The organism is Blautia sp. AM47-4, assembly GCF_003479865.1.
In the GTDB taxonomy this organism is placed as follows: Bacteria; Bacillota; Clostridia; order Lachnospirales; family Lachnospiraceae; genus Fusicatenibacter; species Fusicatenibacter saccharivorans.
Map to the genome: position 1 here is coordinate 57,672 of NZ_QUHY01000003.1, position 57,671 is coordinate 115,342.

Here is a 57,671-nt window from a genome sequence, read left to right on the forward strand (position 1 = left end):
AATCGGAACGAGGAGCTCGCGTAAGGTGTAGGTTCCGCCTTTGATCTTCGTCTTTTTCCAGGTCTCGATCGGGTCGAAGATGATCATATCTTTGCTCTCGTCGAAGGTCTCGTCTGCAAGGCAGATCAGGTCGGCACGGATCTTTCCGGTTTCTTTATCATAAATACGATAAATCGTCTTATTGCCCGGGTTTGTTACTTTCTCGGAGTTCTCGGACAGCTTGATCTTCGGTATGAATTCTGCATCATCTTTATCTTTTGCTGCTGCCAGCTTGTAAACGCCGCCGAATGCCGGCCAGTCACCGGAGGTAATCAGATTTGTGCCGACACCCCAGGAATTAATCTTCGCGCCCTGGGTTTTGAGGCTGTCGATCAGGTACTCGTCGAGATCGCTGGATGCGGAAATGATGGCATCGCCGAAACCTTCTGCCTCGAGCATCTGATATGCTTTTTTCGACAGGTAAGCCAGGTCACCACTGTCGATACGGATGCCGTAGCCTTTCATCGGCAGGCCCGCTTCTCTCATCTCTTTGAAAACGCGGATGGCGTTCGGAACGCCGGATTCGAGAACATCGTACGTATCTACAAGAAGAATGCATGCTTCCGGATACAGTTTCGCATACGTTTTAAATGCGGTGTATTCATCAGGGAAACTCATGATCCAGCTGTGTGCGTGGGTTCCCTTGACCGGAACATCAAACATCTGTCCTGTCAGGACATTGGAGGTTCCGATGCAGCCGCCGATCATGGCAGCACGCGCGCCGTAAATGCCGGCATCCGGTCCCTGCGCACGGCGGAGTCCAAACTCCATGATGCCGTCGCCCTTTGCCGCGTAAACAACGCGGGATGCTTTCGTCGCGATCAGGCTCTGATGGTTGATCATGTTCAGAATCGCGGTCTCTACAAGCTGTGCCTCCATGATCGGAGCGACAACTTTTAAGAGCGGCTCTCTTGGGAATACGACGGTTCCTTCCGGGATCGCATAGATATCTCCGGTGAAATGGAAGCCTCTTAAATACTCCAGGAAATCATCGTTGAAAATATGGAGGGAACGGAGATAGTCGATGTCATCCGGTGAAAAGTGAAGATCGCGGACATACTCGATTACCTGCTCAAGTCCTGCACATACGGCGTATGCGCCGCCACATGGATTCTTTCTGTAAAATGCATCAAATACCACGATCTGATCGGACGGGTTCTCGTAGTAGCCCTGCATCATGGTAAGTTCATATAAATCGGTTAACAGTGTAAGGTTCTGCGCTCTCATGGCAAATTCCCCTTTCCTCATTGTGTTTATTACGTTCGTATCTTATTCTTTCCGATTGTACCACAATCATTGAAATTCCACAACTACGTATGGCTGTCCTTTTTCATCGTTCAGCGAGATAAAACAGCCGTTTTCCGTCTCAGCGCGCAACGGATGCAGGACATCGCGAGGTGCGCCTGCTGTTTGTATTCGGCGCGCATCCGGCGCACGGTGAAGTTCTTCGGAAGGCATTCACCGGCAAGGGAAATGAACTGTGCGTTGTTGACGTGGTGGTTCGTATCGAGGTTGTGCGGCCGCACCGGGAACGGTTCGCCGATGAAATCTGCTTCCGGCATTTTCACTTTGCGCTCGCCGAAATCCTCGTCGATCGGATCGTCAATGCCATAGGCGTCTGTCGTCTCTTTCGGTGCACGGACGGGATGACCCGTTTCCATATTGACGTAAGACCAGATGGAGTTGGCACAGGCGAGCATTTCGCCGTCTTCTGTTTCCATCGTGAAGTTACGCATGCCAAGAAATCCTTTGAAGCCGCTCGCCCATGTAGTGATTTTTACCGCTTCACCGAGGGATGGATAGCGGCGCACATGAATCTGCCACGCGGACAGCACCCAGGCGCAGCCTCGTTTTTTGAGCTCCGCAACGCCCTCGCCGATCGCTTCCGACTGGAAGGTACTGCAGTCCTGAAAGTAATTGATCAGCCCCGGCAGAGTGAGATTTCCGTCCTCACCGATTTCGCTGTAGCGGATTCTGCTCGTAAAGGAATACTTCATCGTTTCGTTCCTCCTGCTGTATTTGTTTTTGAGCATCGAAAAAGGCCTCAGGTACGAGACCTGAGACCTTTCAATGAGCTGGGCTACCTGGATTCGAACCAGGAACTGACGGAGTCAGAGTCCGTTGCCTTACCGTTTGGCGATAGCCATTGCCTTGCGACAAAATGTATAATACACTATCGCAAGAGAAAAGTCAACACCTTTTTTGAAATTTTTTTATTTTTTTCAAAAAACTGACTTTTGGAACATTTTGGAAGGGATTTGACGGCTCAACCCGGCCGTTGTCACTCTCCCGCCACGTATTTTTTGTCGATGTTGACGACACATTCATACTTCTCATCCATTTCCTTCATCAGCGCCCCGATCTGCCCGATCACGCGATCACAGTCTTTCTTCTTATAAGAATACGGGATTTCAAGATCAAAAATCAGCTTCTTTTTCTCCGCCCCGTTGATCATACGGAAATCGTGGAAGGAAAGCTCCGGATCGAGAATGGAAATTACGTTTCTTACCTTCTCCTTTGTCGCAAGAACCGTCGCATCGTGGATCTCCACCGGATCCATGTGGATGACCAGCAGAATCCCCAATTTTTCACCGACCTCATGTTCAATGCGATCGATAATATCATGCGATACCTCGATATCGACATCTCGCGGCACCTCCGCATGGATCGATGCCATACTTCTGCCAGGCCCGTAGTTGTGGACAATCAGATCATGGGTTCCTACAATTCCTTCATAGGAAGCAACCTCTTTCATGATCCGTGCATACAGATCCGGATCCGCGCCCTGCCCGATCAGCGGTTCCAATGTATCTTTTACAATGGAAATACCGGACCACATAACGAGTACCGCCACAACAAGTCCTGCGATTGCGTCGATATTAACCGAAAGGAAATGGCAGATCAATGTAGAAGCGATCGTTGCGCTCGTCGTGATCACGTCACCCATGGAATCCGCCGACGTTGCCAGCATCACCTTCGACTGAATGCGGTTTCCCAGTTTTCGGTTGAAAAGCGCCATCCACAGCTTTACACCAACCGAGAGCACCAGAATCAAAAACGGAACCATCTGAAATGTGATCTCTTCCGGATTGCGGATTTTCTCCAGGGAGCTCTTTAAAAACGTAAAGCCGACTTCAATAACCAGAAACGAAACGATCAGCGCTGCAATATACTCGATCCGCCCATGCCCGAACGGATGCTCTTTGTCGGCTGGTTTGTTTGCCATCTTCACACCGACGAAGCTGATCACAGACGATGCCGCGTCCGAGAGGTTGTTGAACGCATCCGCCATAATCGCCAGAGAGTTCATTCCAGCACCGATCAGCAGCTTTGCCGTAAACAGCAGAATGTTGCAGCAGATTCCCACGATGCTTGACAAAATGCCATAGCTCGTGCGCACATCCGCGTTGTCGGTTTTCTCATAATCTTTTACAAAACGTCTTACCAGAAAATCTGTCATGGTTCCCCCTTCTTTTAAAAAAAGGCCTCCTGCATTGCCGCGGAGCCCTTACGTTTTCCCTGTCTTTTTCTATAGTAGGCAGTGTCGGAAAAAAAGTCAAGCCTAACATATTTTCGGGATTTCTACTAATAATTACAGGGGACTCTTCCGGCAGCATTTGACAATTGAATGAGAGTTTTTCTTTTCCCTCTGCCTTTTGAGTCCCCTATAATTTGATTTTTATTTTACTTTGTAAATTTTAGCCATATCCTGCACATACAGCGGATAGAACTGGTAGCCCGCAAAATCGCTCCGAAGTGCAACCTCGCATGCCATATCCTCGATATACAGGTTTGCCGCATCGTCACAGAGCAGTGTTTCCATTTTTTTGTAAAGCTCAACCTGCTCCTCTTCATCCGTACTGGTCTTAACCTGCTGATACAGTTTATCATACTCTTCGTTGCTGTAGTTGATAAAGTTCTTGGATGATGTTGAGGTAAACCGTTCCAGCAACGCGCGTCCGGTCAGATATGCCGCGTCAACGCCGACAACCGTGGACTGGAACTTCCGGTCTGCATATACATCCGACAGCCAGCTGTCCCACTCGACCTGCTGAATTTTGGCAGTAACACCGATCGCTTTAAGCTGCTCTACCAGAACCTGGGCTGTATCGATATGCTGCTGATAATTGTTCGGCACTGTAATCGTAAGCTCAAATCCATCTGGGTATCCGGCTTCTTTTAACAGTTCTTTTGCCTTCTCAATATCCTGATTATATCGCTCTGACAGTTCCGGCACATAATATTTTCCAAATGCCGGGAACATGCTGCTTCCGATGATCGTTCCTTTTCCGTCTGCAATCATATCCAGCACTTCCTGACGATTTGCCGCATAGCAGAGCGCCTGGCGCACCTTCACATTGTTGAGCGGTTCCACGGCATTGTTCAGATACAGCGCCTGTACCAGGTTCATACCGCCGTCATAAATCGTAAAATCGGAATCTTCGGCAAGCTGCGCTGTCTGTGTGGAACTGAGACGTGCATACATGTCCAGTGTACCGGATTTCAGGTTTGTTACGACTGCATTGCTGTCCTTGACAATTCGAAATGTTACCTTGTCCAGATACGCCTGATTTTCCGTATCCCAGTAATCGCTGAATTTTTCAAGGACAATATTTTCCTGCGGGGACCGTGATACATAGTGGAACGGGCCTGTTCCGACCGGATCTGCTTCCAGATCTTCCACATGCTCAGGTACAATCGCCACCGTCAGATAGGCAAGAAACTCAGTGTCTGCCTCTTTTAAATAGATGTCGATCGTGCTCTCGTCCGGAATTTCAACCTTGTCTACATTGGAAAATGCCTCTACCAGAGGCGTTCCGTCTCCGTTGATACCCGCACAGCGTTCGATTGAATATTTTACATCCTCTGCAGTGACGGTCGTTCCATCGTGGAACTTGACACCATTCCGGAGCTTGAAGGTATAAACCTTTCCATCCTCCGAGATCGAATGGCTCTCTGCCACCGCATCGTTCAGATTTCCTTCTTCATCGGGCTTTACAAGGCCCTCATAAATATTGAATAGGATTTCTTTCGTTCCTGCCGCAACAGATTTGTGTGGGTCAAGACTATCCTCAATGTCCTGAGGAATTCCTACCGTGATGGAACCTCCCATAACAGGTTCCCCTGTCGGGGTTGATTCCGTTGATACCTGAGAACTTGTGGTATCGGAAGAATCTGCTTTCCCATCCTTGCCATCCTGCATCCGCCAAGTACAACAGTAAGAGCTGCAACTAAAAGCAGCGCAAGTACGCTTCTTCTTTTCTTCATGATTTCTCCTTTTGATACGAGTTCTCTCATTTTGTAATTGTCACGCCTATTGTATCCGACCTGTTCCCAAATAGCAAGTACATTATTGTATACAATTTATTTTCCGAATCCGAAAATCACGTATATCCGCCCGCGTATTCCGGATTCTTTCCCTCGGGATGTACCGGAAAAGATAAAAATTTTGCCGCCCGGGAATTTTAACATTCCCGGGCGGCAAACGCTTTTGCTTTTTTTCTTTTATCCTTCAATGGAGATTGTCTTTTTCTGCTCCACAGCCGGTTTTGCTTCCTTCTTCGGTACGAAGAGTTTCAGCAGACCGTGTTTAAATTCAGCCTTGATATCCTCTTCGGTAATATCTTCACCTACATAGAAGCTTCTGCTGCATGCACCTGCGTAACGCTCTTTGCGGATGTAACGGCCGTTCTCTTTTTCTTTCTCGTCTTTGTCAAGACCTTTCTCTGCACTGATGGTCAGATAACCATTTTCCAGTGTGGCCTGAACTTCATCTTTCGTGAAGCCCGGAAGGTCAACCACTACCTCGTAGCCATTATCCAGCTCGCGAATATCTGTTTTCATCACATGGCTGGCTTTGCGGCCATACAGTTTCTTTTCTGTATTCTTCATCTCTTTGTCATAATCATAGAACGGAAAATCGTTGAAAAAGTCATCAAATAAATTTTCTCCAAAAATACTAGGCATTAACATAAGTCATCGCTCCTTCTTATTCTTCTCATGGAACCTGATCCATGCTTTTTCTCCGGTTTTTCTTTTCACCGGATCTTTTTGTTTACCTGTTTCTTTGGAACGGAAAGGCTTCCGGATACCGGAGGTTTTCTTCTTTTCCTCTCTTTGTATCCCTCTTCCTTTGTTCTAGCTGTAATATAACACTTATTATTAGCACTGTCAAGAGGCGAGTGCTAATTATTTTGTGAAGATTGTGTGAACGCTACGAGCCATGCACATTTACGTGAAAAGCCCTCGTTCAAGCTTGCTTGGTAAAGAGGGCTTTTTCATGGAAATGTATAGGGCGACAGCCCGACAGCGAGGGAATTTATTCCCGAGCTGTGCACAGACACCTATATGAGTGAAACTTAGCGAAACTTAAATTACGCCCAAGATGGAATATACTTATTTGTTTGTACTTGATTTTTTAATCTGATCATCTATATCTTCTCCATCACCAAATACCGTAACCTTTATTGATCTTCCCCTTTCCGTTTGATATTTCCGGATATACTCTGTTAATTGTTTTACGTAAATTTCTTCATCTTCCACAATTGCAATCTGTATCATCCTATACCCACCTAAATCTCCTTATTCTGTTAAATAGAAAGTAGAAATTCTGTTAAGTTTTCAATAGCATCTGGTTTTTCTGATAGTTCTTTCCCCATCAGTCCCTCTCCCATAATACCAGGATCCGCACTAAGAGATACAGCGACTCGACTTGAATTCCATACAGCTTCATACATCATTTCCTGATTCTCTTTTGTTACTTTATTGAGAACGTAATAAAATGGTTTTTGAATACTTTCCGATAATTCCCCGATTTTTTTGGAAAGCTGTAGGGATTCATAGGATGGATCTATGATTATCAATATCAAATCTACACCGTTATCAATTCCACGTCCAAAGTGTTCAATACCAGCCTCCATATCCATTAGCGCAAATTGGTCTTCTGTAAGCCTGAGATTTTGGATAAATTGAGTCATAACAGTTCCCATAGCACAAGAGCACCCTTCATTTGCCTGATGAATTTTTCCACTGGTCATCAGTTTTACACCGTCCTTCAGACTATAATAATCTTCCGGTATATCATCTATAGTCCAGGTTTCCTCAAAAAACTGATGAGTAAATTTTGATAACATCATATCATTTAAAACATTTTGCTTACCACCGAAATAGTCTGTAAAATCTCTGGGAAGCTTCATACCCAGCTGTCGGTGTAGACCATAATTAGATTCATCGGAATCAATTACCAAAATTTCTTTTCCTCGTCTGGCTAAAGCCTTAGCCAAAAGACTGGTTACTGTACTTTTTCCACATCCACCTTTTCCGCAAACTGCTATTTTCATCTCTATCTTTACTCCTTTTCTTTTTTCTAAATAATAAGCATTACATATGACCATACTTCAAACTGTCTTACTCCACTTCCTCCAGTTCTGTTCCTTCTGGAAGAATATATCCGCAGTTATCACATACTCCGTCCTCTGCAAGTATCCCGTCTTTCACAAAGGCTTCAATGCCTCCCGGTTCATGACAGCGTGGACAATCTAATTCCTGTATCCTTTTCTGATTTCTTACATCCTGGCAATTGGAAAATTCAATTTTACCCATAGTGATTCCTCCATTTTCATTCCATATCAATTTGTCTTCGTAAAAAAGTTCCTACTATACGGGAAAAATTGCTGATATTACGAATATAGGCAAAGTCTTTTCCATAGATTCTCTTTTCCACGGAGAGCTCTTCTTCATTCCCTGCAAAAATACCAATTACGAAAATTCCCTGATTTCTGGCCCGACGTACCTCATATGCAGTATCTTTCACAGCTTTTTCTCCGTCATAGATCTTGGGCTGGCGGGTTCCTGGTCGTTGTATGCTCATATCACAGGGTTTTCCATCACTTAATACGATTAAAATCTTATTTTTTTCCGGTCGCTCCATGAGAGAGGAACCGACTGTTTTCAGTGCAAGCCCATCTCTGTTATTGGCATATGCACGAAATTGAAAGATTCTTTCATTTGTTTCCCTTGGATCTTCATAATCCCGAAATCTCTGAAGTACTGTATATCCCCAGAAAGCACAGTATCCTGTCACCCGATGAGGAATTCCTGCCTGGCTTAATGCTTCACTGATAATATATCCCTGCGCCGCTACCTGAGCCTGTCTGTCAGCCTGGGAACCACTGGAATCAATCAGGACGTCTATTACAAACTCAGAATCGTCAGATCTCTTTTTTCTATTAAATAACTTGTCATCGTCTGTTCTTCCAATTTTCCATAATCTCTCAGGAACAAGCTGTCCTGCATCAGATCTGCTGACAAAATCATCCTTTCGGATTATAAAGGCCCGTTTCAGTGACTCTGCCAACACAGAAATATTTCTTTTAATGATCCAGTGATTATTTCCATAATAGGCTTTATTTTTTTCAAACTGAAGCTGAGAAAAACGGTATTGATTATTTTTAATCACAGGGCTCTGTAATATTCCATCTGTAAGATACAGGTTACAGTTTTTATGGATTCCTGTACAAAATTTCCGGTTGACTCTGGCCTGCTCCGATTCACTTAGATACGATTTTCCGTAATTCAGTTCCACATATTCCCGTATCCGTCGCACTGCCTGTGGATTTATATTCTCCGAGCTTTCCGGAACTTCTTCATTTTCCGGAGAGAAATAAAATCTTTTTTTCTTTTTGTTTCTGATATCCAGACTCATCATCTTTTTTTTGAGATTAGAAAGATATTTTTGAATGATGTCTTCCATCTGTTCATCTGTCATGCATTCCTGCCACGCGTCATTGGTCAATGCCATATCCGGTAAATTCAGAATCTTCTCCAGATTTCCATTCTTTTTTTCAAAAGAGGGATCCAGAACATGATTATAAATCTCATCTATCACGTTTATGACATCTTCCGTATTTTCTGCATCCTTCAGAGAAAGAATCTTGTACAATGCAATCTCTGCCTGTGGATCCATTCCCTTATCGTCTGTGTTCTCCAGAACATGCCTTATATACAGAAGCCTAATCCTGTGAATCAGGTCTGTTCCAGCTTTGTCTGATACCTGTTCTTCCTCGGCCTTTTCCAATTCTCTGAACGCCTGTTCTCTGATTTCCTTTGTTCCCAAACGTTCTCGAATGATAAAACGCTCCACAGCAGCATCCATGCATAATCCAGCAAGAGGCAAAAGTATATCTTCTCCAGCAGAAAAATGTAATTTTTTCATCAAATACATGCCAAGTTTCTTCTGATCAAAATATCGTGCAAAGGCACCCTGCTTCACTGCCTCATATAGAACCGTTTGTTTTGAATAAACATATTTTTCTGTGTCCGGTTCAAATTCCATATCATAATCACCACTGACTGTCCAAAAAAGATTTCTGATACGATTGCTGATCTCCAGACGATGTTCTTCCAGTTGTTTCGCCGGCCATCTGACATCCTCCATACAAGTTTACCCCCATATGTCTTTTCCGGTCCAGGAAGATGGGATTCTGGTAGAAACCACATCTTCTATGATCTCTTTTTCAAATACATCAAAACTTTTATTTATGATCCCCATCTGGATTGCATCAATTGGAGAAAGTCCGCTTTTTGTTGCTTTTACAGCAGAAACCAGTCCTCTCAGGTCAAGAGATTTTGTTGAGATTTCTCCATGATAAGCTTTGATCTGCAAATCCAGAAACAGTCCTGCAAAAGCTTTCAGTGCACTTTTTTCCCCATCTGGAAAATGTTGTCTTAATACAAAAAGGACACTATCCTCATCCATTTCAGGCATATCAATTACCATAAACCTTGAAACCAATGCTTCATTTAGCTCTCTGGTACCTGCGTAGCCATAATTCATCGTGCCGATAAATCGTGTTGCCGGATGAAGTAAAATCCTGTTATATCCTGGAATATCGATTCTGCGCCGATGATCCAGTGTGGCATGCAGTACAGAAACCGCATCATTTTTTGCCATATTGATTTCGTCCAGGATTCCAAATCCTCCAAATTCCGCGCATTGGTAGATGGGGCCTTTCCGAAGGCGAACCTCATTATTTATAAAGGTATCCGTTCCAATCAGATCGGCACTGTCTGTATTTACATGAAAAGAAATGTCGTATTCCGGTCTTCCGAATATCCATGCCAGTGTCTCACATAGTACATTTTTCCCTGTAGCTTTCGCACCGGAAAGTAACAGGTTATCTCCCTGAAGAAGCGCTGCTATTGACATTTCCAGAATCTTTTTCCCATAAAACAGGATATCCGGTTTTTCTACCCGTTCCTTTACCTGATCCTCTACCTCATAACGCATGTGAAAACCTCTCAGTTCTCCAATCAGTTCCTGCGCTATCTTCTGGTCTTCTAAATATTTTTCTATTTCTGCCCAATGATTTCTCATGAAGATTTTCCTTTCTTTACAATTAGTTATGCCAAATCAGATAATATTTCTGTTTACTCAATCTTCAAACTTTCAATCCTCCAACTCACAATCCCAACTTCTTTACAATTTCTCCCAGTGCACTTCTTACAGGAGAATCTTTCGGAAGCTGTATGATCGGCTTTCCATCACAGTCATACTGATATACCTGGTCATCATGTGGCACAACCCCTAACAATTCCAGTCCCTGATTTCGAATTTCTTCCAGAGTTCCGGCATCCAGTTTTCCATCCGGAACACGATTCACGATTAATCCAGTTTTCTGTGGTTTAAAGTTTAACTCCTTCATCAGCTTTGCAATACGTCCGGCTGCCTGAACACCTCTTCTGGAACAGTCACTCACAAGAATCGCAACTTCCATCATTGGCAGGATTCCTCTGCTGATATGTTCCATACCCGCTTCGTTATCAACCACAATATATGGATAATGGCTTTGCAGTTTCTGAACCTGGGTCTGCACAAGACCATTTACAAAACAATAGCAGCCCTGTCCCTGGGTTCGTCCCATTACCATCAAATCATAATCGTCTTCTTCTGCAATCGCATCAGAAAGACGCATTTCCAGATATGCCTGTTTTGTCATACCGGAGGGAATCTGATATCGTGGGTCTATGCCTGCCCGCTCAATTTCTTCTCTCAGCTCCCCAAGTGTGACCTCCGGCTCAACACCGAGCACTTCGTTCAAATTTGCATTTGCATCTGCATCCACCGCCAGGACCGGACGTTTTCCGCTTTCACATAAATACTGGATCAACAATCCACAAAGAGTTGTTTTTCCTACGCCGCCTTTTCCTGATACTGCAATTACATGTCCCATGTTTTTCCTCCTAAAATTCTGAACAATCTGTTGACTTTTTCTTTAAACCTCATTATAGTTGTTACTATATAAATTACAATAATCAATCTGTGAGATTTGTATGGTTACTCAACACATCAGAAAAATTGTTGAGAAATTATATGATACTAACTAATACAGGAGTATATAATGTCAGAAAAAACGAGAAAACAAGATCGCCGTACCCGCTATACCAGGCAAACCATAAAAGATACGTTCTTAGAGTTGTTAAATCAGAAAAGTTTTACGAAAATTACAGTTACAGAGATCTGCAAAAATGCTGAAATCAACCGTGGCACTTTTTATCTTCATTACTACGATATCCATGATGTATTATCAGATATTTTTAATGATATGACTCAGGATATGTTAACAACGGTAGATCATTTATTCTGTCTAAATCAAAAAAGCTGTTCCTATCCGTTCTGTCAGAAAATACAGATGGAATCACAATACAGGGCACTGTTTCTGGATGATGCAATTGCCCCTATTCTTCTGGAAAAAATAGCAGAAAATACAAAAGAAGGCTATGTGACCTGGCTTATGTCACACAGCCTCCTGACCTTTGAACAGGCAGAATCGGTTTTTTATTTTCAAATGAATGGCTGCCTTTCCATCAACAGACTGATGCTCCGCAATCACTGTAATGACTGGAAACAGATTCAGACAGTAATCGACAAATTTATCAAAGCCGGGCTGGAAAGTTTTCTGATTCATGATCAGAGAGAAGAAAAGGCTTCCGATAATTTTTGCAGCAAAATTTCTCCAACTGTTACCGCATCTTCTACACTCAGATAATGATCGGCATGATCCTGAAGAAATATTTTGCCAGATGCAGGAAATTCTTCATCTGCAAACCATATCTTTAAAGTTACCGGATATCTTGGCAGAACTGGAAAAACAGCACACAGATCCGCCTTTGTTTCTGTGAATTCTGCACCTAGGTTTTTACATGCTTTCTGAATTTTCTCAGGATCTTTATCCTGCAAAAGCTTTTCCAGTTTCTGCTCTGCAGTCCGGTCAAACTTGGTTCCCCGAATCAATCCATCTTTCAGGTTACCAAAAGTAATGAGCTTCTGTGAGCCTTCTGTGCCATCGGCCATATCCAGATAATGCAGCAATGTCAGATAATGCCATTCGTCCACGTTTGAGTTAATACGAAACTCAGGGAGTTGAATTTCAATTGTTTCATAAAAACTCAGTACTTCAAGCACATTCCGGCTGCTATGAAAAACAGCCCCGCTTTTTGCAGCAATCTCCTCTCCGGAACGATTTTGCAGCCGTTTTACTGCTGCCTGCAACATTTCCTGAAATGCACGATTTTCTGTTTGATTTTTGTATTCCATAAGTTCTCCTTTGTGAACATTTATAGTATCTGTGTTGACTTTTCCTTTAATCTCCATTATAGTTGTAATTATATTATTTACAATCATCAAAGCATTAAAAAATGTACAGTTTATCAACACATTAAAAAGAACTGTTGAGAACTTAGGATGTTTTAAACAAACCAGAAATATTTTCATCCCAAAAACGTGAAAACAAGATCATTATATCATACTACAAGGAGTTTCTTATCATGAAATATTCAACGAAATTAAGTGATACTGTTCATGTGATGGTTCTGATTGCTATCAACCAGGAAAAATCCCTCTCCAGTGCCTCAATTGCAGAAAGTGTCCATACAAATCCCGGCTTTGTACGCCAGCTTATGTTAAAACTAAAAAAAGCGGAACTTATGACAAGTGTAGCCGGACATGCCCGTCCTTCTCTTTCAAAACCAGCCGATCAGATTACATTGCTGGATATTTATAAAGCAGTTGAAGGTGATAAACCATTGCTTCATTTAGATACTCATACCAATCCAGATTGTGGCGTTGGTATTAACATTCAGTTATCTTTGCAGGGATTTTATAATGAAATTCAAAAGGCTGCCGAAGAAAAAATGAATACGATTACTTTACAGGATATCATAGATACCTACTATCAGCGGATATCTATAGAAAATAACTTACAGAATATTATTTAACAGGAGAACACTTTCATGTACCTTCAGCAAATACGAAATGCTACCAAAACACTGTGGGAGAAGTAGACTATGAGAAAACAATCTGGTCAAGTTCATAGCAGGGAATCTTCTGCAACTCTCCAACTGACAGTAAGTTTACTCTATCCTTAATTGCTTAAGCTGGTTGTATATGAATAAAGAATGATGTATAGTATTTGCAAGAGGCACCTTCTTTCGTAAATGTTGCAAATGTTTGTTTCGTCACTTTCATTATACAACATCAAGAATCAAGGTGTCTTTCTTTTATGCAAAATCACGAACTTGCTCATTTATAGATAAAACGATTTTATTTTTATTTCGAAAGCCGTTTTTACTAAAAATACGTCTGCCGTTTTTGGTCATTATTACTATGCATTGATACCTGGTCAAATTTCTTCCGAAAACAGATGATTTCAGGAATCAACTTGTCGACACACTCCTTTGTAGTATGTTGTCTATCTTCCATTGAAATCTCTCTTCTTTGGTGATACAATGTGCTACAATGCTTATCAAAAGTTACATCATTTTGGGGGACATTTACACTACAAAGGAGAATTTTATTTATGTTTCAGGTTTTTGTTGATTCAGCGGCAAATCTGCCTGCTGTTACTGCGAAAAAATACGATATCCATGTCGTTTCTTTCGTCAATCTTGTGAATGGAAAAGAGCTGGTCTGCTTCGACCCAGATCTGTCACCGGAAGAGGAGCTTTCAAAAGGAAAAGAATATTACAATGCCATGCGCACCGGCTGTGAAATCAAGACCGGACTGATCAGCACCGCAAATTTTGCGGATGCGTTCCGCACCGCTCTTGAGGCAGATCAGGATGTCATCTATCTTTCCTTAAGCAAAAACATCAGCGGAACTTATAACTCCGCAAGACTTGCTGCCGAGGAGCTTCTTGAGGAATACGGCGGAAAACGTAAAATCCGCCTCGTCGATTCCCTGAATGCCTCTCTTGCACAGGGCATCCTCGCCATCTATGCCAGCGAAATGCGCGATCGGGGCATGAACGTAGACGAAGCGGCAGATCTTCTGGAAACCTACGTCGGCAAAATGAACGGCATTTTCACCGTCGGCGATCTGAAATATCTTTCCCGCACCGGAAGAATCAAGGGAAGTGTCGCTGTGGTCGGAAATATGCTGAAAATCAAACCGATTCTGCGTGGAAATGAAGATGGCTATATCGTTTCTTATAAGAATGTCCGCGGACGCAAGGCCGTTTTAAATGAACTGATTCGTCTTTTCTGTGAAACGATCGAAGACCCGGAAAACCAGATCGTCGGAATCGCACATGCAGATGCCTATGAGGAATCTCTTTATATGATGGAAGAAATCCAGAAAAGAGTGAAGGTGCGTGAATTTATCAATACTTCCTACGATTACTGCACCGGAAGCCACGTCGGACCGGATACGATCGCTTTGTTCTATCTCGGAAAAGACCGCAGTCTTCTGTAAAAGGAGCAACCAGACTAACCACTGCTGTTCCACTGTATTTTTTCCGAAATTGCTGCAAACAGCGGAAATACTGTTTCTTTTTTCCATGCATAATTCCACCTGTTTTTCCACATACTACCCATACAGCACAAATTATGGAAAGTACATTGCGGAAACAGGAGGAATTTTTCATATGAAAGCGACGGGAATTGTTCGAAGGATTGATGATCTGGGGCGTGTGGTAGTTCCCAAGGAAATCCGGCGCACGATGCGGATCCGGGAGGGACAGGCCATGGAAATTTATACCGGACGGGAGGGTGAGATTATCCTGAAGAAATACTCACCGATCGAAGAGCTGGCGGAATGCGCAGCAGGGTTTACAAAATCGATTTCAACGGTGACCGGATGTCTCGTTTGTGTTTCGGATCAGGAACAGATTGTAGCGGCAAACGGGCCGGAACAGAAAAATTATCTTGGCAAGTCCATCAGCAGCCGGCTGGAGGAAGCGATTCTGAACCGGAAAACAGTACTTGCGCGTCCCGGTGAAAAGGCTTATTTTTCAATTTTGGAAAACACAGACAATACTACTCCTCTGCCGGAGCTCATTTTTCCGATTCTCTCCTCCGGTGATGCCATCGGTTCGGTCATTCTCTGCGGCAAAGACAGGGAGTCCCTGCCGGGCGACACGGAAAAAAAGCTCCTCCAGGTAGCGGCAACGTATCTCGGACGGGAAATGGAAAACTAAACAGGGGATTTATCGAAGGCAATTTATCAAAGGCTTTTTGCATCATCCACACCGGTTATGCAAGAGGCCTTTTCCTGTTATTCTGTAATTCGAGATATTCCAATTTTATCTTGCTATTTACACCTGCATTGTCTACAATAAAAATGACGTGCACGAAAACCTTCAGCCGATACGCCCGAAGCTTTTCTGTGCCTGCTTTTATAAGCCGGGAAAAATTCCCGGAGTATCCTACATTACACAAGGAGGAATTTCCATTCATGAAATACATTGCAAAGAAATTCGGCTCTCTCCTTCTTACGCTGCTTCTTGTATCCTTTTTATCGTTCTTTGCCTTTTCCGTCATACCCGGAGATGCGGCAAAATCGCAGCTTGGAACGGAGGCGACGCCGGAGCGGATTGAGGCTCTGCAAAAGGAAATGGGACTGGATCGGCCGGTTCTGGAACGGTATGCTTCGTGGGTAACCGGCTTTTTTCATGGAGATCTCGGCACCTCGTATTCGTACTCGATGCCGGTCGGAGAACTGATCCGCGATAAAGTTCCGATTACCATCGCTATCACCGTTATCGCATTCCTGATGATCCTTGTTGTCTCGATTCCCATCGGCATTTTCACAGCACAGCACGCCGGAGGCCATCTGGACCGGCTGATCATGACGATCAATCAGGTGATCATGTCTGTGCCGGGATTTTTCATCGGTATTCTGATCACGTATCTTTTCGGTCTGATTCTCAAATGGTTTCAGCCGGGCGCCTATGTGCCGATTTCTGAAAATTTTTCCGGTTTTATCGGTTATCTTGTTGCACCGTCTGCCGCCATTGCACTTCCGCGCTGTTCCATGGCTGTCAAAATGCTGCGCAGCTCTGTGCTCTCGCAGCTCGATGCCGACTATGTGCGCACCGCCTATTCCCGCGGAAACAGTACACGCCGTGTTATGTATCACCATGTGCTGAAAAACGCCCTGATTCCGGTACTGACCTTCTGGGGCATGACAATCGCAGATATTGTAGCAAACAGCATTATTCTGGAACAGGTTTTTTCGATTCCGGGCATGGGCAATCTTCTGATCACTTCGATCTCCAACCGCGATTACCCCGTGGTTCAGGGCATCCTTGTACTGATCGCCGCCCTCATTATTATCATCAATTTCGTGGTAGATCTGCTGTATGGCAGAATTGATCCGCGTATCCGCGTAAAAGACTGACGGGAGCTTTCGATCATCAGCTCCCGCGACCGAAAGGTCATGGGGAGCCGCCCACGACAAAGGAAAGGGTTTTCATTATGAAAAAGAAACGCAATCTCACGCTGATCATCGGAGCTGTTCTCACCGCTTTTATGCTTCTGTTTCTTCTGATCGGCTTTTTCTATACACCGTACGACCCGGATGCAATGAACGGCGCAGCCAAGTTTGCTGCTCCCTCTCTGTCGCACCCGTTCGGCTGCGATCACTTTGGACGCGATATTTTCAGCCGCGTCTTAAAAGGAACCGGTACAACCTTCTTCGTCGCTTTCGCTACTCTGCTACTCGGCGGAACCATTGGTGTTCTTGTCGGTGCGTTCACCGGGTATTTTGGCGGATGGATTGACGAAATCCTGATGCGCATAAACGATGTCATTGTTTCCTTTCCGGGAATCCTGCTGGCGCTGGTATTTATCGCGCTGCTGGGTCCCGGCAAATACAACGTGATCCTTGCACTCGGTATCGTATTCATTCCGAGCTTTGCACGTATCACCAGAAGCGAATTTCTCGCACGCAAAGATATGGACTATGTCAAAAGTGCCCGTCTGATGGGTGTTTCCCATCTTCGGATCATATTTGTACATATCCTGCCAAATACGGTCCCGTCCCTTCTTTCGATGGCAGCAATCGGTTTCAACAACGCCGTTCTCTCCGAGGCCGGCATGAGCTTTCTCGGCATCGGTGTCCAGCCGCCCGATGCCTCGCTTGGACGGATGCTCTCAGAATCCCAGACGTATCTGATGACTGCTCCCTGGGGCTCTGTTTTCCCCGGTCTTGCCGTCATTTTACTGGCGCTTGGCGTATCGCTCCTCGGCGACGGATTACAGAAGAAAGGCGGTAACTGATATGGCACTTCTCGATGTACGTGACTTAAAAATTGCATTTTACGATACCACGCCACCGACCGAAGTGGTAAAAGGCATCTCCTTTTCCTTAGAAGAAGGTGAGACGCTTGGCATTGTCGGGGAATCCGGTTCCGGCAAAACGCAGACAGCACTCTCCATTCTGCAGCTTTTAAAGGAAAATTCCGCCGTATCCGGTGGAGAAATTCTTTACGAAGGTTCTTCCGTTACACACGCTTCCAGCCAGGATCTGCAGCGCATCCGTGGAAAAGAAATCAGTATGATTTTTCAGGAGCCGATGACCTCTTTAAATCCGGTTCTGGCCATCGAAGAACAGATTGCAGAGGGACTGCTGATTCATGAGAGCTGCACACCGGCAGAACGTCATGAAAAGGTTCTTGCTATAATGCATGAGGTCGAGCTTCCCGACCCGGAAAAGCTTTGCAAAAAATACCCTCACCAGCTCTCCGGCGGTCAGCGCCAGAGGGTGATGATCGCTGCGGCGCTTATTACAGAACCGAAGCTTCTGATTGCAGACGAGCCGACAACAGCTCTTGATGTGACGATTCAGTCGCAGATCTTAAAGCTGCTGAAAAAAATCAATGAACGCCATCACACGGCGATTCTTTTTATCTCACACGACCTCGGCGTCATCCGTTCGCTCTGTGACCGGGTCATCGTCATGAATCATGGGACGATTGTGGAATCCGGCAGTGTAAACGATGTCTTTTTCCACCCGAGGGAAGACTACACCCGCCGCCTGCTCGATGCAATTCCGAACCGACGAACATCGCTGCGAAAGCGAATCAAAATCGCTCCAACAGCTCAATGGCCGACAGGCTCTGACAAAAAAGCTGCTCCGCCTGCGGAAAAGGAGGAATAACCCATGGAAGAAATCAGTCCAAACAACATTCTGAAAGTCAGCCATATTTCTGCCTCCTATCAGGAGGGAAAGCAGAGAAAAACGGTGCTTCATGATATCTCTTTCGAGCTTCATGAAAATGAAATTCTCGGTCTCGTCGGAGAGAGCGGATGCGGAAAATCGACACTCTCCAAAGTGATCTTAGGATTTATCCGCCCAGATGAAGGCGAAATATTTTCGCAGGTCGACCATCCGCAGATGATTTTCCAGGATCCATTTTCTTCCCTGAATCCTGCGAAGAAAATCTCCTGGATTTTAGAGGAGCCGCTTCGGATGCAGAAGGTTCCAAAAGAAGAACGAAAAAAACGGGTTCTTGCGATGGCCGAAAGAGTCGGCCTCTCCGCAGAGCACCTGAAACGCCGCCCGCATGAGCTCTCCGGCGGCCAGCGCCAGAGAGTCAGCATCGCGGCCGCACTGATCCAGGGCTCACGCCTGATCCTTGCCGACGAACCGGTTTCCGCTCTCGATGTGACGATTCAAAAGCAGATCATGGAGCTGATGGTTCAGCTTCAGGAGGAGCTTCAGCTCTCGATTCTCTTTATCTCGCATGACCTCAACGTGATCTATCAGATGTGCGACCGGGTTCTCGTGATGAAAGAAGGCCGGATTGTGGAGAACGCGGAGACGGAAGAACTGTTTGCGCATCCGCAGAATGATTATACAAAGGAGCTTCTGGCGGCATCACCGGAGCTGTAGTTTTATTTCCAGCATTCTCTAAACACCCGAAGTACATTCTTGGAAAAGACCTTCTCGATCTCTTCATCGGTGAAACCGTCGTGGCTCATCACATCTGCGAGATGCTGCATATGCGCGGTGTCCGGCACATCCGTTTCACCACTGAAACCGTCAAAATCGGTTCCAAGGCCGATGATGTCGATGCCGCCGACGTTGCGCAGATATTTCATATGGCGTACCATATCCATCGTCGATGCCTTTTTCGCCGCCGGCTCCTCGCGCAGAAACGACGGACAGAAATTGATACCGGTGACGCCGCCACGCTCTGCGAGCTGACGAATCATTTCATCTGAAAGGTTTCGCAGATGGAAGCACGCACCGCGCGCATTGGAATGAGATGCAATGACCGGACCTCTCGTATGTGCAAAAACGTCGCGGATTCCGGCATCATTTAAGTGTGATAAATCGATCACTATGCCGAGCCGCTCCATCTCCTCGACAAAGGTAATACCGGTCGGCGTCAGCCCGTTTTCAAGATCCGGAAGATATGGCTTTCCCTCTTCCTGCGCCGGGTTTGGGAATCCGAGTTCATTCGGGAAGTTCCAGGTCAGTGTGGAAATCCGCACGCCGAGATCGTACATCGTATGCAGTTTTTCAATACTTCCCTCGTAAACACCACCCTCTTCGACGGTCATCACCGCGCCTATTTTTCCTTCCTTCTGTACCTGCATCAGATCCGCATACGTTTTGATCTGACAAATGCGGTCCGGATACCGTTCCACCTCTGATTTCCAGAGATCAGCCAGCTTTCTCACATGCTCAAACGGCGTTTCGTCTTTCAGTCCCTTCAGGAACGTAAACAAAGAAAAGCACTGGCAGAGGCTGCCGCCCTTTTCCAGCTTATCCAGATTGATCTGAAGATCCGCATCCGCAAGATGCTCCTGTTTTTCCTTCCACTGCAGCGCCGGGATGGTGTCGCAGTGCATATCAATTACCTGAAACATGGCAATAATCCTCTTTTCTGTTTTTTTTCTATTCTATCATATTTCGCTGCATTCCTTCACAAAAACTGGAAGAAAACGGAAAAAACCGCCTGGCTCATGGTAAACCCATAAGGCTAGAGAAAATATATCTTTCCGGAATCGCAAAAAATTTGGGGGTTCGCGTTTTTTCTCGAAAAAAACTTGCAAATCTCGTCTGAGATGATATACTTTTTGCATTGTGTTACTTTATGAAAGCACTGATCTTCCAAGAAAGTGCTTCTGCTTATGAAAAAGAAAGAGGTATCTATGCTCCAACTGATTGAAACCATCAACAATGCCGTGAACAATTTTATCTGGGGTGTTCCGGCTATGATCTGTATTTTCGGTGTCGGTCTTTACCTGAGTCTGCGCACCCGTTTTCTCCAGATTCGAAAATTCCCGTATGCGATCCGCACAACGCTCGGAAGAATGTTCCGCAAACGAGATGCTTCCGATGGCGCAATTACACCGTTCCAGGCGGTCTGTACAGCACTTGCCGCCACGGTCGGTACCGGTAATATTGCCGGTGTTGCCGGCGCTATCGCTATCGGCGGACCCGGTGCCGTATTCTGGATGTGGGTTTCCGCTCTGCTCGGCATGTGTACGAAATTTGCCGAGGTAACACTGGCTGTTTTCTATCACGAGAAAAATGCCAACGGGGAACTCGTCGGCGGACCGATGTATTACATCAAAAACGGTCTCAGCAAAAAATGGCATTTTCTGGCCTATCTTTTCGCTGCTTTCGGTGTACTGACTGTGTTCGGAACCGGAAATGCAACGCAGGTCAACACCATCACAACCGCAGTCAACTCCGCACTGATGAATTACCATGTGATCTCAAAGGACGCGGTCCCGACCTCCAACCTGATTCAGGGTATCATCATTGCGGCACTCGTAGCGCTGATCCTGCTCGGCGGTGTCAAACGGATCGCACAGGTAACAGAAAAGCTCGTTCCGTTTATGGCTCTGTTTTATATTGTCCTTGCCATCGGTGTAATTTTGCTGAACCTCAACCGGATTCCGTCTGTTTTCGTTTCGATCCTTGAGGGCGCCTTCCGTCCCTCCGCCGTTACAGGCGGTATCGTCGGAAGCATGCTTATGAGTGTAAAAAAAGGTGTGTCCCGCGGTATTTTCTCAAACGAGGCAGGTCTTGGTACCGGTTCGATCGCGCACGCCTGTGCCGACACAAAAAAGCCGGTCAAACAGGGTATGTTCGGTATCTTTGAGGTATTTACTGATACGATCGTGATTTGTACCTTAACTGCACTTGTTATTCTCTGCAGCGGTACTTCCATCACCTACGGACAGGCTGCCGGCGCAGAGCTGACCATCAGCGGTTTTACCCTTACATACGGAAACTGGGTTTCGCTGCTCACCGCGTTCGCGATGTGCTGCTTCGCCTTTTCCACGATTCTCGGATGGGGACTTTACGGTGCACGCTGCATCGAGTTTTTATTCTCCGAAAGAATCACAAAATATTTTATGGCCGCCTATGCGCTGGTTGCCATCCTTGGCGCCACCGCAAACCTCGGCCTGATGTGGAGCATTGCCGAGACCTTCAACGGTCTCATGGCGATCCCAAACCTGATTGCGCTCTTCCTGCTTTCGGGCAAGGTTGTGGAGCTTACAAAGGAATACTTTTCCGGAGAAGGCAAAACCCGGTAAAATTCCTTTTCTCGCGGCGCATTCCCTTCTTCTGTAAGAAAATCATGTAAATTCGCCTTTTCCCTTGACAATCAGGTTGCTACCCCTTACACTGTTAAAAGTTTATAACATGTTTACCAAAGAGGGAAAACCGGGAGGAACTTTTGAATGGAAAAATGGAATGAAGTAAAACTGGTGCCGGAGTTTTCGGAACAGGGCGTGGACTGCTATCGCCTCGCAGGCGGCGATTATGAGAACGAATACTATGTCGTTTCCGAAGCAGAGACAAGAAAGCTTCTGAACACACCGGAGGTTGTCGGATATGAGGTTTATCACTGCCTGATTCCGTCTACTTCACAGATGCTTTATTATTTTAAAGAGCAGGGAAAGGTAACCGCAGCCAACATCCTTTCCATCCTGCGCGGCGCTTTGAATTATCCGCTGGAGGAAAGCTGCTACCGTGAGCACATTCGTGTACATGACATCAGTTTTCTGTCAAGTGAGCGCGTCTTTAAAGAGGAAGAAATCGCAGGGCTGGAAATCAAATACAGCAAGCTGACGATGGTTCCGGGAAGTACACTTCTGATCGGCGATATCATCGCAACGGGTGAAACGCTGATCCACTGCCTGCGCTACGTAACCGATTTCTACCGTGAGCACGGTGCTTCCCTTCGCAACATTATCATCTTTACGATCGGCGGCACAACCGGAATCAAAATTCTGGAACGTCTCACAAAAGAAATCCGCGAGTTCTGGCCGGAGTTTGAAGGCTTTATCACCGTATATTACGAAGGAATCTTCAGCACCTATCAGGACAGGGGCGTATCTGGAATCAATCTGCCGGATGTCGATTTCTACTGGAAAGACGGTATCATTGCACCGGAGTTCCGAAGAGAAACGCTTTCCATGCGCGATCCTCTGTTTGAAAAATGCATCATCTACGATGGCGGTGCAAGACGCTATGAAATCCATGAGCATGTCGAGGAGGTTCTCGATTTCTGGAATAAAATGCTGGAGAAGGCCGACCGGATCGACTTCACCAGACTGCTCGAGGAGAAGCTCGGCTGCCCGCTTGGCGCATCCTACGAAGAGTGGATTCACATCAATCACTATGAAGAAATCGATGAACGTGTGACCAAATGGCTGTACCGCCAGGAAAAAGGCTATATTGCAAGCCTTGGCGATGCTACCCTGAAAGAAATTGCGGCTGAACGAATTGAAGAGTTTACCGCAGCACTTCGCAAATACATGCTGTAACAAAAAACCATTTCTTACGGTTCGCTGAATTTCGGCGAACCGTAATCACAGTTTTCAGGAGATATTATGGAAAAAGAAAAGAAAGTAAAAGATGTTGACTTCGCGGACAGCGCGGTTCCGTCTTCTGCCCGGAAAAATGTAGTAACCATGTTTATGATCATGCTTGGCTTCACCTTCTTCTCGGCAAGCATGTGGGTCGGCCAGCAGCTCGCTGACGGCCTCGATTTCTGGGGCTTTTTGGGATCACTGATCCTTGGTGGAATCATTCTTGGTATTTATACCGGTCTGCTCGGCTACGTCGGTGCAAAAACCGGTCTGTCACTTGATCTTTTGTCCCAGAGAGCCTTTGGCGAAAAAGGTTCCTATCTGCCGTCAGCCATGACCAGCTTTACGCAGATCGGATGGTTTGGTGTCGGTCTTGCCATGTTTGCAATTCCGGTTTCCAAGGAGCTGCTCGGCGGAAGCACTGCGGCACAGTGGGGACTTGTTCTTCTTGCCGGCGTCTGCATGACCGCCTCTGCCTATTTTGGTATTGAATCTCTGACCATCGTCAGCTATATCGCTGTACCAAGTGTTGCCATTCTCGGAACGATCGCCATGGTCATGGCCGTAATGAGAGGCGACGGAACGATCATCGATCAGTTTGCCAAATCCAGCGGATCTCTGACTATCATCGGCGGTGCCGGTCTTGTCATCGGCTCCTTCGTTTCCGGCGGAACCGCAACCCCGAACTTCGCACGTTTTGCAAAGGACGGAAAAGCGGGTGCCATCACCACGGTTGTGGCCTTCTTCATCGGAAACTCCCTGATGTTCTTCTTCGGTGCCGTTTCCTCGATCTTTGTCGGCGGAAACGATATCTTCGAGGTTATGGTCCGCCTGAACCTGTTCTACCTGGCTGTTCTCGTTCTCGGTCTTAATATCTGGACTACAAATGACAACGCTCTGTACACCGCAGGTCTTGGTCTTGCCAACATCTTCCATCAGAGGAAAAAACCGATGGTTCTCCTTTCCGGTATCATCGGAACGGTTGCCTCCGTATGGCTGTACTACAACTTCTGCGGCTGGCTCAACATTCTGAACTGTACCCTGCCGCCGGTCGGCATGATTCTGGTGCTCGCCTACTTCATGAACAAAGAGGACTTTGAAACCGATCAGCCGAAACTTAAAACCGTAGACTGGTTTGCGGTTGCCGGTGTCATTCTCGGTGCCATTGTTGCGAACCTCTTACACTGGGGCATCGCTTCCATCAACGGCATGGTTGTTGCCGCTGTATGCTACTGTGTCGGACAGGCCGTAAACAAAAGAAAATAAGCAAAATCGTCCTGAATATGTTCCTGTATCTTATCTCCGGAACATGTTCAGGGCTTTTTATTTTTTCGGATTCGCGTTATAATATATGCATAACTCTGCATAGTTACAATTTTCGAAACGAAAGGAAACTGCCCGGATGATCCATTCCACCGTATCTGCTCCCAAAGGAGAAAAAACAAAATACCGTCTTGCCGAATCCATGAAGGAGTGCATGAAAACAACACCCGTTGAAGAGATCACCGTGCGCCAGATCTGTGAAATCTGTGGTGTTACCCGCCAGACCTTCTACCGCAATTTTCTCGACAAATACGATCTGATCAACTGGTACTTTGATAAATTACTGACAAAATCCTTCGAACATATGGGCCGCGGAACGACCGTTTTTGACAGTCTGGAAAAGAAATTTACCTATATTCAGAAAGAAAAAGCTTTTTTCGCCGCTGCCTTCCGCTACGACAAACAGAATTCTCTGCGTGAACACGATTTCGATCTGATTCTCGCGTTCTACGAAAATCTGATTCACGAAAAAAGCGGCAGTCCGGTTTCACCGGAAATACATTTTCTTCTCGAAATGTACTGTCAGGGTTCCATCACCATGACCGTAAAATGGGTGCTTACCGGCATGGATCTGACACCTTCCGAGTTTGCCGCTCTTCTCGTCCGGGCAATGCCGGAGGACTTAAAAAAACTGTTCCGGAATCTGCAGCTGCTCTCTTAGAATTTCCCGCAAACAGCTCTTGTTATTTTTCACAAATTTTGTTCTGTTGTTTTTGTCACAATGGCGATTTTTTTTAAAGTGTTACACTTCGCTTCTTCTGTCACTTTCTTTTTCCCTTCCGGATTTGTTAATATAATAACAAGTTCAGTAAAACCATTTATTCATTTTAGAAGGGAGTTTTTCAAACATGGCAAATCGTATTAATTTAAATGCAACCTCTTATCACGGAGCAGGCGCTATTGCCGAGATCGCAAATGAAGCAAAGGCACACGGCTTCAAAAAAGCATTCGTATGCTCTGACCCGGATCTGATTAAATTCAACGTTACTTCCAAAGTAACCGATATTCTGACCGCAAACGGACTCGACTATGAGCTTTACAGCGATATCAAGCCAAACCCGACCATCGAAAACGTAAAACACGGCGTAGAAGCTTTCAAGGCATCCGGCGCTGACTATCTGATCGCCATCGGCGGCGGCTCTTCTATGGATACCTCCAAAGCCATCGGTATCATCATCGCAAACCCGGAGTTTGAGGATGTCAGAAGCCTTGAGGGCACCGCACCGACCAAAAATCCGTGCGTACCGATCATCGCCGTTCCGACTACAGCCGGTACTGCTGCAGAGGTTACCATCAACTACGTTATCACCGATGTAGAGAGAAAACGTAAATTCGTATGCGTTGACCCGCACGATATGCCGATCATCGCAGTTGTTGACCCGGATATGATGTCCTCCATGCCAAAAGGACTGACCGCTTCTACCGGTATGGACGCTCTGACCCACGCAATCGAGGGTTACACCACAAAAGCTGCATGGGAAATGACTGACATGTTCCATCTCAAAGCCATCGAACTCATCTCCAAATCTCTGCGCGGTGCTGTCGCAAACACCAAAGAGGGACGCGAAGGAATGGCTCTTGGCCAGTACATCGCAGGTATGGGCTTCTCCAACGTAGGTCTTGGAATCGCTCACTCCATGGCACACACCCTTGGTGCTGTTTATGATACCCCACACGGTGTTGCATGTGCCATGATGCTTCCGATCGTTATGGAATACAACCAGGAGTGCACCGGTGAGAAATACCGCGAAATCGCACGTGCCATGGGCGTTACAGGTGTAGACGAAATGTCTCAGGAAGAGTATAGAAAAGCAGCGATTGATGCTGTTAAGAAGCTGTCCGCAGACGTTGGAATCCCATCTGTTCTCGAGGCAGTCAAAGAAGAAGATCTGCAGTTCCTTGCAGATTCCGCACACGCAGATGCCTGCGCACCGGGCAACCCGAAGGATGCAAGCGTAGAAGATCTGAAGGATCTGTTCCGCAAAATCATGGCGTAACGAACACAATTCGTTTCCCACATGCGAAGCGGATATTCGCAATCCGCTTCGCTACTTGCTCATAACTGAATAACTGCTCCGCAGTTTATCAGAAGGAGCTTGCACTCCTCCTGATACAAGCAAGTCCCCCCCCACTGCTTATTGCTTTTCGCAATGGAAGCAGGGGACTTACTTGATTCGGTTAAATCACCCCGGAAAACAGAAATTTTTATCCTGTTTCGGGGTGATTTCTCTTTTTATTCTACTGTATTTCCGTCTGCATCCACAGTCACAGTATTGACCGTTGCATTATCGAGAACCATATTGATCATGCGCTCCATCATGATATTGCGCACTACCGTATCTTCCCCGTAATAGTCATTGGCTGCTTTCAGGAAATCTTCCTGCGACATATTGGCATTGGCTGCCTCGTCGTTTAAGATCTGCTGGTAATCCTGGTCATCTGTAGTCCAGCCTTCTGCCTCTTTTACAGCATCCAGAAGAAGGGCACTTTTTGCCATCGTTCCTGCATACGTTGCTTTCTCCTGATTGTAGGTTGCTCTGTCCGCATACTGCTCCAGATAGTCGTCCAGGGAAATGCCGTAATTCTGAAGATAAGTGGTATACCGTTTATCGTAATCCTCTTCGCCAAGGGTGATATAGGATTTCGGAATTTTGTGAAACGTACAGCCGTCTGCCATCTGCTGCATCGCGTCATTCTGCAAATTATTTTCCGCTGTCGTCTCATTTGCAGCCTCCAGCTCTGCGCGTTTTCCGGCACGGTATTCCTCCACAGTACTGTAATCTGTATTTTTTGCTACCCATGCATCATCGAGCTCCCATCCGTCAATGTTTTCTGCCGGGCGGGTAAACGCATTTACCGTAACGGTAAACACAACATCTTTTCCTGCCAGATCGGTACTCTGATAGCTGTCAGGGAATTTCAGGTTCAGATCCTTTGTCTCCCCTGTTTTCATTCCAATGACACCATCCTCAAATCCATCGATGAAGGTACCGGATCCGATCACCAGATTGTAGGAATCGCTGCTTCCGCCGTCAAACTCCTTGCCATCAACTTTGCCAACATAGGCAATATCGGCGGTGTCGCCTTTTTGTACGGTGGCATCCGGATCGTCCATGGTGACAGCTGTCTCTGCCATAATGGCCGTCTGTACGTCATCATCCGTTACCTGCTCTACTTTCTTTTCCAGTGTGAGCTTTTTGTAATCTCCAAGCGTTACACACTCTGCCGGATCAACTTCCTCATCGACAACCGGAATCCCGTCTACATCACTCGGGGAAGCGTATTCCTCAGAAGCTGTGCTGTCGGACGATGTGCTGCCTGCGCTCGACGCATCGGATGCTGAGGAAGCGCTTGTGCTGCTTGCGCTTGATACGGAACTGCTGCTTGTTGTATTGTTTTTTCCGCATCCGCTCACACTGGCTGCTCCCAGTGTCATGAGCAGAAGCATGACTGCTGCTTTTCTTTTCATTCTTGAATTTTCCTCCATACTACGCCGTTCCCGGCGCGTTGTAAATCTCATTTTACCATACTTGTCTGGTAAAAAAAAGGCTGGGGCTCCGATTTTAGAAATTCTTATGATTTTCGACCATAAAATCGCCTGGATTGCGCTAAAATGTGTTTGCGTTTTGCCGAAATCAATGTTAGAATGTTCATAGACTGGCATTGTATGTTCCGATGCCCACATTATTTTTTGCAGAGGAGGAATAAAGGGATGAAACCCTGGATTATCGTATTAATCGTATTAGCTGTCATCGCTGTCATCCTTGGTCTGCTGTATTACTTCGGTAAAAAAGCACAGACAAAACAGGCCGCACAGCAGGAACAAATGGAGGCCATGAAACAGACTGTCTCCATGTTGATCATAGATAAGAAAAAGCTTCGCATGAAAGATTCCGGACTTCCACAGATGGTCATCGACCAGACACCGAAAATGATGCGTCGTGCAAAACTGCCGATCGTCAAAGCAAAAGTCGGTCCGAGAATCATGACCCTGATCTGCGACGCTGCTATCTTCGATCAGATCCCGGTGAAAAAAGAAGTCAAAGCTACCGTAAGCGGTATCTACATCACCGGCGTTCGCGGCATCCGCGGTTCTTTAGAGCAGCCGGAAAAGAAAAACGGCTTCTGGCAGAAAATGCTCCGCAAGGCACGCGGCGAGGAGAAATAAAATTTCATCTGAAACAAAAAGAAACACGCTTTGCGTGTTTCTTTTTGCTTTCGCGGCAGTCGCCAAGGTCTCGTGCAAGCCCGGACTTTGGCTCGTTGCTCGCGAAAATACCCGAGTTGAATGATTTTCATTCTTCCCGGGTATTTTTTTATAAATTCAGTTTTCCGCCTTCCCGCGGTCTTACCTCGATATCGATTACGCAGTCCCCCACGTAGCTGTCGTTGATGTCGAGCGCGTATTCTGCCTTCAGTAAAATCTGATCCGGCGTCTCTTTCATTCTGACCTTCGTCGCCGCAACTCCCATGTTGATCATGCCATATGGCGTATGATAAAACGAAATGTTCTTTTTATCCTCCTCAAAAATCATATGGACATCAATGAGGCCGCGCTTGCGCACCTCGAGGGCGTTTTCCGTAAATTTGATCATGTTGTGCGTCATCATGTCAAAGCCTTCGGTTGCCTCGTCGTAGATCAGAAAGTGATGGCCGTTTTTCTTGTAGTACGAACCCGTCGTCATAACCTCCACCGGTTCTTGTTCGCCGGATTCCTCATCCATCAGATACTGCAGTCCGCGGATGCTGATGAGTACGTCTTTTTCCATCCTTTTCTGATGTTCCTCTCTCTTTTCTGTATGTCGTTTTTAATAGTTTTCAATCTGTACCTGTTTCGTATCGCTGATCTGCTCCGGCAGAACGGAATGTGCGAAGGCATTGAACCGCTCCACGCCGTCGCTTGCGAAGAACTGGTATTTCTGACGGCCCAGCTCATCGTTTCCAGGATTCTCCAGATCCAGCTCCCGCAGCAGTCTGCACAGTGCCTGTGAGGTTTCGTATGCCGGGTTGACGAGTGTTACTTTTTCTCCGACTACTTTCCGCAGCAGAGAACGCAGCAGCGGATAGTGGGTGCATCCCATAATCAGCGTGTCGATGTCTTTATCCAGAATCTCTGCCAGATAGCGGCGCGCCACTTCCTCGGTGATCGGATCTTTTGTCCAGCCCTCTTCCACGAGCGGCACAAACAGCGGACACGGTTTTCCGTAAACGGTGATCGCCGGATCTGCCTCGGTAATGAGCTGCTGGTAGAGGCCGCTCTGAATAGTGCTCTCGGTTGCGATGACGCCGACGCGCTTGTTCTGCGTCGTCTCGACGGCCATCTGTGCGCCCGGTTTTACCACGCCGATGATCGGGAGATCAATCTCTTTTTCGATCGTATCGAGTGCCAGCGCACTTGCGGTGTTGCAGGCGATGACGATTGCCTTGACCTGCTGGGTTTCCAGAAAGTGTACGATCTGGCGGGAATAACGGATGACGGTGTTCTTCGATTTGGAACCGTACGGCACACGCGCTGTATCTCCAAAATATACGATTCGTTCGTCGGGCAGGTTTCGCATAATCTCACGCACTACGGTCAGTCCGCCGACACCGGAATCAAAGACGCCGATCGGCGCCTGTCTGTCTGCTTTCATACTTTCCTCCATTTTTCATCCGGCATTACTTTTTTGTCATGCCGAATGGGGTTCATTTCTATATTTAATATATCTGAATTTTTACATTTCTTTTTTCATTTCACGACCCTGGTTAAAATAGGTCGCTGATACATTATTTTAACCCGAATGGAGGAATATTGCAATCATTTCTCTTGAAAGTCTTTCGAAAAATCCGCCTAACGCCAGAAAAACCGGAACGAAATCCAGTCACTTTTCAGGATTTCGCGGTAGGCGGCGTCACTCAACAGATTCTGCAGCGGAATCCGGCTTTTTTCGACTTTTTCTGCACTTTCGCCATCCTCGTTTACGGGGCGCAGGGCATCCGAAAAGCAGATGGACGGGTACAGCATGCACCACCAGTTGTGCCCTTTGGCTCTGCCGATGTTGATCTGAAGAGCGTCGTACGTTCCGGCGGGGAGAATATAATTGCCCGTTTCTTTTTCCTCAAAACTGGCTTTTCCGTACGTTACGGTGATATCGTCAGTACTGCCTCCTGCGCGCAGCGTCTGAAGGGCGGCGGCACGGATGGAGGGCTCGTTTTCACGCAGGATTTCTTCGGTTTCTGCTTTTGTTTCGGCTCCGTGCAGGATCGTCTGCAGTTCTTCGGCAACGGCATCGCGTACCTGAAGCTTGATCTGCTGGTCGGAGGCGCAGTCGCTGTTGGCTCTTACGTGAAAGCGCACGATCTTTGCAGCGACTTCCTGCTGCAGACGGGACTCGCGGAGAAGATTGGCGGTTCCGGAAAGGATCAGCGCCGCAATGCAGACGGGGAGCCAGCGGCGGCAGAAAATTTGAAATGCCGCCTGGAATTGACTTCTATACTGGTTCCCAAATGTATTTCGGGGCTGCGCCTGCCTGTCCCTGGATTTCTTCTGTGTCTGATTTTGATTCCGTTTCCGGCTCTGTACTTTTTTCTCATTCATATGCTGCCTCCTGTTTTTTCCAGTTTTGCCGGATTTCAAAACTTTTATACACAGACACTCACTGCCCGCTCCGATATTCCATACACTTTAAACCTTTTACGGCGCTTTCGGAATCCACGGAATGCTCCTTTCGTTTTCCAACGCATAGCACAAGTCCGCCAGTGTCACCGCCTCTTTTCTTTTCACCCGGTTGTCATAAATTCCGCACAGGTACTCACCGACGGACTCCACCTGTTTTCCGTTCTGCTCCATGATATCTTCTGGTTTTTCTGCGTGAAACAGATAGGCACTGTGCCCAAGCGCACGGTCCTGTTCCAGGTACTTCAACAGTTCTTCCATCCGTCCCCGGTCACTGAGCAGTGCATCGGAAAATACAATCGCCTGGACGTGTCCGGTGTCGAGATCATATTCCTCTGTGCTGTCATATTGCTGCGCAATCTCCTCAAACGTCTCCGCTTCAAAGAACAGCGATGCGGGGTCCTCGTCGGTTCCCTCCTCCTGCTCATCCTTTCCCTGGCCGGTCACCACCGCAAGATTCGCAGGCGCATACCAGACACGCCATTTACCGCCAGCCGTCTCCTTTACTCCGCCGCTCTCACTGACCGCCGTCCCGGTTTCTTCCCCAGTTTCACTGTTTTCCGGCGCAGTCGCCTCTTCCGACACATAATCAAAGGCAACCGCCAGTGGATACAGCCGCTTTTCCGGCTCTACTGCCCCGCAGGATGACAGGAAAATCATACTGCCCAGCGCCAGACACACAAGCCGCAGTTTTTTCATATGCTTCTGGCAGAAGCCGAGCAGCACCGTGATGGCAAGGAAAAACGGAAAGTAACCGTATCGGACCGACCAGCCGCTTTCCGCGCATGACAGCAGCCATATAAAAAGCACTGTACCGATCCGTACATAGAGATTCTGCGGTTTCCACAGTCCCGTCTTCTCTCCGATCAGCGATACGTAAAACAGCAGACTTCCCAGTGTGAACAGCAGTCCCATCAAAAGAAATGCCATCCACAGAATATCAAACCGCTCCAGAAATCCACCCGGCAGGCTCGTTCCTGCCATTAACAGTAAGAGCGGGTCCTGCGCCGCAGCCGTGCCGCGCCGGCCGAAAACGCCGAGCAGCGCCATGCTTCCTGCAATTACAAGAAGCCCCGTTTTCCAGATACTCTGCGTCACCGGAAGAATGACACTCCTGTGCTCTTTCTGCACATGCCCCAGTAAAAACGGCAGCAGCGCAATCGGTGTTCCATTTTCCAGTGTTCTCCACACATTCCACCCAAAAAGTATTCCGTTATCCACAATTTCAACAGACTTTGCTGTCTTCCAGGCATCCTCAAACGAGGAAAAATGCATCTGCGGAACCGTCAGCAGAAGCAGAATCAAAATCCCGCCCACAATCCACGGATAGAGTGCTTCCGCCAGCCGTCCTCTTTTCTGTACTTCACTGCCGACACCAAACCCGGCCGCCGCGAGCAGAAACAGTCCGCAGAGCTCCTGCGGTACACCCGCTGTCAGATACGCGGCGGCAAGCTCTGCCATTCTGCGAAGCAGTGTTCCGCCGAGGAAAAGCAGATAACACAGATACATCACTGCCAGAAGGAGTTTCCCAGCCTTTCCCATCACGCTTTCCAGGCGGCAGTAAAGCCCGCCAAGGCGCACGAGATAAATGCACCACACCGCCAGCAGCCCATATCCAACGAAAATCCCTGCCATACCGGGCAGGCCGTCCGATGCGCCGTACGCTGCGAGCTGCCAGAACGCCGGGCAGAGCAGAACGAGCACGATCTGGCGTTCCATCTGGCGCTGTGAAATTCTGTCATTTTCCGAAAACATGCGTCACTCTCCCCTTTCCTGTTTTTCTTCCGGCTCCGCAGCTTTTCTGTTTTTCCGCAGCCGCACTCTCTGATCGCGCTTTGTAAAGACCGGCCGCTCCCGCATCTGATGCAGCGGCGGCCGCCATACGGAATCCTTCGGCGCATGGTAGCCGCAAGTCCTTTCCCGACAAACGGCATCAGATAGGGAATGCCAAAACTCGTAAGCCCGGCGAGATGACCCGCGAGAAGAAACGTGCCGAGCACCATGCCGAAAATGCCGAGCCATCCGCCGAGCAAAATGAAGCCGAATTTCAGCAGCCGGAACGGCGCACCGAACTCTTCGTTCGGAATCGCCAGCGAACAGAGCGCCGAAACCGCAACCACAACGACGGTCATCGGGCTCACCAGATTGGCGGAAACCGCTGCATCTCCGATGATCAGTCCGCCCACAATTCCGATCGTCCCGCCAAGCGGCCCCGGCATGCGCACACCGGCCTCGCGAATCAGTTCAAAAGCAAATTCCATCAGAAGAATTTCCAGAATGCCGGGGAACGGAACGCCTTTCCGCGCTTCGGCGAACGCCAGCAGGAGTTTGGTCGGAAGCACCTGCGTGTGAAAGCCCGTGACAGCCAGGTATCCGCCCGAAATCCACAGGGCGAGAAAGACCGCCGCATACCGCAGCAGCCGCTCAAATGAGACGATCAGAAAATGATGATACCGGTCCTCACTGACCTTTAAAAAGCTGTCAAATGATGCCGGGAAGAGAATCCCGACCGGGGAATTATCACATAAAAGCAGGATTCTTCCGTCCAGAATCTCCATCGCCGCGCGGTCCGGCCGTTCGGTCGTCTCGAAGCGCGGGAACGGCGATTTCCACTGCGGTTCGCAGAGCTGCTCGACCATGCCGCTGTCAAAAACGCCGTCCACCTCCCAGCCGGCAATCTGCTGTTTTACCTCTTCCAGAAATTTCGGATAAATCAACTCTTTCTCATACACCAGAGCCAGAACCGTATCAGAACGCGCACCAAAATGTATCTCCTCCACTTTCAGATCGGTGGTCCGCAGACGCTTGCGGACGAGTGCCGTGTTGGTTTTGACAGAGTCGGAAAAACCTTCGTTAGAGCCGCGCAGCACTTTTTCGGACTCCGCTTTTTGCACTCCTAAATTGGGATAACCCTTCGATCCGATCTTGACTGCACGGTCATAATGATCCACAAAAAGAATTGCATTTCCCGCAAGCATGGAAGCGAACGCAGCTCCATAGTGTCAAATTCCAGTGCATCCGAAATTCCGAGCTGATTTTCCGAGAGAACCCCCGGGATATCTGCCTCGGGAACCTCCATCAGACGGTTCAACAGCTTCCCGATCACGGAATCCTTCAACATAACGCAGCTCACCGCCACTTCTACGTAGATCAGCAGCGCACCGGTTCCGCCCGTTTTGCCGAGTTTCATCGGGCGGATCTGAATATCATCGCAATTTTCACACCATGTACGGATCACGCTTTCATTTTCCGACAGTGTGAGTGAAATCTGCGTCTTCTCTTTTTCCATGCCTGCGTCCCTCCTTCTCCTCCTTTTGAAAGCTTCCGAAAAACCATCTGGAGAAATATACTCTGCAAAATTTCATAAAAAAACATTCTGTCACGATTTTTTACTCTGTAACAGAATGTTCCTTTTTCGAAATTTTATACGCTTTTATTTTTCTTCTACACCCGTCATGCTCTGGTGATGTACGGTCTGCATAATACTCTCCTGCTGTCGCTCGATATGCTCGCGGATCATCTTCTGTGCGCCTGCAAGATCCCGATTTTTCATACGTTCATAAAGGGCATCGTGCTCCTCGACCAGGGAACGTCGGGATTTTACATCCTTTAAATATTCAATCCGGTAACGGTACATTTGCTCCCGCAGATTGTTCAGTAGCTGAATCAGGCGCTCGTTGTTCGTCGCCTGATAAATCACATCATGGAATGCCACATCTGCCTGTGCAAGCTTCTGCAGATCATCCGTCTCTGTTGTCTCCAGCATTTGTTCAAAGCTACGCGATGCCTGATAAAGCTTCTGCAGTTCGCTCTCTGTAATCCGCTGACACGCCAGTTTTACCGCCAGCTCCTCGAGTCCGAGCCGCACCTCCAGCACATCGTTCAGATCTTTTTCCGTGATCTGTGCTACCTGCGCACCCTTCCGCGGCACCATGATCACAAGGCCGTCCAGTTCCAGCATACGGATCGCCTCGCGGATCGGGGTACGCGAAACGCCGAGCTGATTTGCCAGCCGGATCTCCATCAGCCGTTCACCCGGCTTTAACTCCCCGCGCAGAATCGCCTGGCGCAGCGTGCGGAACACGACATCGCGGAGCGGAAGGTACTGATAATCCTCCATCTGCAGGTCTAACTCATTTTTTGCCATACTTTGTACCTCCCGGTTTTGATACTGTAGTCAGGAATGTCTGTTTCGACAGTCCGCTTATTTTTAACTGATCACGGGCAAATTCTGCCTTGTCCGGATCGTCGAAAATGCCGAATACGGTCGGGCCGCTGCCGCTCATCATCGCATTGACCGCACCGTTTTTCATCATCTGTGCCTTGATCTCATCGATCACCGGATACGCCGGACACGTCACGGATTCCAGCACATTTCCCATGCGGTCCGTGATGCCGTACAGGTCATGATTTCGGATCGCCTCTACCATGCCGTCGATATCCGGATGCTCCGTCACCTCATCAAGATGCAGGTTTCCATAGACAAATTTCGTCGAAACATTGATGCCCGGTTTTCCGATCAGCACGTAGCACATCGGTACGCCGGGAAGGGATGTCAGCTTTTCGCCGATTCCTTCTGCCAGCGCTGTACCGCGCATCACACAGTACGGAACATCCGCTCCGATCTGCACACCCCGCTCCATCAGCTGGCGTTTTGTCAGACCAAGCTGAAACATGCGGTTAATTCCTACCAGTGCTGCTGCCGCATCCGAGCTTCCGCCCGCCATGCCGGCCGCTACCGGGATAAATTTTGTCAGGTTCATATCGACACCCTGACGGATATCGAATTCATCCATCAGAATCTTTGCCGCTTTGTATACGAGATTTCCGTCATTACACGGAAGGAACGGCAGATTGGTTGTCAGCCTTATGCCAGGTTCTTTGCTCTCCTTTATTTCCAGCTGATCGTACATCTGGATCGTCTGCATTACCATGCGGACTTCATGGTAACCATCCTCTCTTTTTCCGGTCACATCAAGACCAAGATTTATTTTTGCAAGCGCACGCAGTTTCATCGTAAGCACCACCTTCGGTAATGTTTTTTGTATACATAGATATTAATGGATTTTTCTTCTATTTTCAAGCGTTATCTTCTGTTTTTGTACATAATTTTATACAATTCAGTTCAACAGACTTAGAAACGCAGGCGTAAGCAATGGCTGCGTGAAACGAACAAGAACAAAATAAGAGTTTACGAACCTGTCGAAACTTGCTATAATTTTCATCAGATATCAGGGCAAAAGATCAAAAAGCCGGTGCAAGCTCGCTTGCAAGAGGATTTTTGATCTCTTGACCCCAACATTTTTGCCAGATGCCAGAGCATGTCTGAAAAAACCTTTTCGTAAGCTGCGAATCTCAGATTACGGAAATGATTTTTTCAGACATGCTCTAGCTTCTGCGAAAGAAAAGGAAGTAGCTTTTTATGAGTTCACAAAGATCTTATTCATTTTCCCGCCAGGTTCTGGTCAACGGAATCCGCGATGGCATTCCGATCGGGCTTGGCTATTTTGCGGTCTCGTTTTCGCTCGGCATTGCAGCGCGTAAGGCAGGTCTTAGTCCTTTTCAGGGCTTTCTCGCCAGTCTTTTCAACAATGCTTCCGCCGGAGAATACGCTGCCTTTACACTGATTGCCGCCAACGCAGGCTATCTGCAGGTCGCTATCATTACGCTCATCGCCAATGCGCGGTATCTTCTGATGAGCTGTGCGCTTGCCCAGCGCTTTTCGCCGGACACGCCGTTTTTCCACCGTTTTCTCATTGGTTACGATGTAACGGATGAACTGTTTGGCATCACAATCGCGCGCCCGGGCTGGCTGAATCCGTATTATACATACGGTGCCATTCTCGTCGCTGCTCCCGCGTGGTCGATCGGCACGGCTCTTGGTATTATTGCCGGAAATCTGCTGCCGCTGCGCGCTGTCAGTGCCTTAAGCGTGGCGCTGTACGGCATGTTCCTTGCAATCATCATTCCCCCGGCGCGAAAGAGCCGTGTGGTAGCGGGTCTTGTTGCCGTCAGCTTTTTCTTAAGCTTTATCTGCAGCTATCTCCCGGGCATCTCCACTCTCTCCGACGGAACCAGAACGATTCTGCTCACCGTTCTGATTTCCTGCGCCGGAGCTATCCTGTTCCCGGTAAAGACAGAGGAGGAAAATGCTGATGTACAATAATTATATCTATATCGCCGTCATGGCTCTGGTTTCCTACACAATCCGGATTCTGCCGCTGACGCTGATTCGGAAGCCGATTAAAAATCAGTTTATTCAGTCGTTTCTGTACTACGTTCCATACGTGACGCTGTCAGTCATGACCTTCCCGGCGATTGTCCATGCAACACAGAGCCCTGTTTCCGGCGCACTCGCGCTTGTCGTCGGCATCGCAGCCGCATGGTTCGGTGCAAGCCTGTTTCAGGTTTCGGTGGCATGCTGTGCCGTGGTGTTTGTGATTGAATTGTTTTTGTAATAGAAATGAGCCGCCCTGTGGGAACAATCCTTTTCCCCGGGGCGGCCCGTTTTGTATGTATTACTTTTCTGTTTCTGTTTTTCTGAAATGATAAACGCTGACCGAAGCCGCCGGCAGTGCAATCTGGAAGGAGTCTTTTTCCCGTGCAGGTGCTTTTCCTTCTTTGCAGCGGACTCGGTTCGGATGTTTCGCATCATTGTAGTTCTGCGGATCTTTGGAGTACAGTGTTTTGGCCTCAACAAATTCCGGACACTGTTTGAATTTCAATTCGATTTTCTTTGATTCGCTGTAGCTTGTATTTACGAGATTGACGTAGATATCATCATTTTTGATCGAAGCAAAGATGCAGACCTCAGGATCTTTGTTCTTTTCCTCAAAGCCAAGCGTATACGCACCCTGATGCACCTGATACATATCGAACACATCGTAGTTTGGTGTCAGAATACAATGCTCACCATCCGTCAGGAACAGGGAATTCAGGACATTGACAGACTGTGCCACACATGCCATGCGCACATCCCCGGTATTGCGGTGGAAGATGTCGAGCGTCAGTGCAGTTGTAACGGCATCACGCATCGTACACTGCTGATACAGCGCCGGGCGCGCATTAAATGCACTGCTGTGCCAGTTGCCCCACTCACCGACAATCAGTTCACATTTTCTCGGTGCCGCCTGGAACGGACCCTCCGGTTTCGGAAGTGCCTCAAGACCAGCGTCTATCAGGCGGCGCTGCTCGTGAATGACATTTTCCAGCTCTTTGCATCCATTGATCACATCATACCACTGTTTTTCATCAAACTTTTTCTCTGTCTGAAGCTGTTTCAGATTCCAGTTGTAAAAATGGAGATCATAGCCGTAAAGCGATGGCATACGGTATTTTCCCATCTCCTTGAAAAAGTCTTTCGTCCACACAACACGCTCTTTTGGCTTGTTGCCATCCGGACCGCTGGCAATGCATTTCATGGAAAATGCCTGATCGCCGCCTCCAAACGACGGACAGGAGGAACTGAATTTCCGGTATTCGTTCGCATACATCTGCGGCGTCATTTTTCCGCCGCCGTCCCATACTTCATTTCCGATACCCCAGTATTCAATCTCGAACGATTTTTCATGGCCGTTTGTTTTTCGTTCCTGCGAAAGTGCCGTCGGCTCTTTGCGGTTACAGTACTCCATCCACTCTCGCATCTCGGATGGAGAGCCGGTCATCATATTGATATTAAACCATGGCTTCGCGCCGATCATCTCGCAAAATTCCATCATCTCGTGTGTACCGAACTGATTGGGATCCGTCTCGAAAGTACCGAAGTTTTCATTGTATGTAACCGGCCGCTGCTCCCGCGGGCCAATACCGTTCCGCCAGTGATACACATCCGCAAAGCATCCGCCCGGCCAGCGGATCACCGGCGGGTGCAGCTTCTGAAATGCATCCACAAGGTCTTTTCGGATTCCATGATAATTCGGAATTTCCGAATCCTCTCCAACCCAGATTCCATCATAAATACAGGAGCCAAGAAACTCGATAAAGTGTCCCTGCAGTTCCGGGTAAATATATTTTTCTCCAGCTAATTTTCGAAACGTAATCTTCTGCATAAAAATCCTCCAAATGAAAGGGTGGTGTGTACTTTTGCTATTTTCCAGTATAGGACACTTTAAAGGAAAATACAATTTATTCCGAAAAGATCTCCGTAAAACCAGGATTTTCTGGTTTTACGGAGATCACAAATTTTTATGCTCTTTTTTTGCCTGCTCCCCTCGGCGGATTTACCCGTCGAAATTTTAGCGCCCGTTCTGGAGTCGTTTCCGGACAATCTTCATCAAATACAATAGGTTTTTCTTTTGCTGCTTTTAGTTCCCTTAATTCTTCTTCTGAAAAAGCGAGTTCTTTTATCAGGCTTTCTGTCATTTCTTTAGTATTTACCATAATAAAGCCCCCTTTCAAAATTGGTTGCATATCTTGCGGAGATTAATCTTGTCACATCTATTTCTGCCCCATTTTCATTTTTCCGTATTCTTTCCGTATACACTACAAACAAAACATCATCACTTTTTATATTTCCGATCATAATCTCTGTATTACGCTCTATTTGCGCTGTCCCTGCAGATAAATCACCTATGATATCATATCGATCTTCAACATTACTATTTTCCTCATCATAATATTCTATTCGATCATAATCAAAAAATACACGGGCAGCACTTTTAAATGAAATTCCATGTTTTTCTATATTAATTTTATTCTTTTTCTCATCATATTCGAAAATCATTCCACCAAGTGAAAATGTTACAGTTTTGCTATTCTCCAATGATTACCTCCGATTTCAGTATTTTACTGTTTTTATCGTATCATCTTTTCTTTTCTGCGTCAATGCATGATGTTAATTCACAAATTGCAATTCTCTACTTGACATCTGATATTATCAGTGATATATCAATAGTATAATCAGAAAGAAATGCAAGATTTACCAGTTGATAACGCATAAAAAACTACACAGGAGAATTTTCATGGATCAGAAATTATATGACAGTTATGTAAAGATTTTAAAAAACGAGCTTGTTCCGGCGCTTGGCTGTACAGAGCCGATTGCCATTGCATATGCGGCAGCAAAAGCACGCGAAGTACTCGGACAGATGCCGGAATCGATCGAGCTTTGCTGCAGTGGAAACATCATCAAAAACGTAAAGGGTGTTAAAGTTCCAAACTCCAATGGCCTGAAGGGAATTGATGTTGCGGCAACGCTTGGCGTCGTCGGAGGCTGTGCCGAACGTGAACTTGAAGTACTTGAAGATGTGACCGAAGCAGATATTGAAAATACAAAAAAGCTGGTACAGCAGGGATTCTGTACCTGTACTTTAAAAGAAGGCGCAGAAAATCTCTACATTGTTGCAAAAGTCATTGCCGGAGAGCACAGTGCAGAAGTAACAATTGTGAACCGTCATACTCTGATTTCACGCATCGTAAAAGATGGTGAGATACTTTATCAGATTGCGGCTCATGAGGATTCCCCTGAATACGTTGATAAAAGTGTGCTGAACGTCAAGGATATTCTTGAATTTGCCGATACTGTGAAGATCGAAGACATCAAAGAAATTCTTGACCGTCAGATCACCATGAATTCTGTCATTTCCGATGAAGGTCTCCGTCATCCATACGGTGCACAGGTCGGCCGCACTCTGTTGAATGAGTACGGCGATGACGTAAAAATCCGCGCCCGCGCCCGTGCAGCTGCCGGTTCCGATGCCCGTATGAGCGGCTACTCTCTTCCGGTCGTCATCAATTCCGGCAGCGGAAACCAGGGTATGACCGTTTCTCTTCCTGTTATTGAATTTGCAAAAGAATGGAAGGTCTCCCAGGACAAGCTGTACCGCGCACTCGTTGTCAGCAATCTGATCGCTGTTCATCAGAAAAAATATATTGGTAGCCTTTCCGCTTACTGCGGTGCCGTCAGCGCAGGCTGCGGCGCAGGAGCTGCCATCACCTATCTTTCCGGCGGATCGTATGAGGATGTCAGCCTGACCATCGTCAACACCATCGGAAACGTCGGCGGTATCGTCTGCGACGGAGCAAAATCCTCCTGTGCAGCAAAAATCGCATCCGCTGTTGATGCCGCAATTCTGGCTCATTACATGGGCCAGCACCACAGAAGCTTCCAGCCGGGAGAAGGTATCGTGCGGGAAGATGTCGAGGATACGATCAAGAGTATGGGATACATCGGAAGAGTCGGCATGAAAGATACCGATACGGAGATCCTGAATATTATGATCGACCGTGTGGATATTGACGAAGTGTGTAAATAACGAAAGTATTACGATAGACAGCCATCTGGACAAACTTGCACAGATGGCTGTTTTTATATTGCTCTTTCTGTCCATACAAAAACCCGCTGCGACGCCTCTGTCGAACAAAATTTCCGATAAATTGTGACACACATCTTGTGGAAAGCTTTTTTCAAACAGGCTCTGATTTTGATTGGCAGTCCCTGTCACATCCCATAATTCAGTTTCAGTTTTGCAAAGAAGTCTCTCAACGTCAGCTCCGCATTCGGATCGTGGTAGACGCGGATTTTGCGGTTCTTTCCGGTGAAGTGATAGCTCATGTCCTCATAGCTGATTTCCGGCGCTTCTACCATTTCATAGAGGTCGGTACGCTGTACCTCTGCCAGCAGTAGCCCAACTGTCGGAGAATCGCCGAGACCCCAGATTTCGCCGTGCGGCCACTCCTGAAACTGGTAGAAGGTGTTATTGAAGTCTACCATCTGCTGATACAGATAATTTCCGATCTCACCGCATGGCTGAACATTAAGCTGCAGCTCAGCAAGAGAAACGGTTACTTTCTTGTATACGGTAGACGGAACCTGCCATACCTTCATGCCGGATTTCATCACGACGTTTGCAGCTGCGATATCCTGGCGGAGGTTGAACTCTTCTCCCCCTTCCGGATACGGTGCTCCGCCGATCCAGATGGCGGTCATGCGGTCTGCGATTTCCGGTTTCATCAGAAGTGCGGAGGCAACGTCGGTCAGTGCTCCCTGGCAGGCGATGAACAGCGGATGCGGATCATCTTTCATGGCTTCTTCGACGATCAGCTTTGCGCCATCCGACACGGCCGGAGTCTGCTCGTCCTTCATCGGAAATTCCGATCCTTTGCAGACCGGGCATACGCCCTGCCGATCCATCAGATCGAGCACTTTATTGACCTCGTCCATGCTAGCCTGTGCGGTGTGGCCATCGCCGTAATCGCGGGAGAACATGTTGAAATGACACGGAACGATACCTTTCAAAATAAACATCGGTGTCATCAGGTGATGTGCCAGTGCGAACTGGTCGTCCGCCTCATTTTTGCAGTCTGTGCTGACAATCATACGCACGCGTTTGTTGTCCGGCACGGAAAATGTGTAATTCATTTTTTTCATAGTAATCCTTTCTGCTGTAAAAGCCAAAAACATACAAAGCAATCCGCCCAAAGACCGCACAGCTTTACGGTTTCCGGACGGATTTGCCTTAGATCTAATTATACCTAATGTTGATCTTTCGTTAGTTTGCTTCTTTTGCTGCTGCAATCGTATCAAGGTTAGACTGCGGAGTTTCTGTAGCTCCTCCGTTTTCATCCAGCCATTTATCCAGCTGCTCCTGTTTTGCATCCATAACAGTCTGCAGTCCGGCTGCATACAGCGCATCATTCAGTTTCTGGAGTGTTTCTTCTACACCAGCAACTCCGACAGAGCCTGTCTCAAGTGCTGGACGATACGTATTCAGTGCATTCTGCAGAGCTGTGATCTGTGTAGAGTATTCAGAAGAATCCCACATAAATCCGTATGCCGGTGAATACTGTGCCCAGTCGTTATGGTGCTGCAGTTTATCCCAGTAATTTGCATCCTTGGAACCATCATTCCATACGTATGTGTTAAACTGATTGCCCATAAACCATCCTGTATTCTGATGATATTTAAAGTTAGAAGCATCTTCACCATCTACATAATAAGCAGTACCATCATCCAGAACTTTATAGTTTACATCCTGAATACCATTCTGCCACAGGTTCATAACTTCCGGATCTGTATACAGCGCGGAGATAAACTTAAAGGCCATTTCCGGATCCGCACTGTTGGTTGCGATACCAGTATCATAAAAACTTACATTTGTAGTTGAATATCCACCTTCTACATCCTGTCCAAAATACATTGCATAGCAGTCTGTTCCTGTAGACGCCTTTGCCTCAACAAGATAGCCCGGCTTAATTGCTGACATATAAGAGAACGTATTTCCAGCTTTCATCATAACTGCAGATCCCTGTGTATCCGTCAACGCATCCGGATAAATGTATCCTGCATCAAACCATTCCGCCAGCTGGGTTACTGCTTCTTTGTAAGTATCGGTTTCAAACTCGTTCACTACGGTTGTGGAGTCATGATCAGCCTCCCAGTCCAGAACACCGAACTGATCCGCTAATTCATCAAAAAATGCAAGACGTCTCATCGGGCTTGAGCTTCCCTGCAGATACAGCGGTGTCATTTCCGGATGTGCTTCTTTTACTTTCTTGAAAATTTCAGTTGCAACAGACCAGTCATACACTTTTCCGGTGTATTCATCCTGATTCAGCTCCAGTCCGTATTCCTCTGCGATACCAAGTTCATCACAGATATCTGCTCTCATAGTCAGACCACCAAGTTCAACCGATTCCTTCTGTGCCGGAAAACCGAACAGAATACCATTCATGGAACCTACCGTTGCATTTGCTTCACCAAGCACATCTTTAATAGCCTGTCCCTCCGGAGTATCCATATACTGGTTCATATCGACAATACCATTCATTGCAATCCAACTGGAAGCATTGCTGTAATAAATTGGCATAACATCCAGCTCATCACCACCGGAAATCATCAGCTGAATTGTCTGCTGATATTCTGCATACTGCAGTGGAAGAAATTCCACTTCAATATGATATTTCGGAATCATGTATTCATTCAATGCATCCTGCACTGCGGTACGTGCTGCGTCATCCTGCTCGTAGAACTCGACGAAGGCAAACACGAGATGATAAGGATTTTCTTCCGTGTACTCACCAAGCTCTGTTTTTGTTACGGAAGCATCTGCCTCGCCAGATGCCGATGCTGTTGATGTTGTTCCAGAAGAACTCTTGGAAGAGCCGGAAGTGTCTCCACTGTTTCCGCAGCCGACAAGCAGGCCGCCCACCATTGTCGCTGCCAGAAAAGCAGCAAGCATTTTTCTTTTCATATGAAAAATCCTCCTTAAAATAATTTTATCACGAAGCAGCCTTTTGCTGCTAATGATTCATTCTATCTGTATCAGCCTTTGACTGCGCCAAGAGCGATACCTTTTGCATAATATTTCTGGAAAGACGGGAAAATCAGCATAATCGGCAGAATTGCTACGAATGCGATTGCCATCTGGATTCCCGTTGCCGGAATGGTCGATGCAGCTGCTGTCACATTCGAGTTGGAGCTCTGTGTCAGGAACTGAATATTCTGTACCATCTGGTTCAGAAGGTTCTGTACGTTGTACAGACCTGTATTCTTAACGATATAGTACAGACCATTGGTCCAGTCATTCCAGTAAGCAAGGCCTGCAAAGGTGCCCATTGTTACCAAGATCGGTTTTCCAAGCGGAAGTACGATTTTCCAGAAGATGGTAAACTGGCTTGCACCGTCAATCTCTGCCGCCTCGTATAATCCATCCGGGATGCTTGTGGTAAAATAAGTTCGAATCATCATAACATTCCATGCAGAAAGCAGGAAGTTTGGAAGCAGCTGTGCAAAAATCGTATCTTTGATATGGAAGGTACCTGTCCACATAATGTAAGATGGAACGATACCGCCGTTGAACAGCATGGTAAAGAACACGAAGAACATCATCACATTTCTGCCCGGAAGATTTTTTACTGACAAAGGATAGGCCATCAGAGCAGACAGAAGGACATTCAACAGAGTTCCGACTACCGTGACACCAATACTTACTCCATAGGCCTTCAAAATCTGACCTCCGGATTTGATGATGTAGGAATAGGACGCGAGGGAGAACTTCTTCGGAAAGAAGGAGTATCCATTCGCTACCAGTGTGTTTTCATCTGTAATAGAAGACATAAATAACAGAATAAACGGTAAGATAATGGCAAGCGTCCAGATAATCATGACAGCGTTTGCTAAAATCTGATATTTGGAAAATGGTTTTTCTTTCATACGTGATCTCCTTAGAACATTGCGTTTTCTTTGCTGACTTTACGTACGATTCCGTTTGCGGTAAGGACAATGATAAATCCGATGATGGACTGATAGAAGCCGGCTGCTGCAGACATTCCGACATTTCCGGATTTCATCAGGCCGCGGTATACGTAGGTATCAATAACATTGGTTGCCGAGTACAGAAGTCCTGAATCACGTGGTACCTGATAGAACAGACCGAAATCGGAATAGAAGATACGGCCGACACTCATCAATGTCAGGGTGATTACGGTTGGTTTCAGGAATGGAAGCGTAATGTTTTTGATCTGCTGCCATTTGGTTGCGCCATCCAGAGAAGCTGCCTCATACAGAGACGGATCAATGCCATTGATGGTAGATATGTAGATCAGACATCCATATCCTACACCCTTCCAGGTATTTACAAAAATCAGAATGAACGGCCAGTATTTCGGTTCTGCATACCAGTTCACAGCATCTTTTCCAAGTGCACTTAAAATCGAATTGTTTACAATACCTGTACTCTGACTTAAAAATGCATATACAATGTAGCCAAGAATAACAGCCGACATCAGATATGGAAACAAGATTGCACTCTGATAAATTTTCTTTAATTTTTTATTAAACGTATCGCAGATAAAGATTGCAAAAATAATTCCGACTACCGTGTTTAGAACAATAAACGCCAGATTGTAAAGTAACGTATTTCTTGTAATAGTCCATGCATCCGATGATGCAAACAGAAATTCAAAGTTCGCCAGTCCGCAGAACGGGCTCTTCCAGATTCCCAAACGGGCATTGTACTTCTTAAATGCTACGATAATGCCTGCCATCGGAATATAATTGTTAATGAGCAGATAGATCGCGCCTGGAAGGAACATCAGATACAGCGGAAGGTATCGTTTGAATTTTGCTGCTTTGCTGTGGCTGCTCCCGGATGATGCATGGGATTTTTTTAAAGATGCCATGTTTTTCCTCCTCGTTTCCTCTTTGTTTTCTCGTTTTTTTGTCGTTGCAAGTATGTTCGAACAAAATTGCTTTGACTATCAACTGTTGTTATTATATAATTTTAATAAACTTTTTAGCAATTCACATTGCTTAGGTTTTATTGCACTTTTCTTAGAATCTATGTGCAAATTATATATAATTACGGAGGCATCCTTCTTGAATTCATCAAAACATCGTACTTTTTCACTAAACTTCAATTTTTTTGACCACACTATGCACAAACACAAAATATATTCCCTAAAGAAAAAAGCATTTTGGTATTGGATGCGTATTTTAATAATGTTCAGTATTTTATTGCTGTTTTTAATTTTTTATATTTCCAAACAGCTTCAGCATGAAACCTACCAGGGAATTCATCAGACAATGGATCTTTATGTCCAGCAGTTAAATAAGAGTATGGAAACTGCTGAAAACTGTCTCTGGGAATTCGCTAATAACAATACTGATGTTGTCGATACGATCACTTCCAAAAACAACCCAAACGCAGTGATTTCCCAGATTAAAGCCTCCAGGCTTTTGGATAATACTTTAAGTTACATGACAGACATTGACGGTATGTTTGTTTATGGAAAAGCAAACGACCATTTTGTCTGCCGCTATAAAAATGGGGGCTCCAATGACTGTAGTTCCTACATGAAAAAGCTTTTACGTCAGTCGGGAGAGGACGCCTCCGCTCTCAACTTCAAGAGTTGGTATTATATAGAGCTGGAACGCCATACCTATCTGATCCGAATTATCAATGATCTCCATGGCTATCTTGGTGCCTGGATCCGTCTGGATGAACTGAATACTCCATTTGATGATTCAAATACCATTTTTCTGTTTGCTGATGAAAATGGTATTCCATACGACAACGAAAGCTGGTCCGATTTTAAACTGTCTACCGACTTTTCTACCCAGAAACCTCATCGGATCCGCGGAAAGGACGGTATACAATATTTACAGGTCGCTGAAAAGCTTCCTTCTTCTACCTGCTCCTTAAATGCACTCATCCCCTCCGAAGAAGTCAACACTCCTATTTACAATATGCTCAAGCTTCTGCTCGGGGGTGCTCTGCTGATTTTCGTGGTTTCTCTTTTATGGACCGTTTCCTATGAACACCTGATTTCAAAGCCTCTTGATCTGATCCGGAAAATGGCATCACAGGTCAAAGAGGAACAACAGGTGTCGCACCCGGATCTTTCCAATGAGCGGTGTGAGGAGGTTCTGGAAATCGGTGAAACACTGAATAAGCTGATGAATCGAATTGAGAAGTTAAAAATCAATGTTTATGAGGATAAATTAAATCTGAAGGCACTGGAGATTCAGTATCTGAAATCCCAGGTAGCGCCGCACTCTCTGATCAACTGTCTCTCCGCAATCGCATCAATGCCATTCACGGAAGAAGGAAGGCGGCTCACAAATGAATTCGTCCGCACACTTTCGAATCATTTGCGGTACACCCTGCAGGATAAGACAGCCGTTCCTTTGAAAGAAGAACTGAAATACGTAGAAAATTTTCTGGAGATGACAGAACTGCGGTTTCCAGGCTGTCTGAACTGGGAAATCCATGTGGATGAGAAATGCAGGAATGCTTCTGTTTTTCCGATCATTCTGCTGATGTTTACAGAAAATACCATCAAGCACAACATGATCATGGGCGAAGAGCTCCGTGTCCGTATCACCGGCAGCCTTGTGGAGCGCAATGGTGAAAAATATGTGGTTCTCATTCATCTCGACTCCGGCAGTGGTTATTTTAAAGAGGATCTGGAATACCTGAACCGACCAGTTTCCCAGCAGGTTCACGACTTTGATGGAAAAAAAATCGGAACCTACAATCTGCTCAAACGGCTTTCTCTTGTTTATGGAGAAAAAGCCCATGCGCATTTTTCCAACGAACCCGGATGGGGTGCAAGATCAGAGGTTACGATTCCATACATTCCATACCGGGAGAATGGCAATCCACCGGAAAGCAAAATTGAAAAATCGGAACCTTTTTTTTCACATGCTTCCGACACACCTCAGGTTCCCGGCAAAAGAAACGAGAATTAAAGCTTGTTTGAAAAAGGCTTTTCGGCTTGCTTTTTGTAACGATTCAAATCCATGAAAACGGAAGAAAGGAACAGGGCTTTTACAATGAACATTTTAGTAGTGGATGATGAATATTATATTGTGAAAAATATTATCGAAACGACAGACTGGTCGGCGCTCGGGATTGAGCAGGCGTTTCCTGCCTACAGTGCCAGCCAGGCAAAACGAATTTTTGAGGGTTCCCAGGATATTGATATTCTTTTGACTGACATCGAAATGCCGCGCGAAACCGGTCTGCAGTTAGTGGAATGGCTACAGGAGAACAATTTTCATCCCGTTGTACTCGTTCTGACCGGTCATCAGCGATTTGATTATGCGCAGGAAGCTCTGAATTTACATATCTTTTCCTATCTTCTGAAACCGATCGACCCGGATCGGCTTGCAGAAAGGCTGACAGCTGCCGTGCAGGAAGTAAAGAAAAATGAGTGGTATAAGAAAGAACGACTGAATATGGAAGAACACCTGGCCACCGATACCTCAGATCCGATCAGCGTCATTAAGGACTACATCCACACGCATCTTGCCGATCCGGATCTGGGACGTACCTCGATCGCCGACAAAATCCACATGAACCCGGATTATCTGTCACATATTTTCAGCACGAAAACAGGAGCATCGCTTAGCAGCTACATCATGGATGAACGCATGGCAGCCGCAAAACGCCTGCTTGCCACCACAAGCTTCTCCCCCCAGCAGATCTGCGACCAGGTCGGAATCGCAAACGTTTCCTACTTTTACCGACAATTCAAGAAAAGCAGCGGAGTGACACCTCAACAATATCGGGAGAAGCATTTTCATGGATAATTACGAACCCCGGAGTGCAAAAAAACAGAGTGTATTGGAATTTTTCGTTCCTATGCACTCTGTTTCATTTCTTACCCACAAAAATCCGCCAGATCCTCTTTCAGATAATTCTGCGTCTTCTCCAGATCTTTCTCCCGGATGCTCTGCATAATATCGTTATGATGCGCAATGTCCAATGCCGGGTTTACGTTGGACCAGGTTTGCCAGTAAAACTGGGCGTAAGCGCGTTTTAAGACGTTCATTGTGCGTTCAAGCTCCTGATATGCGTAAGCGTTGCCGGAGAAGGAAATCAGCTTCAGATGGAATGCTGTATTTGCCTCCCAGTGATCCCAGACGCTGTCGGTGCTCTGCTTGCATCTCTCGTCGATTTCGGCGAGCTCTGCCAGGTTTTCTTCGGTGATGTTTCCGATCGACTGGCGAAGGTATCCGCCTTCAAGAACGAGACGGAAATCCAGGATATTCTGTGCCTCCTCGCGAGATACGCTGACGACCTGATAGCCGAAGCGCGGGAAGCTGCGGAGAATTCCCTCGTTGCAGAGCGTCACCAGTGCTTCACGGATTGGCGTCTTGCTGCAGCCGAATTTCTGCACAAGCTCCTGCTCATTGATAATCTGGTTCGGTTTATATTCATCGGTAAAAATGCCGTTCAAAATGGCCTGGTATACCATGTTTTTGAGACTTTCCTGCTGTTTCTTCATCCAGAAAAACTCCTTACTTTTTCATATTTTCCACGCCGTGAAATGTGTTTCCGACGCTGTTTTTAATCATAACAAAATTTTTTTCACTTGTAAATGCCGGATCCGGCGATTTCCCGGCCTTTACTCCCCACAGCTACAAATCCATCGAATCAAAAAAGATGTACTGCAGTAATTTTCACCCGTCACCACAATACATCCTTCTTTCTTTTTCACATTCTCAGATTACATATTCATTCGCCTTCTGCATCTGCCATTCCACCAGGTCTGCCAGTGTGATATTGTCCACAACACTGTTAATTGCATCGTTCAGTTTCTGCCACAGCATGACCGTGACGCACTGGTCGGCACGGCCGCAGTCGGTACCATCTTCCACACAGTCGACCGGTGCAAGGCTGCCTTCCGTCAAGCGCAGAATCATGCCTACGGTGTACTCCTCCGGCTTCCGTTTCAGGGAATAACCGCCTGCCGGGCCGCGGACACTTTTCACAAAACCTGCCTTATTTAAAATCGAGATGATCTGCTCGAGATACTTCTCGGAAATTTCCTGGCGCTTTGCCACATCCTTCAGGCGTACCGGCTCTCCGGTGTTGTTCATCGCCAGATCCAGCATTAAGCGCAGCGCATATCGTCCTCTTGTTGAAACTTTCATTCACATTTCCTCCGAATCTTTATCCTATGACTTATTGTATCCCATATTCTCTACATAATCAATAGGAAATAGGAGGCTTTTTGCGCAAATCACCTCCGCGCCGTTTTCAGTTCCTCCGCTATCTCATCTCCGATCCGTTCCATCGCATCCACAAGTTCCCGGATCTGCTCCCCGGTGATGCCGTCGATATGCACGCCGCCCGAACACACCGTCACAACACGGCACGCACTGCAGATCTTTTCCGCCAGCATCCGGCACAGCACCTCATCTTTGTGGCCGGTACGGTTCCAAACCGAAGATGTCGCACTCCAGCTTCCATCCCCGGTCAGCGATTCCCGCGGCACTGCCTGCACAACGCATCCAATGTGCGGTTTTTCCCCACCGGCAAGGCAGATCTGAAGGTCCTCTCCGATGCTCAATACTGTTACTTCGATCGGACATCCTGCGGCCACAGCCTTTTTCGTCAGCATCCTTTCCATCTCCGATACTCCTTCACTTCCACGCCGAACGGCGACAGCAGCTTCGCCGCCAGATGCGTCACCATATCGTCAATCGACTCCGGTTTCTGATAAAACGTCATCATCGGTGGAACAATCCACACATTTGACATGCGTGACAGCTCGTACAGATTCCGCAGATGAATCTCACTCATCGGTGTCTCCCGCGCCGCCAGCACGAGCGGACGTTTTTCTTTGATGGTTACATCCGCCGCGCGCAGCAGCAGATTGTCGGTGTATCCGCTTACAATACCGGCCGCCGTTTTCATGCTGCACGGCACAATCACCATGCCTTCCGTCCGGTACGACCCGCTCGCCGGGCCTGCGCCGATGTTGTCCGGATCGAGCACCTCGTCCGCCAGCGCTTCCACCTGCGAAACGCTCCAGTCCGTCTCCTGCTCCAGCGTCAGCTTCGCGCTGCGGCTCATCACCAGAAGGGAACGGTATTCTTCGTTATCCTGCAGAATTTCGAGACATTTGATCAGCAGCGGCATTCCGCTCGCCCCCGATGCGCCGACTACAATTCGTTTTTCCACAGCCATCCGTCACACGCCTCCCTTTATCCACAGATTCCGTCAATCCATGCGAATAACTCGTCGAGATCGTAGTCGCCCGCATGCGGTGTATTCCATGGGGAATGATAATCCACCTCACAGCCTGCCTCACGAAGTTTTAATACCAGCATCGCCGAGATCACCAGCGAGGTATCGCGGTCGCACTCGCCGTGGCGGATGCGGAAATGGTGTGCCTTTTGCGCCATTTCATCCATGACATATTCCATTGGATTCAGCATTTTCACGATCTTTTTTTCTGCGCGCTCACCCTGCACTTTGGTGTTGGCCGCACTGTATTCCGTGAAATGACGGCAGTTCGTCATCTCATTTCCAAACAGATCATTCTCCGGGCTTTCCAGATCCAGCGCATCGAAGGCCGGTGCGGTTTTCATGCGGGTGATGTCTTTGACATACGCCGCAAAATCCATGCTCTGCACTTTGCCGTTTTCGATGGTCAGCCACGTTTTATCCGCTAAATCCACGCCGCCGTCAAGCGCTCTCTGTGCGGATTCCATCACAATGTGTTTGACATACTCTTTCAAAGAACCTTCGCCGTCCGCATCGAGCGTCAGCGGAGCTCCGTTTTCGTCTTTTAATCCAAGGCTGCTCACATACGCCGGAAACAGGGCTTTTTCCTCAACGGACACGCGGATCTGTTCTTCCGTCATCTCGCCGTCCACCGGTGTGAAAACCGGGCGGCCGCCCTCGTCCATTTTCATGTTTGCGCGGTGGAAATCATTCACACTGCAGAACTCCCACTCATACGCCATGTCCGCGTGCTCCAGATTGATGATCGGGCAGTAACAGGAGGCCGCAAACACATCATCCCCAGCATCCGCTGCGCCGAGCGCCTGCAGATACGGCTCGTAGTCAGGGTGGTTTCCCGTGCTTCCCATCAGGGATGACAGTGCGCCGCCGGCACTCGTTCCGTTGGTGATGATTTTATTTTCATCGCCAGGCAGCTCATCCGCCAAAAAGTGAAGATACCGCACAGCCGCTTTATAATCCACTACGCACGCAGGTGCTTTCCCATTATAATGACCGTCCTCACCCTTCTGCACTCTGCCGCGGATCGCTGGAGATGCTACGACATAGCCGTGCTGTAAGGCGCGGAAAATCGTATTCGGTTTTCCCTGTAAAAACGGATTCGCTCCCGGCTCGTCCGCCGGACCCGGCATATAGCCGCCAACAGTATTCGGCATGAAAACCGGCGCGCTCAGTAAATCGTAACCGTTGATGGACGTTCCCTCATAATAACTCTCCGGCACAAAGAGATTCATTTTCTGAAACTCCACATTGACCGGTTTTTCCACATAAACCAGGTCACGGAACGCCCGAAACCGGACCGTCTCCCCGCACAGTGTTACTTCTTCTATGGTATAATGATTTTTCTTAAATTTCAGCATATCACAATGCTCTCCCTTTCCCAAAAACGTATTCTTTATTCCTCATCCAGCCAATGCTTCGGATCGACTTCCATAAATCTCGCCCGCACAAACCGTTCTTTTTGATCGTACGGCACCGTACAGTCGAAAATCGTCTTGCATGCAATCCCATGATCGCGGATCGACGGTGAACACGTCGGATCGTTCGACGGATCGAGCGGATGGCACCGCACGCCTGGAATTGTGATGATGTCCGCGTCACCCTGGAATCTCGTATTCATTGCCCAAATCACATCGTTCATATCAAAGCAGTCCACATCCTCGTCCACCAGAAAAACGTGTTTCAACTCACTGAACGCCGAAAATGCCAGCAATGCTGCCTGACGCTGTCTTCCTTCGTCGCTGGGACTCAGTTTTTTGAACTGGAGAACCGCCATATACTTTCCGCCGCCTGCGGAACCGCAGTATACATTCTGGAGCCGTCCCGGCATCGCTTTTTCTACCATGCCGTAGATGCTCGCCTCGGTCGGAATGCCAGCCATCGAAACGTGCTCTTCGCTTGGTCCGATGCAGGTCTGCATAATCGGACTGCGGCGGTGTGTCACGGCTTTTACTTTAATCAGACGGCACTGATCACTTGCCGGGCCGGTGTAGCCCGGGAACTCCGGCATCGCATAGCCAGTGTGGCTGTTCTGGTCCTCCTGCACACGCACACCCGGAATGACCTCGCCCTCGATGACGTACTCTGCATTTGCAATCGCCATCTCCTTCACGGAAACGCAGCGGCACAGTTCTACCGGCTCTTTCCGCAGTGCACCCGCAACGGAAAGCTCATCGTAACCGAGCGGTGTTGTCGGCGGCTCGAAACAGGAACCGATCTCAATCGCAGGATCAACACCGATACTGATGGAAATCGGAAGTGTCTGTCCCAGTTCCTCCGCGCGGTCTGCCATTGCGCCGATGTGGCGTGCGCCCGGGGTGAAGAAAATCGAAAGCTCGTCTTTTCCCTGAATGCAGAGACGGTGAATCGTCACATCGTGCAGTCCGGTGTCCGGATGGGAGGCGTAGCACATGCCGAGCGTGATGTACGGGCCGGCATCATCCGGCGTATTCGTCGGCGCCGGAACGAGACGGTTCAGATCAAAATCGGGATCGATTGCCAGATGTACCACTTCCTGGCATGGCGGCGCACCCTGAAATTCCACCGGTGCAACCGGCTTTTCCACGCTGTGATACAGCATTTTTCCAAGACTCTCCGGCTCGCAGTCCAGCAGGGAAGCCACGCGTTTCCGGCTTGCCAGAACACCAATCGCAACGCTGGCGTCCGGGTGCCCTTTTACGTTGCGAAAAATCATCGCCGGGCCTTCTTTCGTCGGACGCTTTACGGTCCCGCCCGCACCGACGTAACGGTAAACACCGGCAAGCTCCGCCATCGGATCAACCTCAACGTCTGTCTCGGCAAGCTGTCCCGGCATGTTTCTCAATCGTTCCAGCGCACTACGCAGATCTCTTACTTTTTTAGCCATAGTTCTTCTCCTTTTATTCTATCGACGGCGCCCCGAAGGATGCCTTTTCATCCTCATTTTCTACCCTCATTGTAAAAAGAAACCTTTGTGAAATCAATTCGATTTGTGGTACAATTGTTTCCAGAATGGAATGAATCAAACGAAAAGGAGGCTCCCCTTATGACTCTGGAACAGATCGACTTTTTTCTGATGGCCGTTCGATGCGACACCTTTTTAGAGGCCGCGGAAAATCTTCATATCGCACAGTCCACGCTCTCGAAACAGATCCAGAAGCTCGAGACTGAATTGAATCTTCCCCTCTTCGACCGCACCCGCCGCCAGGCCGTTCTGACTCCGGCAGGCGAACTATTTCTGCAGGAAGCCGCGGAGCTCTCCCTCCAGTATCACCAGATGCTGCAAAAAATGCATCACTTCCAGGAAACCACGCGCCAGCCGCTCCGCGTCGGCTCTCTTCCGTTTCTGACGCAGTATCATCTCACTTCCCGCATCCGTGCCTTCACGCACGTGAATCCGGAAATTGAGCTGACTCTGGAAGAATGCGAAGAGACTGAGCTGATGGACGGCCTGCAGTCAGGCCATTTTGACCTTGTGATCGCGCGGAATTCCATGATTTCACTGCAAAAATACCACTTCGAACCCATCACAGAAGACCGCCTCTGCGTGATGCTGCCCATCGATCATCCACTTGCTGAAAAGCCTGCTCTTACCATCGCTGATCTTGCCGCCGAACCGCTGATTCTCATGCACCCCTATACCTCGATTTATCAGCTCTGCATGCAGTTATTTGAAAAGGCAGGTGTAAAACCACAGATCCTGCGCACGGCCCGCCTGGAATCCATGATCAGCTCTGTGGAAGTCGGCGAGGCTTTCAGTCTCTTTGCCGAGAGCAACTTTGAACTTTTCCGCCATCCAAATGTCACCGCCGTTCCTCTTCTCGACGCACCACCGCTTGTAATCGGTGCAGCGTATCCGCTCCGAACGGAAACAACGAAAAAACCAGCATTAAAATCTTTTTCCTCTTTCATTCAAGATCCCACATAACCAAAACTCGCTTCACTCGTTATCGCGGCATTCGTCAAGGTCTCGTGCAAGCATGGACTTTTCCTCATCGCACGCGAAAAATACGCCCCTGACACTTTGAACTGTGCCAGAGGCGTACATTTTATTTACTATAACCTGTTTTCCAATTACTGAACTGCCTTAAATGCCTCGTCCAGATCCTCGATGATATCGTCGATATTTTCGGTACCGATGGAAAGACGGATGGTGTTTGGTTTGATTCCCTGATCCAGCAGTTCTTCCTCGGTGCACTGGCTGTGTGTAGTGGTTGCCGGATGGATCACCAGAGATTTTACGTCGGCAACGTTAGCCAGCAGGGAGAACAGCTCCAGATTGTCGATGAAATCTTTTGCTTTCTGTGCATCACCTTTGATTTCAAAGGTGAAGATGGAACCGCCGCCGTTCGGGAAGTATTTTGCATACAGTGCCTGCTGCTTTGGATCATCGGATACAGACGGATGATGTACTTTCTCAACCTGTGGCTGGCTCTCGAGATATTTTACAACTTTCAGCGCGTTCTCAACGTGACGCTCTACGCGGAGAGACAGAGTCTCAAGTCCCTGCAGAAGCAGGAAGGAGTTGAACGGAGAAAGAGTTGCTCCGGTATCACGAAGAAGGATGGCACGTACTTTTGTAACGAATGCAGCCGGTCCAACTGCTTTTGTGAAGCTAATGCCGTGGTAGCTCGGGTTTGGCTCAGTCAGAGATGCGAATTTGCCGGATCCCTCCCAGTCAAATTTACCGCTGTCTACGATCACACCGCCAAGAGTAGTTCCATGACCGCCGATGAATTTGGTTGCGGAATGAACAACGATGTCTGCGCCGTACTCGATCGGACGAACGAGGTATGGAGTTGCGAAGGTATTATCGACAACCAGCGGAATCTTGTTCTCATGCGCAATTTTTGCAAGTGCTTCGATATCGACAACATCAGAGTTCGGGTTTCCGAGGGTCTCGATATAAATGGCTTTTGTGTTCTCCTGAACGGCTGCGCGAACCTCATCCAGATCGAATACATCAACAAATGTGGTGTTGATGCCGTACTGTGGAAGGGTGTGTGCCAGCAGGTTGTAGGAACCGCCATAGATGTTCTTTGCGGATACGATGTGGTCGCCCTTCTGAGCCAGGTTGATGATGGTGTAGTTGATAGCTGCTGCTCCGGAAGCTACTGCAAGTGCCGCAACGCCGCCCTCCAGTGCTGCCATTCTCTGCTCGAAAACATCCTCTGTCGGGTTGGTCAGACGACCGTAGATGTTTCCTGCATCCTGGAGTCCGAATCTTGCTGCTGCGTGATCGGAGTTGTTGAATACGAAAGAAGAGGTCTGATAGATCGGCACTGCTCTTGCTCCGGTTGCCGGATCCGGATTTTCCTGTCCTACGTGAAGCTGTAAGGTTTCAAATTTAAGATTTCTTTCTGCTCTTGTTTTTTTGCTCATGATTGTATTCTCCTGTTCTGTTTTTCGTTTTTCTATTTCTTTTCATGTTCGATTTTCTATTATTTATCGGAACCGGTTGTCATCTTGCTTTGTCCATGCTGCAATGCGGCTCCGTTTTCTTTCGGTTTTATCTGCTTACACTGCAACACATGACATCATAGATCACGATTCGATTCTCTGCGAAAACTGCTCTCATTCCCTTCGCTTCCTCTCGTTTTGGTGATATTTCCTATCTGTTTACAAGGATTATTATAGCGACAGTCTTCTGCTTTGTCCAATATAGAAAATTGATGGCTGGTTATAGGCTTTTCCTATAGCTATTCTTTATCGCCAATATTTTTTCTTTTGAAATTTCTATATCCAATCATGCTTCATAAAACAAGATAACAAACGCAATTCATCTCCACAAGATGGGACTCGCAGCTTGCGAAAAGCCTTTTTCAAACACACTCCGGAGAGTCAAAGCGGATATTCGCAATCCGCTTTGCTACTTGCTCATAACCGAATAGCTGCTTCGCAGCTTATCAGGAGTGGCTTGTACCACTCCTGATACAAGCAAGTCCCCCACCACTGCTTATTGCTTTTCGCAATGGAAGCAGGGGACTTACTTGATTCGGTTAAAGTCTTCTTGTTTCTCCCTTTTCTTACAGCACAAGCTCCTTATATTTCCGAATTTCTTCCAAATACTGCTGTCCCA

Annotated in this window: 56 protein-coding genes, 1 tRNA gene and 2 pseudogenes (2 of these 59 cut by a window edge); 21 read left to right on the plus strand and 38 right to left on the minus strand. The window is 47.2% G+C overall.

Annotated elements, in window-relative coordinates; genetic code table 11:
• The 13 genes and pseudogenes from DW965_RS02850 to DW965_RS02915 form a co-directional block, all read right to left on the minus strand.
• A protein-coding gene (locus tag DW965_RS02850) for a nicotinate phosphoribosyltransferase (RefSeq protein ID WP_117761883.1) crosses the window boundary here: on the minus strand, positions 1-1,266 show its 5' portion. Its footprint begins 204 nt before the window's first position; only the first 1,266 of its 1,470 coding nucleotides appear in the window; its start codon is at positions 1,264-1,266; the stop codon falls past the left edge of the window.
• A gap of 66 nt (positions 1,267-1,332) precedes the next feature.
• Positions 1,333-2,036, minus strand: a pseudogene (locus DW965_RS02855) (acyl-[acyl-carrier-protein] thioesterase).
• 81 nt (positions 2,037-2,117) lie between these two features.
• A tRNA-Gln gene (locus tag DW965_RS02860) sits at positions 2,118-2,186 on the minus strand.
• 134 nt (positions 2,187-2,320) lie between these two features.
• Positions 2,321-3,499: a cation diffusion facilitator family transporter gene (locus tag DW965_RS02865; RefSeq protein ID WP_117761884.1), complete on the minus strand. Its 1,179-nt coding sequence runs from the start codon at positions 3,497-3,499 to the stop codon at positions 2,321-2,323.
• 219 nt (positions 3,500-3,718) lie between these two features.
• Entirely contained in the window at positions 3,719-5,152 is a 1,434-nt protein-coding gene (locus tag DW965_RS02870; RefSeq protein ID WP_330420828.1) for an ABC transporter substrate-binding protein, read from the minus strand.
• 392 nt (positions 5,153-5,544) lie between these two features.
• The gene (locus tag DW965_RS02875; RefSeq protein ID WP_117801853.1) at positions 5,545-6,012 is read right to left on the minus strand and encodes an Hsp20/alpha crystallin family protein; all 468 of its coding nucleotides are present in this window, start codon (positions 6,010-6,012) and stop codon (positions 5,545-5,547) included.
• 423 nt (positions 6,013-6,435) lie between these two features.
• A complete protein-coding gene (locus DW965_RS02880; RefSeq protein ID WP_238061730.1) occupies positions 6,436-6,600 on the minus strand; it encodes a hypothetical protein in 165 nt (54 codons plus the stop codon).
• 29 nt (positions 6,601-6,629) lie between these two features.
• A complete protein-coding gene (locus DW965_RS02885) occupies positions 6,630-7,379 on the minus strand; it encodes an ATP-binding protein (RefSeq protein ID WP_055226331.1) in 750 nt (249 codons plus the stop codon).
• Positions 7,380-7,446: 67 nt separating this feature from the next.
• A complete protein-coding gene (locus DW965_RS02890; RefSeq protein WP_055226254.1) occupies positions 7,447-7,641 on the minus strand; it encodes a hypothetical protein in 195 nt (64 codons plus the stop codon).
• A 16-nt stretch (positions 7,642-7,657) separates the two neighbouring features.
• Positions 7,658-8,497, minus strand: coding sequence for a cobaltochelatase CobT-related protein (locus DW965_RS19565; protein WP_243036295.1), 840 nt, complete (start codon positions 8,495-8,497; stop codon positions 7,658-7,660).
• Between the two features lie 984 nt (positions 8,498-9,481).
• A complete protein-coding gene (locus DW965_RS02900; protein ID WP_119197999.1) occupies positions 9,482-10,414 on the minus strand; it encodes an AAA family ATPase in 933 nt (310 codons plus the stop codon).
• Between the two features lie 85 nt (positions 10,415-10,499).
• Positions 10,500-11,270 (minus strand): ATP-binding protein, encoded by a 771-nt coding sequence (locus DW965_RS02905; protein WP_055226248.1) that lies wholly within the window; start codon positions 11,268-11,270, stop codon positions 10,500-10,502.
• A gap of 737 nt (positions 11,271-12,007) precedes the next feature.
• Positions 12,008-12,634 (minus strand): DUF3786 domain-containing protein, encoded by a 627-nt coding sequence (locus DW965_RS02915; RefSeq protein ID WP_055226247.1) that lies wholly within the window; start codon positions 12,632-12,634, stop codon positions 12,008-12,010.
• Between the two features lie 230 nt (positions 12,635-12,864).
• On the opposite strand from DW965_RS02915, the gene DW965_RS02920 reads away from it, so the two are divergent.
• The 7 genes from DW965_RS02920 to DW965_RS02955 all read left to right on the plus strand — a co-directional run bounded on the left by DW965_RS02920 (position 12,865) and on the right by DW965_RS02955 (position 19,211).
• A complete protein-coding gene (locus tag DW965_RS02920; RefSeq protein WP_055221751.1) occupies positions 12,865-13,314 on the plus strand; it encodes an Rrf2 family transcriptional regulator in 450 nt (149 codons plus the stop codon).
• A gap of 581 nt (positions 13,315-13,895) precedes the next feature.
• A complete protein-coding gene (locus tag DW965_RS02925) occupies positions 13,896-14,789 on the plus strand; it encodes a DegV family protein (protein ID WP_118595257.1) in 894 nt (297 codons plus the stop codon).
• Between the two features lie 172 nt (positions 14,790-14,961).
• Positions 14,962-15,513 carry a stage V sporulation T C-terminal domain-containing protein gene (locus DW965_RS02930; protein ID WP_055221761.1) on the plus strand — a complete coding sequence of 184 codons (552 nt, stop codon included), beginning with the start codon at positions 14,962-14,964 and terminating at the stop codon, positions 15,511-15,513.
• Positions 15,514-15,770: 257 nt separating this feature from the next.
• Positions 15,771-16,715 (plus strand): ABC transporter permease, encoded by a 945-nt coding sequence (locus DW965_RS02940; protein ID WP_022462693.1) that lies wholly within the window; start codon positions 15,771-15,773, stop codon positions 16,713-16,715.
• A 77-nt stretch (positions 16,716-16,792) separates the two neighbouring features.
• Positions 16,793-17,596: an ABC transporter permease gene (locus DW965_RS02945; protein WP_022462692.1), complete on the plus strand. Its 804-nt coding sequence runs from the start codon at positions 16,793-16,795 to the stop codon at positions 17,594-17,596.
• 1 nt (position 17,597) lies between these two features.
• The gene (locus DW965_RS02950; protein WP_117804454.1) at positions 17,598-18,476 is read left to right on the plus strand and encodes an ATP-binding cassette domain-containing protein; all 879 of its coding nucleotides are present in this window, start codon (positions 17,598-17,600) and stop codon (positions 18,474-18,476) included.
• Positions 18,477-18,479: 3 nt separating this feature from the next.
• Entirely contained in the window at positions 18,480-19,211 is a 732-nt protein-coding gene (locus DW965_RS02955) for an ABC transporter ATP-binding protein (RefSeq protein ID WP_117804455.1), read from the plus strand.
• Between the two features lie 2 nt (positions 19,212-19,213).
• Here the strand turns inward: DW965_RS02955 and DW965_RS02960 are convergent, their stop codons facing one another.
• Positions 19,214-20,194 carry a dipeptidase gene (locus DW965_RS02960; protein ID WP_117804456.1) on the minus strand — a complete coding sequence of 327 codons (981 nt, stop codon included), beginning with the start codon at positions 20,192-20,194 and terminating at the stop codon, positions 19,214-19,216.
• Between the two features lie 285 nt (positions 20,195-20,479).
• Here DW965_RS02960 and DW965_RS02965 point away from each other — a divergent pair, with 285 nt between their 5' ends.
• The 5 genes from DW965_RS02965 (at position 20,480) to fucO (ending at position 26,478) form a co-directional block, all read left to right on the plus strand.
• Positions 20,480-21,877, plus strand: coding sequence for an alanine/glycine:cation symporter family protein (locus DW965_RS02965; protein WP_117510041.1), 1,398 nt, complete (start codon positions 20,480-20,482; stop codon positions 21,875-21,877).
• Positions 21,878-22,024: 147 nt separating this feature from the next.
• A complete protein-coding gene (locus DW965_RS02970; protein WP_117804457.1) occupies positions 22,025-23,113 on the plus strand; it encodes a phosphoribosyltransferase in 1,089 nt (362 codons plus the stop codon).
• 66 nt (positions 23,114-23,179) lie between these two features.
• Positions 23,180-24,424 (plus strand): cytosine permease, encoded by a 1,245-nt coding sequence (codB, locus tag DW965_RS02975; RefSeq protein ID WP_119198000.1) that lies wholly within the window; start codon positions 23,180-23,182, stop codon positions 24,422-24,424.
• 136 nt (positions 24,425-24,560) lie between these two features.
• The gene (locus DW965_RS02980; protein WP_119198001.1) at positions 24,561-25,142 is read left to right on the plus strand and encodes a TetR/AcrR family transcriptional regulator C-terminal domain-containing protein; all 582 of its coding nucleotides are present in this window, start codon (positions 24,561-24,563) and stop codon (positions 25,140-25,142) included.
• A 187-nt stretch (positions 25,143-25,329) separates the two neighbouring features.
• Positions 25,330-26,478: a lactaldehyde reductase gene (fucO, locus tag DW965_RS02985; protein ID WP_055226239.1), complete on the plus strand. Its 1,149-nt coding sequence runs from the start codon at positions 25,330-25,332 to the stop codon at positions 26,476-26,478.
• 236 nt (positions 26,479-26,714) lie between these two features.
• Here fucO and tig read toward each other — a convergent pair whose 3' ends face one another.
• Complete coding sequence (tig, locus tag DW965_RS02990) at positions 26,715-27,950, minus strand: trigger factor (protein WP_158568342.1); 1,236 nt, start codon at positions 27,948-27,950, stop codon at positions 26,715-26,717.
• A gap of 243 nt (positions 27,951-28,193) precedes the next feature.
• On the opposite strand from tig, the gene DW965_RS02995 reads away from it, so the two are divergent.
• Entirely contained in the window at positions 28,194-28,649 is a 456-nt protein-coding gene (locus tag DW965_RS02995) for a hypothetical protein (protein WP_055221777.1), read from the plus strand.
• A 148-nt stretch (positions 28,650-28,797) separates the two neighbouring features.
• Here DW965_RS02995 and DW965_RS03000 read toward each other — a convergent pair whose 3' ends face one another.
• From DW965_RS03000 to ispE, 8 genes are all read right to left on the minus strand, one after another.
• On the minus strand, positions 28,798-29,250 hold the full coding sequence (locus DW965_RS03000) for a DUF1934 domain-containing protein (protein ID WP_022462143.1): 453 nt from the start codon (positions 29,248-29,250) through the stop codon (positions 28,798-28,800).
• A 39-nt stretch (positions 29,251-29,289) separates the two neighbouring features.
• Positions 29,290-30,114, minus strand: a complete 825-nt coding sequence (murI, locus tag DW965_RS03005) for a glutamate racemase (protein WP_022462144.1) — start codon at positions 30,112-30,114, stop codon at positions 29,290-29,292.
• A 197-nt stretch (positions 30,115-30,311) separates the two neighbouring features.
• Positions 30,312-31,058: a stage II sporulation protein R gene (gene spoIIR / locus DW965_RS03010; RefSeq protein WP_117762086.1), complete on the minus strand. Its 747-nt coding sequence runs from the start codon at positions 31,056-31,058 to the stop codon at positions 30,312-30,314.
• 96 nt (positions 31,059-31,154) lie between these two features.
• Positions 31,155-32,771, minus strand: a complete 1,617-nt coding sequence (locus DW965_RS03015; protein WP_330420841.1) for a GerAB/ArcD/ProY family transporter — start codon at positions 32,769-32,771, stop codon at positions 31,155-31,157.
• The gene (locus tag DW965_RS03020) at positions 32,678-34,087 is read right to left on the minus strand and encodes a spore germination protein (RefSeq protein ID WP_243036302.1); all 1,410 of its coding nucleotides are present in this window, start codon (positions 34,085-34,087) and stop codon (positions 32,678-32,680) included. Before DW965_RS03020 ends, DW965_RS03015 begins: the two co-directional genes overlap by 94 nt.
• On the minus strand, positions 34,033-34,425 hold the full coding sequence (locus DW965_RS19570) for a hypothetical protein (RefSeq protein WP_243036304.1): 393 nt from the start codon (positions 34,423-34,425) through the stop codon (positions 34,033-34,035). The genes DW965_RS03020 and DW965_RS19570 overlap by 55 nt, the downstream gene beginning before the upstream one ends.
• Before the next feature lie 144 nt (positions 34,426-34,569).
• The gene (locus DW965_RS03025) at positions 34,570-35,283 is read right to left on the minus strand and encodes a GntR family transcriptional regulator (RefSeq protein WP_055221789.1); all 714 of its coding nucleotides are present in this window, start codon (positions 35,281-35,283) and stop codon (positions 34,570-34,572) included.
• Entirely contained in the window at positions 35,270-36,151 is an 882-nt protein-coding gene (ispE, locus tag DW965_RS03030; protein ID WP_055226230.1) for a 4-(cytidine 5'-diphospho)-2-C-methyl-D-erythritol kinase, read from the minus strand. The genes DW965_RS03025 and ispE overlap by 14 nt, the downstream gene beginning before the upstream one ends.
• A gap of 407 nt (positions 36,152-36,558) precedes the next feature.
• Here ispE and DW965_RS03035 point away from each other — a divergent pair, with 407 nt between their 5' ends.
• Entirely contained in the window at positions 36,559-37,302 is a 744-nt protein-coding gene (locus DW965_RS03035) for an AzlC family ABC transporter permease (RefSeq protein WP_022462149.1), read from the plus strand.
• Entirely contained in the window at positions 37,292-37,594 is a 303-nt protein-coding gene (locus DW965_RS03040) for an AzlD domain-containing protein (protein ID WP_330410127.1), read from the plus strand. The genes DW965_RS03035 and DW965_RS03040 overlap by 11 nt, the downstream gene beginning before the upstream one ends.
• 60 nt (positions 37,595-37,654) lie before the next feature.
• Here DW965_RS03040 and DW965_RS03045 read toward each other — a convergent pair whose 3' ends face one another.
• The 3 genes from DW965_RS03045 to DW965_RS03055 all read right to left on the minus strand — a co-directional run bounded on the left by DW965_RS03045 (position 37,655) and on the right by DW965_RS03055 (position 39,897).
• On the minus strand, positions 37,655-39,184 hold the full coding sequence (locus DW965_RS03045; RefSeq protein WP_119198004.1) for an alpha-N-arabinofuranosidase: 1,530 nt from the start codon (positions 39,182-39,184) through the stop codon (positions 37,655-37,657).
• 136 nt (positions 39,185-39,320) lie between these two features.
• A complete protein-coding gene (locus tag DW965_RS03050; protein WP_055226225.1) occupies positions 39,321-39,515 on the minus strand; it encodes a hypothetical protein in 195 nt (64 codons plus the stop codon).
• Complete coding sequence (locus DW965_RS03055) at positions 39,502-39,897, minus strand: BrnT family toxin (RefSeq protein WP_330377069.1); 396 nt, start codon at positions 39,895-39,897, stop codon at positions 39,502-39,504. Before DW965_RS03055 ends, DW965_RS03050 begins: the two co-directional genes overlap by 14 nt.
• A gap of 199 nt (positions 39,898-40,096) precedes the next feature.
• On the opposite strand from DW965_RS03055, the gene DW965_RS03060 reads away from it, so the two are divergent.
• Together DW965_RS03060 and DW965_RS22415 are read left to right on the plus strand one after the other, a co-directional pair.
• Positions 40,097-41,389: an L-cysteine desulfidase family protein gene (locus tag DW965_RS03060; protein WP_119198005.1), complete on the plus strand. Its 1,293-nt coding sequence runs from the start codon at positions 40,097-40,099 to the stop codon at positions 41,387-41,389.
• A 35-nt stretch (positions 41,390-41,424) separates the two neighbouring features.
• Positions 41,425-41,550 (plus strand): annotated as a pseudogene (locus DW965_RS22415) (DUF6783 domain-containing protein); the annotation flags it as partial.
• Positions 41,551-41,574: 24 nt separating this feature from the next.
• On the opposite strand, the gene DW965_RS03065 reads toward DW965_RS22415, so the two are convergent.
• The 4 genes from DW965_RS03065 to DW965_RS03080 all read right to left on the minus strand — a co-directional run bounded on the left by DW965_RS03065 (position 41,575) and on the right by DW965_RS03080 (position 46,256).
• Complete coding sequence (locus tag DW965_RS03065) at positions 41,575-42,504, minus strand: nucleoside hydrolase (protein ID WP_199681619.1); 930 nt, start codon at positions 42,502-42,504, stop codon at positions 41,575-41,577.
• 121 nt (positions 42,505-42,625) lie between these two features.
• On the minus strand, positions 42,626-44,326 hold the full coding sequence (locus tag DW965_RS03070; protein WP_119198006.1) for an ABC transporter substrate-binding protein: 1,701 nt from the start codon (positions 44,324-44,326) through the stop codon (positions 42,626-42,628).
• 71 nt (positions 44,327-44,397) lie between these two features.
• On the minus strand, positions 44,398-45,288 hold the full coding sequence (locus DW965_RS03075) for a carbohydrate ABC transporter permease (protein WP_055226220.1): 891 nt from the start codon (positions 45,286-45,288) through the stop codon (positions 44,398-44,400).
• A gap of 11 nt (positions 45,289-45,299) precedes the next feature.
• Positions 45,300-46,256 carry an ABC transporter permease gene (locus DW965_RS03080; RefSeq protein WP_055226218.1) on the minus strand — a complete coding sequence of 319 codons (957 nt, stop codon included), beginning with the start codon at positions 46,254-46,256 and terminating at the stop codon, positions 45,300-45,302.
• 403 nt (positions 46,257-46,659) lie between these two features.
• Here DW965_RS03080 and DW965_RS03085 point away from each other — a divergent pair, with 403 nt between their 5' ends.
• Positions 46,660-48,327, plus strand: a complete 1,668-nt coding sequence (locus DW965_RS03085; RefSeq protein ID WP_158582789.1) for a sensor histidine kinase — start codon at positions 46,660-46,662, stop codon at positions 48,325-48,327.
• Positions 48,328-48,411: 84 nt separating this feature from the next.
• Positions 48,412-49,170: a response regulator transcription factor gene (locus DW965_RS03090; RefSeq protein ID WP_158582791.1), complete on the plus strand. Its 759-nt coding sequence runs from the start codon at positions 48,412-48,414 to the stop codon at positions 49,168-49,170.
• Positions 49,171-49,241: 71 nt separating this feature from the next.
• Here DW965_RS03090 and DW965_RS03095 read toward each other — a convergent pair whose 3' ends face one another.
• From DW965_RS03095 to DW965_RS03120, 6 genes are all read right to left on the minus strand, one after another.
• On the minus strand, positions 49,242-49,868 hold the full coding sequence (locus DW965_RS03095) for a GntR family transcriptional regulator (protein ID WP_119198009.1): 627 nt from the start codon (positions 49,866-49,868) through the stop codon (positions 49,242-49,244).
• A 217-nt stretch (positions 49,869-50,085) separates the two neighbouring features.
• On the minus strand, positions 50,086-50,517 hold the full coding sequence (locus tag DW965_RS03100; protein ID WP_119198010.1) for an RrF2 family transcriptional regulator: 432 nt from the start codon (positions 50,515-50,517) through the stop codon (positions 50,086-50,088).
• An 89-nt stretch (positions 50,518-50,606) separates the two neighbouring features.
• Complete coding sequence (locus DW965_RS03105) at positions 50,607-50,996, minus strand: prenylated flavin chaperone LpdD (RefSeq protein ID WP_199681621.1); 390 nt, start codon at positions 50,994-50,996, stop codon at positions 50,607-50,609.
• Entirely contained in the window at positions 50,981-51,556 is a 576-nt protein-coding gene (locus tag DW965_RS03110; RefSeq protein WP_119198012.1) for a UbiX family flavin prenyltransferase, read from the minus strand. The genes DW965_RS03105 and DW965_RS03110 overlap by 16 nt, the downstream gene beginning before the upstream one ends.
• 17 nt (positions 51,557-51,573) lie before the next feature.
• The gene (locus tag DW965_RS03115; protein ID WP_055267175.1) at positions 51,574-52,974 is read right to left on the minus strand and encodes a subtype B tannase; all 1,401 of its coding nucleotides are present in this window, start codon (positions 52,972-52,974) and stop codon (positions 51,574-51,576) included.
• A 35-nt stretch (positions 52,975-53,009) separates the two neighbouring features.
• A complete protein-coding gene (locus tag DW965_RS03120; RefSeq protein WP_119198013.1) occupies positions 53,010-54,479 on the minus strand; it encodes a UbiD family decarboxylase in 1,470 nt (489 codons plus the stop codon).
• A 159-nt stretch (positions 54,480-54,638) separates the two neighbouring features.
• Between DW965_RS03120 and DW965_RS03125 the strand changes: the two genes are divergently transcribed.
• Positions 54,639-55,520, plus strand: a complete 882-nt coding sequence (locus DW965_RS03125) for a LysR family transcriptional regulator (protein WP_119198014.1) — start codon at positions 54,639-54,641, stop codon at positions 55,518-55,520.
• A 146-nt stretch (positions 55,521-55,666) separates the two neighbouring features.
• Here the strand turns inward: DW965_RS03125 and DW965_RS03130 are convergent, their stop codons facing one another.
• Positions 55,667-56,974: an O-acetylhomoserine aminocarboxypropyltransferase/cysteine synthase family protein gene (locus tag DW965_RS03130; RefSeq protein WP_119198015.1), complete on the minus strand. Its 1,308-nt coding sequence runs from the start codon at positions 56,972-56,974 to the stop codon at positions 55,667-55,669.
• A 399-nt stretch (positions 56,975-57,373) separates the two neighbouring features.
• Here DW965_RS03130 and DW965_RS22420 point away from each other — a divergent pair, with 399 nt between their 5' ends.
• Positions 57,374-57,475 carry a DUF6783 domain-containing protein gene (locus tag DW965_RS22420; RefSeq protein WP_442857821.1) on the plus strand — a complete coding sequence of 34 codons (102 nt, stop codon included), beginning with the start codon at positions 57,374-57,376 and terminating at the stop codon, positions 57,473-57,475.
• A 143-nt stretch (positions 57,476-57,618) separates the two neighbouring features.
• Here DW965_RS22420 and DW965_RS03135 read toward each other — a convergent pair whose 3' ends face one another.
• Positions 57,619-57,671, minus strand: partial view of a LysR family transcriptional regulator gene (locus DW965_RS03135; protein WP_119198016.1) — the end only. It continues 856 nt past the right edge of the window; the window shows 53 of its 909 coding nt (coding positions 857-909); the start codon falls outside the window, past its right edge — the gene reads right to left on this strand; the stop codon is at positions 57,619-57,621.

Coding starts and splice junctions, on each gene's coding strand:
- DW965_RS02865 (WP_117761884.1), bottom strand. CDS start 3,499: ATGACAGATTTTCTGGTAAGACGTTTTGTAAAAGATTATGAGAAAACC.
- DW965_RS02870 (WP_330420828.1), bottom strand. CDS start 5,152: ATGGGAGGTTCCATCACGGTAGGAATTCCTCAGGACATTGAGGATAGT.
- DW965_RS02875 (WP_117801853.1), bottom strand. CDS start 6,012: ATGTTAATGCCTAGTATTTTTGGAGAAAATTTATTTGATGACTTTTTC.
- DW965_RS02880 (WP_238061730.1), bottom strand. CDS start 6,600: ATGATACAGATTGCAATTGTGGAAGATGAAGAAATTTACGTAAAACAA.
- DW965_RS02885 (WP_055226331.1), bottom strand. CDS start 7,379: ATGAAAATAGCAGTTTGCGGAAAAGGTGGATGTGGAAAAAGTACAGTA.
- DW965_RS02890 (WP_055226254.1), bottom strand. CDS start 7,641: ATGGGTAAAATTGAATTTTCCAATTGCCAGGATGTAAGAAATCAGAAA.
- DW965_RS02900 (WP_119197999.1), bottom strand. CDS start 10,414: ATGAGAAATCATTGGGCAGAAATAGAAAAATATTTAGAAGACCAGAAG.
- DW965_RS02905 (WP_055226248.1), bottom strand. CDS start 11,270: ATGGGACATGTAATTGCAGTATCAGGAAAAGGCGGCGTAGGAAAAACA.
- DW965_RS02915 (WP_055226247.1), bottom strand. CDS start 12,634: ATGGAATACAAAAATCAAACAGAAAATCGTGCATTTCAGGAAATGTTG.
- DW965_RS02920 (WP_055221751.1), top strand. CDS start 12,865: ATGAAATATTCAACGAAATTAAGTGATACTGTTCATGTGATGGTTCTG.
- DW965_RS02925 (WP_118595257.1), top strand. CDS start 13,896: ATGTTTCAGGTTTTTGTTGATTCAGCGGCAAATCTGCCTGCTGTTACT.
- DW965_RS02930 (WP_055221761.1), top strand. CDS start 14,962: ATGAAAGCGACGGGAATTGTTCGAAGGATTGATGATCTGGGGCGTGTG.
- DW965_RS02940 (WP_022462693.1), top strand. CDS start 15,771: ATGAAATACATTGCAAAGAAATTCGGCTCTCTCCTTCTTACGCTGCTT.
- DW965_RS02945 (WP_022462692.1), top strand. CDS start 16,793: ATGAAAAAGAAACGCAATCTCACGCTGATCATCGGAGCTGTTCTCACC.
- DW965_RS02950 (WP_117804454.1), top strand. CDS start 17,598: ATGGCACTTCTCGATGTACGTGACTTAAAAATTGCATTTTACGATACC.
- DW965_RS02955 (WP_117804455.1), top strand. CDS start 18,480: ATGGAAGAAATCAGTCCAAACAACATTCTGAAAGTCAGCCATATTTCT.
- DW965_RS02960 (WP_117804456.1), bottom strand. CDS start 20,194: ATGTTTCAGGTAATTGATATGCACTGCGACACCATCCCGGCGCTGCAG.
- DW965_RS02965 (WP_117510041.1), top strand. CDS start 20,480: ATGCTCCAACTGATTGAAACCATCAACAATGCCGTGAACAATTTTATC.
- DW965_RS02970 (WP_117804457.1), top strand. CDS start 22,025: ATGGAAAAATGGAATGAAGTAAAACTGGTGCCGGAGTTTTCGGAACAG.
- codB (WP_119198000.1), top strand. CDS start 23,180: ATGGAAAAAGAAAAGAAAGTAAAAGATGTTGACTTCGCGGACAGCGCG.
- DW965_RS02980 (WP_119198001.1), top strand. CDS start 24,561: ATGATCCATTCCACCGTATCTGCTCCCAAAGGAGAAAAAACAAAATAC.
- fucO (WP_055226239.1), top strand. CDS start 25,330: ATGGCAAATCGTATTAATTTAAATGCAACCTCTTATCACGGAGCAGGC.
- tig (WP_158568342.1), bottom strand. CDS start 27,950: ATGAAAAGAAAAGCAGCAGTCATGCTTCTGCTCATGACACTGGGAGCA.
- DW965_RS02995 (WP_055221777.1), top strand. CDS start 28,194: ATGAAACCCTGGATTATCGTATTAATCGTATTAGCTGTCATCGCTGTC.
- DW965_RS03000 (WP_022462143.1), bottom strand. CDS start 29,250: ATGGAAAAAGACGTACTCATCAGCATCCGCGGACTGCAGTATCTGATG.
- murI (WP_022462144.1), bottom strand. CDS start 30,114: ATGAAAGCAGACAGACAGGCGCCGATCGGCGTCTTTGATTCCGGTGTC.
- spoIIR (WP_117762086.1), bottom strand. CDS start 31,058: ATGAATGAGAAAAAAGTACAGAGCCGGAAACGGAATCAAAATCAGACA.
- DW965_RS03015 (WP_330420841.1), bottom strand. CDS start 32,771: ATGGCAGGGATTTTCGTTGGATATGGGCTGCTGGCGGTGTGGTGCATT.
- DW965_RS19570 (WP_243036304.1), bottom strand. CDS start 34,425: ATGGAAAAAGAGAAGACGCAGATTTCACTCACACTGTCGGAAAATGAA.
- DW965_RS03025 (WP_055221789.1), bottom strand. CDS start 35,283: ATGGCAAAAAATGAGTTAGACCTGCAGATGGAGGATTATCAGTACCTT.
- ispE (WP_055226230.1), bottom strand. CDS start 36,151: ATGAAACTGCGTGCGCTTGCAAAAATAAATCTTGGTCTTGATGTGACC.
- DW965_RS03035 (WP_022462149.1), top strand. CDS start 36,559: ATGAGTTCACAAAGATCTTATTCATTTTCCCGCCAGGTTCTGGTCAAC.
- DW965_RS03040 (WP_330410127.1), top strand. CDS start 37,292: ATGTACAATAATTATATCTATATCGCCGTCATGGCTCTGGTTTCCTAC.
- DW965_RS03045 (WP_119198004.1), bottom strand. CDS start 39,184: ATGCAGAAGATTACGTTTCGAAAATTAGCTGGAGAAAAATATATTTAC.
- DW965_RS03050 (WP_055226225.1), bottom strand. CDS start 39,515: ATGGTAAATACTAAAGAAATGACAGAAAGCCTGATAAAAGAACTCGCT.
- DW965_RS03060 (WP_119198005.1), top strand. CDS start 40,097: ATGGATCAGAAATTATATGACAGTTATGTAAAGATTTTAAAAAACGAG.
- DW965_RS03065 (WP_199681619.1), bottom strand. CDS start 42,504: ATGAAAAAAATGAATTACACATTTTCCGTGCCGGACAACAAACGCGTG.
- DW965_RS03070 (WP_119198006.1), bottom strand. CDS start 44,326: ATGAAAAGAAAAATGCTTGCTGCTTTTCTGGCAGCGACAATGGTGGGC.
- DW965_RS03075 (WP_055226220.1), bottom strand. CDS start 45,288: ATGAAAGAAAAACCATTTTCCAAATATCAGATTTTAGCAAACGCTGTC.
- DW965_RS03080 (WP_055226218.1), bottom strand. CDS start 46,256: ATGGCATCTTTAAAAAAATCCCATGCATCATCCGGGAGCAGCCACAGC.
- DW965_RS03085 (WP_158582789.1), top strand. CDS start 46,660: ATGGATCTTTATGTCCAGCAGTTAAATAAGAGTATGGAAACTGCTGAA.
- DW965_RS03090 (WP_158582791.1), top strand. CDS start 48,412: ATGAACATTTTAGTAGTGGATGATGAATATTATATTGTGAAAAATATT.
- DW965_RS03095 (WP_119198009.1), bottom strand. CDS start 49,868: ATGAAGAAACAGCAGGAAAGTCTCAAAAACATGGTATACCAGGCCATT.
- DW965_RS03100 (WP_119198010.1), bottom strand. CDS start 50,517: ATGAAAGTTTCAACAAGAGGACGATATGCGCTGCGCTTAATGCTGGAT.
- DW965_RS03105 (WP_199681621.1), bottom strand. CDS start 50,996: ATGGAAAGGATGCTGACGAAAAAGGCTGTGGCCGCAGGATGTCCGATC.
- DW965_RS03110 (WP_119198012.1), bottom strand. CDS start 51,556: ATGGCTGTGGAAAAACGAATTGTAGTCGGCGCATCGGGGGCGAGCGGA.
- DW965_RS03115 (WP_055267175.1), bottom strand. CDS start 52,974: ATGCTGAAATTTAAGAAAAATCATTATACCATAGAAGAAGTAACACTG.
- DW965_RS03120 (WP_119198013.1), bottom strand. CDS start 54,479: ATGGCTAAAAAAGTAAGAGATCTGCGTAGTGCGCTGGAACGATTGAGA.
- DW965_RS03125 (WP_119198014.1), top strand. CDS start 54,639: ATGACTCTGGAACAGATCGACTTTTTTCTGATGGCCGTTCGATGCGAC.
- DW965_RS03130 (WP_119198015.1), bottom strand. CDS start 56,974: ATGAGCAAAAAAACAAGAGCAGAAAGAAATCTTAAATTTGAAACCTTA.